The 43,051-nt window shown below is 73.9% G+C and carries 38 protein-coding genes (1 of these 38 only partly in view); 15 read left to right on the forward strand and 23 right to left on the reverse strand.

Annotation, left to right across the window (positions count from 1 at the left end; genetic code table 11):
* Positions 1-282 carry the final stretch of an amidohydrolase gene (locus ACIOJE_RS25185; RefSeq protein WP_400779006.1) on the forward strand. 1,443 nt of this gene lie to the left of the window's left edge, so the window shows 282 of its 1,725 coding nt (coding positions 1,444-1,725); its start codon lies beyond the left edge, outside the window; its stop codon occupies positions 280-282.
* A gap of 175 nt (positions 283-457) precedes the next feature.
* On the opposite strand, the gene ACIOJE_RS25190 is transcribed toward ACIOJE_RS25185, so the two are convergent.
* Positions 458-2,572: a glycoside hydrolase gene (locus ACIOJE_RS25190; protein ID WP_400779008.1), complete on the reverse strand. Its 2,115-nt coding sequence runs from the start codon at positions 2,570-2,572 to the stop codon at positions 458-460.
* A gap of 277 nt (positions 2,573-2,849) precedes the next feature.
* Between ACIOJE_RS25190 and ACIOJE_RS25195 the strand changes: the two genes are divergently transcribed.
* A complete protein-coding gene (locus ACIOJE_RS25195; RefSeq protein ID WP_400779010.1) occupies positions 2,850-3,299 on the forward strand; it encodes a MarR family winged helix-turn-helix transcriptional regulator in 450 nt (149 codons plus the stop codon).
* Here the strand turns inward: ACIOJE_RS25195 and ACIOJE_RS25200 are convergent.
* The 3 genes from ACIOJE_RS25200 to ACIOJE_RS25210 all read right to left on the reverse strand — a co-directional run bounded on the left by ACIOJE_RS25200 (position 3,296) and on the right by ACIOJE_RS25210 (position 7,035).
* A complete protein-coding gene (locus ACIOJE_RS25200) occupies positions 3,296-3,964 on the reverse strand; it encodes a cysteine hydrolase family protein (protein WP_400779011.1) in 669 nt (222 codons plus the stop codon). The two genes, ACIOJE_RS25195 and ACIOJE_RS25200, sit on opposite strands and share 4 nt — an antisense overlap.
* 60 nt (positions 3,965-4,024) lie before the next feature.
* Positions 4,025-5,458 carry an MFS transporter gene (locus ACIOJE_RS25205; protein WP_400779013.1) on the reverse strand — a complete coding sequence of 478 codons (1,434 nt, stop codon included), beginning with the start codon at positions 5,456-5,458 and terminating at the stop codon, positions 4,025-4,027.
* A gap of 179 nt (positions 5,459-5,637) precedes the next feature.
* Positions 5,638-7,035, reverse strand: coding sequence for an amino acid permease (locus ACIOJE_RS25210; protein ID WP_400779050.1), 1,398 nt, complete (start codon positions 7,033-7,035; stop codon positions 5,638-5,640).
* 401 nt (positions 7,036-7,436) lie between these two features.
* Between ACIOJE_RS25210 and ACIOJE_RS25215 the strand changes: the two genes are divergently transcribed.
* A complete protein-coding gene (locus ACIOJE_RS25215; protein WP_280685603.1) occupies positions 7,437-7,643 on the forward strand; it encodes a hypothetical protein in 207 nt (68 codons plus the stop codon).
* 131 nt (positions 7,644-7,774) lie between these two features.
* On the opposite strand, the gene ACIOJE_RS25220 is transcribed toward ACIOJE_RS25215, so the two are convergent.
* Positions 7,775-8,716 (reverse strand): deoxyribonuclease IV, encoded by a 942-nt coding sequence (locus tag ACIOJE_RS25220; RefSeq protein ID WP_280686099.1) that lies wholly within the window; start codon positions 8,714-8,716, stop codon positions 7,775-7,777.
* Between the two features lie 343 nt (positions 8,717-9,059).
* On the opposite strand from ACIOJE_RS25220, the gene ACIOJE_RS25225 reads away from it, so the two are divergent.
* Positions 9,060-10,136 carry a nitrous oxide reductase family maturation protein NosD gene (locus ACIOJE_RS25225; protein ID WP_280686100.1) on the forward strand — a complete coding sequence of 359 codons (1,077 nt, stop codon included), beginning with the start codon at positions 9,060-9,062 and terminating at the stop codon, positions 10,134-10,136.
* A gap of 101 nt (positions 10,137-10,237) precedes the next feature.
* On the forward strand, positions 10,238-11,266 hold the full coding sequence (locus ACIOJE_RS25230) for a methyltransferase (protein WP_400779016.1): 1,029 nt from the start codon (positions 10,238-10,240) through the stop codon (positions 11,264-11,266).
* A gap of 89 nt (positions 11,267-11,355) precedes the next feature.
* On the opposite strand, the gene ACIOJE_RS25235 is transcribed toward ACIOJE_RS25230, so the two are convergent.
* The 9 genes from ACIOJE_RS25235 to ACIOJE_RS25275 form a co-directional block, all read right to left on the reverse strand.
* A complete protein-coding gene (locus tag ACIOJE_RS25235) occupies positions 11,356-12,132 on the reverse strand; it encodes a class F sortase (protein WP_400779018.1) in 777 nt (258 codons plus the stop codon).
* A gap of 96 nt (positions 12,133-12,228) precedes the next feature.
* A complete protein-coding gene (locus tag ACIOJE_RS25240; protein ID WP_400779020.1) occupies positions 12,229-12,834 on the reverse strand; it encodes a hypothetical protein in 606 nt (201 codons plus the stop codon).
* A 367-nt stretch (positions 12,835-13,201) separates the two neighbouring features.
* Positions 13,202-13,522 (reverse strand): TcmI family type II polyketide cyclase, encoded by a 321-nt coding sequence (locus tag ACIOJE_RS25245; protein ID WP_280686104.1) that lies wholly within the window; start codon positions 13,520-13,522, stop codon positions 13,202-13,204.
* 5 nt (positions 13,523-13,527) lie between these two features.
* Complete coding sequence (locus tag ACIOJE_RS25250; protein WP_280686105.1) at positions 13,528-13,983, reverse strand: SRPBCC family protein; 456 nt, start codon at positions 13,981-13,983, stop codon at positions 13,528-13,530.
* Between the two features lies 1 nt (position 13,984).
* The gene (locus tag ACIOJE_RS25255; RefSeq protein ID WP_400779022.1) at positions 13,985-14,329 is read right to left on the reverse strand and encodes an acyl carrier protein; all 345 of its coding nucleotides are present in this window, start codon (positions 14,327-14,329) and stop codon (positions 13,985-13,987) included.
* A gap of 33 nt (positions 14,330-14,362) precedes the next feature.
* Positions 14,363-15,604, reverse strand: coding sequence for a beta-ketoacyl synthase N-terminal-like domain-containing protein (locus ACIOJE_RS25260; RefSeq protein WP_280686106.1), 1,242 nt, complete (start codon positions 15,602-15,604; stop codon positions 14,363-14,365).
* A 5-nt stretch (positions 15,605-15,609) separates the two neighbouring features.
* A complete protein-coding gene (locus ACIOJE_RS25265; protein WP_280686107.1) occupies positions 15,610-16,866 on the reverse strand; it encodes a beta-ketoacyl-[acyl-carrier-protein] synthase family protein in 1,257 nt (418 codons plus the stop codon).
* Complete coding sequence (locus ACIOJE_RS25270) at positions 16,863-17,288, reverse strand: cupin domain-containing protein (RefSeq protein ID WP_280686108.1); 426 nt, start codon at positions 17,286-17,288, stop codon at positions 16,863-16,865. Before ACIOJE_RS25270 ends, ACIOJE_RS25265 begins: the two co-directional genes overlap by 4 nt.
* A 30-nt stretch (positions 17,289-17,318) precedes the next feature.
* Positions 17,319-18,485 (reverse strand): SchA/CurD-like domain-containing protein, encoded by a 1,167-nt coding sequence (locus ACIOJE_RS25275; protein WP_400779025.1) that lies wholly within the window; start codon positions 18,483-18,485, stop codon positions 17,319-17,321.
* A gap of 205 nt (positions 18,486-18,690) precedes the next feature.
* On the opposite strand from ACIOJE_RS25275, the gene ACIOJE_RS25280 reads away from it, so the two are divergent.
* Positions 18,691-20,412, forward strand: coding sequence for an FAD-dependent oxidoreductase (locus tag ACIOJE_RS25280; RefSeq protein WP_400779027.1), 1,722 nt, complete (start codon positions 18,691-18,693; stop codon positions 20,410-20,412).
* A gap of 124 nt (positions 20,413-20,536) precedes the next feature.
* Here ACIOJE_RS25280 and ACIOJE_RS25285 read toward each other — a convergent pair whose 3' ends face one another.
* On the reverse strand, positions 20,537-21,472 hold the full coding sequence (locus tag ACIOJE_RS25285; RefSeq protein WP_400779029.1) for a serine/threonine dehydratase: 936 nt from the start codon (positions 21,470-21,472) through the stop codon (positions 20,537-20,539).
* A 322-nt stretch (positions 21,473-21,794) separates the two neighbouring features.
* Between ACIOJE_RS25285 and ACIOJE_RS25290 the strand changes: the two genes are divergently transcribed.
* A complete protein-coding gene (locus ACIOJE_RS25290; RefSeq protein ID WP_280686112.1) occupies positions 21,795-22,658 on the forward strand; it encodes a DMT family transporter in 864 nt (287 codons plus the stop codon).
* Positions 22,659-22,675: 17 nt separating this feature from the next.
* Here ACIOJE_RS25290 and ACIOJE_RS25295 read toward each other — a convergent pair whose 3' ends face one another.
* Complete coding sequence (locus ACIOJE_RS25295; RefSeq protein WP_280686113.1) at positions 22,676-23,020, reverse strand: hypothetical protein; 345 nt, start codon at positions 23,018-23,020, stop codon at positions 22,676-22,678.
* Entirely contained in the window at positions 23,017-23,319 is a 303-nt protein-coding gene (locus ACIOJE_RS25300) for an SAV_915 family protein (protein ID WP_280686114.1), read from the reverse strand. The genes ACIOJE_RS25295 and ACIOJE_RS25300 overlap by 4 nt, the downstream gene beginning before the upstream one ends.
* Positions 23,320-23,555: 236 nt before the next feature.
* Here ACIOJE_RS25300 and ACIOJE_RS25305 point away from each other — a divergent pair, with 236 nt between their 5' ends.
* From ACIOJE_RS25305 to ACIOJE_RS25320, 4 genes are all read left to right on the forward strand, one after another.
* The gene (locus ACIOJE_RS25305; protein ID WP_280686115.1) at positions 23,556-23,984 is read left to right on the forward strand and encodes a helix-turn-helix domain-containing protein; all 429 of its coding nucleotides are present in this window, start codon (positions 23,556-23,558) and stop codon (positions 23,982-23,984) included.
* 71 nt (positions 23,985-24,055) lie between these two features.
* On the forward strand, positions 24,056-24,412 hold the full coding sequence (locus ACIOJE_RS25310) for a DUF4180 domain-containing protein (RefSeq protein ID WP_400675370.1): 357 nt from the start codon (positions 24,056-24,058) through the stop codon (positions 24,410-24,412).
* Between the two features lie 165 nt (positions 24,413-24,577).
* Positions 24,578-26,800: an NADP-dependent isocitrate dehydrogenase gene (locus ACIOJE_RS25315; protein WP_280686117.1), complete on the forward strand. Its 2,223-nt coding sequence runs from the start codon at positions 24,578-24,580 to the stop codon at positions 26,798-26,800.
* A 246-nt stretch (positions 26,801-27,046) separates the two neighbouring features.
* The gene (locus ACIOJE_RS25320; RefSeq protein WP_280686118.1) at positions 27,047-28,291 is read left to right on the forward strand and encodes an RICIN domain-containing protein; all 1,245 of its coding nucleotides are present in this window, start codon (positions 27,047-27,049) and stop codon (positions 28,289-28,291) included.
* A gap of 51 nt (positions 28,292-28,342) precedes the next feature.
* On the opposite strand, the gene ACIOJE_RS25325 is transcribed toward ACIOJE_RS25320, so the two are convergent.
* On the reverse strand, positions 28,343-28,975 hold the full coding sequence (locus ACIOJE_RS25325; RefSeq protein WP_280686119.1) for a YdcF family protein: 633 nt from the start codon (positions 28,973-28,975) through the stop codon (positions 28,343-28,345).
* Between the two features lie 72 nt (positions 28,976-29,047).
* On the reverse strand, positions 29,048-30,055 hold the full coding sequence (locus ACIOJE_RS25330) for a cytochrome c oxidase assembly protein (protein ID WP_400779034.1): 1,008 nt from the start codon (positions 30,053-30,055) through the stop codon (positions 29,048-29,050).
* Between the two features lie 202 nt (positions 30,056-30,257).
* Between ACIOJE_RS25330 and ACIOJE_RS25335 the strand changes: the two genes are divergently transcribed.
* A complete protein-coding gene (locus ACIOJE_RS25335; RefSeq protein ID WP_280686121.1) occupies positions 30,258-31,226 on the forward strand; it encodes an NAD(P)-dependent oxidoreductase in 969 nt (322 codons plus the stop codon).
* Positions 31,227-31,359: 133 nt separating this feature from the next.
* Here the strand turns inward: ACIOJE_RS25335 and ACIOJE_RS25340 are convergent, their stop codons facing one another.
* Together ACIOJE_RS25340 and ACIOJE_RS25345 are read right to left on the reverse strand one after the other, a co-directional pair.
* Entirely contained in the window at positions 31,360-32,784 is a 1,425-nt protein-coding gene (locus ACIOJE_RS25340) for a M1 family metallopeptidase (protein ID WP_280686122.1), read from the reverse strand.
* Between the two features lie 26 nt (positions 32,785-32,810).
* Complete coding sequence (locus ACIOJE_RS25345; protein WP_400779037.1) at positions 32,811-33,761, reverse strand: M20/M25/M40 family metallo-hydrolase; 951 nt, start codon at positions 33,759-33,761, stop codon at positions 32,811-32,813.
* A gap of 218 nt (positions 33,762-33,979) precedes the next feature.
* On the opposite strand from ACIOJE_RS25345, the gene ACIOJE_RS25350 reads away from it, so the two are divergent.
* A complete protein-coding gene (locus tag ACIOJE_RS25350; protein WP_280686124.1) occupies positions 33,980-34,696 on the forward strand; it encodes a response regulator transcription factor in 717 nt (238 codons plus the stop codon).
* Positions 34,686-36,617 (forward strand): sensor histidine kinase, encoded by a 1,932-nt coding sequence (locus tag ACIOJE_RS25355; protein WP_400779039.1) that lies wholly within the window; start codon positions 34,686-34,688, stop codon positions 36,615-36,617. The genes ACIOJE_RS25350 and ACIOJE_RS25355 overlap by 11 nt, the downstream gene beginning before the upstream one ends.
* Positions 36,618-36,802: 185 nt before the next feature.
* Here the strand turns inward: ACIOJE_RS25355 and ACIOJE_RS25360 are convergent, their stop codons facing one another.
* Positions 36,803-38,917, reverse strand: a complete 2,115-nt coding sequence (locus tag ACIOJE_RS25360; protein WP_400779041.1) for a phosphocholine-specific phospholipase C — start codon at positions 38,915-38,917, stop codon at positions 36,803-36,805.
* A gap of 318 nt (positions 38,918-39,235) precedes the next feature.
* Between ACIOJE_RS25360 and ACIOJE_RS25365 the strand changes: the two genes are divergently transcribed.
* Positions 39,236-40,153 carry an LLM class flavin-dependent oxidoreductase gene (locus tag ACIOJE_RS25365; RefSeq protein ID WP_280686127.1) on the forward strand — a complete coding sequence of 306 codons (918 nt, stop codon included), beginning with the start codon at positions 39,236-39,238 and terminating at the stop codon, positions 40,151-40,153.
* Positions 40,154-40,164: 11 nt separating this feature from the next.
* On the opposite strand, the gene ACIOJE_RS25370 is transcribed toward ACIOJE_RS25365, so the two are convergent.
* Complete coding sequence (locus ACIOJE_RS25370) at positions 40,165-42,957, reverse strand: LuxR C-terminal-related transcriptional regulator (RefSeq protein WP_400779044.1); 2,793 nt, start codon at positions 42,955-42,957, stop codon at positions 40,165-40,167.
* Positions 42,958-43,051: the final 94 nt, after the last annotated feature.

The raw sequence follows: 43,051 nt of genomic DNA on the forward strand, positions 1-43,051 counted from the left end.
CCGGAGCAGCGGGTGTCGGCCCTGGAGGCGGTCCGCGCGATCACCCTCAACGCCGCCCACCAGTACGGCGAGCAGGACCGCAAGGGCAGCATCGAGGTCGGCAAGCTCGCGGACCTGGTGATCCTCAGCGCCGATCCGCTGACCGTCGACCCGGAGGCGATCCGCGACATCGAGGTCGTCGAGACGATCAAGGCGGGGACGACCGTCCACCCGCCCGCACCCGCCGGCCGGGCCTTCGCGAGCCCGGCCAGCGCGCCCACCCCGCAGTGGGGTTGCTGCTGAACGGCGGCGTCCTGCCGAGCCACGCCCGGCAGGACCAGGAGGTACGGCCAAGCCGGGATCCGTGGCCGTGCCGTCCGCGATGAGCTCCGCCCGGCCGGGGCTCCCGGGCCACGGGCGACCGCGCGGCCGCCCGTGGCCCACACCACCCGCCGGCCCGACCGCCCGTCGGAACGGTTCAGGAGACCACGTCACCCGGGCAGAGCCGCTGGGTGCCCGGCCGCCCGCGCAGGGTGGCGTCCACGCAGCCGCCCGGCAGGCCGTCGTGGACCGTGGTGCCGAAGTTGGCGGTGACGGTCAGCGTGCCGTCGCCGAAGACGGTCCGCTGCACCAGGTGGTCGTCGCTCAGCCAGCGGAAGGAGGTCAGCGGCCGGGTGCCGGCCGCCTGGTGCAGCGGGGCGAAGTACTGCTGCAGGGAGGCCAGTTCCCGCAGGTTCTGCCCGTCGCGCGGGTCCTTGTCGCTGAGCACGAAGTTGAGCGGGGTGTTGTAGAGCATCGCCAGCAGCGCGCGCGTGGTCTTCTGCTCCGGCAGTTTGCCGAAGGGCAACTCCCAGCGTTCGACGTTGACCAGCGAACCGTGCAGCGCCGTCTCGTACAGCGGCACCCGGTACCGCGGGTCGTACATCGCCTTCAGGGCGGCGGCCACCTGGGCCTGGTGCCCGGGCTTGAAGTCCGTGGTCCGCACCGGCTTGAAGAAGGTGGCGGCGGCCTGGTCCGGGGTGTAGCCGCCCCAGGCGCCGTCGTCCTTGGGGTCCTGCGGCCCGCTGTCGAAGTGTCCGCTCTCCATCGCCCACAGCCGCCCGTCCACCGGGGTGCCCGAGCCGTGGTCGAAGGCCAGCACCTCGTTGGCCCAGGAGCCGGCGGACTCCGAGCCCAGGACCAGCGGGGCGGTCCGGCGCGTCGACGCGTCGTACGAGCCGTCCGTCAGGCGCCGCATCCGGGCGAGCCGGTTGGCACGGTCCTCGTCCATGGTCATCGGGTGGCCGGGGGCGAAGTCCCGGAAGAGCTCGCCCGCCGCGTCCACGTCGAGGAAGTAGCTGTCGGCCCCGTTGGCGACCAGCGAGCGGGTGCGGTCGGCCAGGTAGTGCTGCTGCGGCTCGGCCTGCTCGAACGCCTGCGAGCTGAGGTAGCAGCCCTTCTTGTGGAAGCCGGGTTGCGGCGTTTCGTCGGCCCCGAGTACGCAGAACCGGGGGTAGACGTCGTCCGGCCAGACGGTGTTGGGGGACGAATCGTCCGTCTTCTGCTGGCCGTTGGCGAAGGAGTCGTACGGCCCGACCAGATAGCCGGCGGCCTCGGCGGCCTTGACGTCCTCGCCCGTCATCGGGGAGTCGTCCGAGTCGTAGCCGAGCCAGAGCCGGGAGACGCCCAGTTCCTTGAGCCGGTCGAGGTAGGCGGGCCGGCGGGCGCCACCCCAGGCGTAGGCGTGGAAGGCGCCGAGCAGCTTCGCGGTCTGCGGGTTCTGCTTGATCTTCTCGCTCAGACTGCCGAGCTGCCCGTGCTCCGCGAGCCAGTTGCGGTAGTCCACGGCCGGGGCCACCGGGGAGCCGTCGGTCAGGGAGAAGGCCACGGTGTACGCGCCGGTGCCGTTCCCGGCGGCGAACCCGTGCTCGGCCGTGGCCCGCAGCCGCCCGTCCTGGGAGGCGAACGTCAGCGACGTGCCGATGTCGGTGGGGACGATGTAGCCGACGCCGGCCCGGCCGGGGCGCATTGTGTAGCCCCAGATCGGCATGGACAGCTGCGAGCTCAGCTCCTGCTCTTCGCCGACCAGCGCTCCGTCGGAGGAGTTCCAGAACGGGTCGTCGACGGGAACGGACAGCCCCTCGCCGCGCGGGAACTGGATCGCGGCGGCGGCCGGATCGGTGGCGGTCACCGGCCACCGCACCGAGGTGTCGCCGCCGGTGGCGGTGAGGGTGACCAGCAACCGGCCGTGATCGGCGCGCGCTTCGGCCCGCAGGCCCTTCTCCGGATACGACCAGCCGGCGCCGTCCGCCGTCCGGACCGGGTCGCTCGCCTTGCCCAGCCCCTGGGCGGCCGGCGCGGAGAGCAGGATCACCTGCCCGTCCTCGGTCCGGGCCTCGGCCCGCAGCGTGGCGGCGTCGATGCTGGCGGTGCCGCCGCGTACGGGCACGTCGACGCGCCCGCCGTGGATCCGCACCTGCGAGGCGGGGCCGCCGGTGGCGCTCGCCACGGTTGCGGACAGCAGCGCGGTGGACACGGCGAGGACGACGACGGCGCGCGGAACGTGCCGGCGGGCCGGGCCCGCGAGGGATGACGTATGAGTACCGGTGTGCATGACCCAGTGATACGGAGCACTCCTAAGAGGTCCTTAAGAACGGACCGCTGACCACTGCTCAGGCTGATGGCACCGGCTCGGCCGCGCTACGAGTCGGGGCGCGGTTGTGGTGTGGACGTGTTGGTCTGGCGGTTCCGCTGGTGTGTGGCTGGCGGGTGATCAGCCGACGGATGGTCAGGGCGTCGGCGGCGTGGAGAACGTCGTCCCGGGCCCGGCGGGCCACCGCCCCGGCTCCATCCCTGGTCAGGGCGCGTGGACCCTGTCCTATGCTGGCCCGGTGAGTAGTGAACCGGTTTCGCCCGAGGCCACCGCCGTCGAGCTGATGCGGGCCATGACACGGCTGCGGGCGCGGCTGCGCACCGAGGCCCCGATCGACGACCTGCCCTGGAACTGGTCGCACCTGACCACCCTGCACCGGATCGTCCAGGACGGTCCGACGACCGCGAGCGAGCTCGCCCAGGCCGAGCACGTGCGGCGCCAGTCGATGGCGGAGACGCTGGCCGCGCTGCGCGAGGGCGGGCTGGTCACCACCGCCAAGGACCCCGACGACGGCCGCAAGACCCTGGTCAGCGCGACCCGGGCCGGCCGGGTCCTGTGCGAGCGGATCCCGGCGGCGCGCGAGGCCTGGCTGTCGGAGGCCATGCGCGCCACGCTCCGGGCCGAGGAGCGCAGGACGCTCCACCGCGCCGCGGAGATCATGAACCGGCTGGCGGACTCCGACCGTTAGTCGGTGCTGACCGCAGAGGTCAGCGTGTCGAGGTCCGCGGTGGTGACGATCTCGGCCTGGCGCGGGAAGACCTTCTCGACGAGCACCCGGTGCACCTCGGGGTCGGGGTCGGCGACGGCGTCGGCCAGCAGGAACAGCCGGTAGTCCGCGTCGGCCGCCTCCCGGAGGGTGCTCAGGACCACGCCGCTGGTGGAGAGCCCGGCCAGGACCAGGGTGTCCACGCCCCGGGCGCGCAGCTCGGCCCGCAGATCGGTGTCGCTGGCGAAGGCACTGAACCGGAACTTGCGTACGGACAGGTCCTCCTTCCGGATCTCCAGCGAGGCGTGCGGCACCGTGGCCGGGCTGCCGTCGGCGAGGTACCCGGCCGCAGCGACCTGGGCGAAGGTCTTGTTGCGGGCGGGCACCGCGGCGGCGTCCGCCTCGGTGAGCGCGACCCGGACGAAGACGACCTGGGCGCCGTGGGCGCGGGCCCAGGCCAGTGCCTCGCCCGCGCGGGCCAGCAGGCCCTCCGGGTCGGGGACGACGGCCAGTACGGCGGGCTGGAAGTCCATCAGCAGCAGTGCGGTGCGGGCCGGGTCGATGGCGGCAGCGGCGGTGAAGCCCGGTGCGGCGGTGCGGCCGGCGGTCTGGTCGGCGGTCTGGTCGGTGGTCTGGTCGGTGGTCATGTCGGTGGGCAACTCTCTCTGGATCGGTGCCGGTCCCGGTCCGGGCGGCGGTTGACGAGGTCAGTCAGCGTCCCGCCGGTCGGCGGTGGCCAACCGGCGGTCGCAGACGGTCAGGACGAGGACGACGACGGCGATCGGGACCAGCGCCCAGGCGATCTGGTGCAGGCCGCTGTCGTCCACGTGCTGGTGGAAGGCGGCGCCGGTGATCGCCGCGGAGGCGATCGACCCGAGGTAGCCGAAGGTGCGCAGCAGCCCGGACGCGGTGCCGACCGTGGCGGCCGGGGCCTCCTGGTAGAGGACGGTCTGGTTGGCGACCGACCCGGCGCCGGAGGTCAGGCCGAACACGGCGCTCGCGGCGACGACCGCGGCGATCGGGGTGCCGCTGCCGACGAAGAGCACGGACACCGCGCCGACCAGCAGCAGCACCGCGCAGGCGACCAGCGGCATCCGGACGCCGGCCCGCCGCGACACCACCCGGGCGATCAGCGCGGACAGCACGCCCATCGGCAGCAGCGCCAGTCCTGCCTGGTAGGCGGACAGTCCGCGGGCCGCTTCGAGCCACTGGGTGAGCCCGTACAGGATCACGTACGTGCCCAGCAGCGTCAGGCCGTTGCGGATGTAGGTGCGGGTCAGGGCGCCGTTGGTGGCGAGCAGCCGGACGTCCAGGAAGGGGTGGGCGGCGCGCAGTTCCCAGCCGACCAGGGCCGCGGCGAGCGCCAGGGCGGCGGCGAGCGCGGGCCAGTTCGGGTGCGGCAGCGAGGAGAGGAGGACCACCACGGCGGTGAGCATGGCGCCGAACCCCAGCATGCCGGGCAGGTCGAGGCGGCGGGTCAGGGCGCGCGGTGCGAGGGGTCCGACCGGGTCGGGGTCGGGGGCGATCCCGATCAGGGCCAGCGCGAGGGCCACCGCCGCGACCGGGATGTTGATCCAGAAGGCGGTCTGCCAGCCGAGCCACCCGACCAGTAGGCCGCCGATGGCCGGGCCGACGGCCACGGTCGCCGATCCCGTGACGGCCAGGCCGCCGAGCACCCGGCGTGGCGGGGTCTGGTACCCGGCGTTCTGGGCGCGGCGGCGGATCAGCAGCATCGCCGCGGGGTAGCCCGCCGAGGTGCCCGCGCCGATCAGCACCCGGGCGGCGATCAGCGCCGGCAGGGAGTGGGCGAGCGAGCCCACCAGGCCGGCCGCGAAGACCAGCGCGATGCCGGTGAGGAAGACCCGGCGGGGCCCGAACACCTCGGCGAGCCGCCCGGCGGCTGGCTGGGCCAGCGCGCTGGTGAGGTAGAGGCTGGATATCAGGATCGCGGTGTCGCCGACGGCGATGTGCAGGGAGGCGGCGAGCGGGACCAGCGCCGTCGCGATGAGCGAGCTGTTGACCGGGTTGAGCGCGACCCCCAGGTAGAGCGGAGCGGTGAAGCGGGGGCCGAAGGCGTCACCGGTGGGCGTGCCGATCGCGGACGCCTGCCGCGAGGTGCTGGTGTCTCCGGCTGTCGACACGGTGCGGCTCCTTCCTCCGGGACCTCTGCGGGAGGCGGGCCTGCTGGGGAGATCCCGGCGGAGATAGGCAGGCCACCTGTCAAAAATATTAGCAGGTTGCCTGCCTATCTACTCGGCTTCCCCGGGCGGGCGGGCGAGCGGGCGGGCTGGCGGAGCGGGGCGGTGTCGGGCGGCGAGCGTCAGGCCGGGCGGCGGGCGGCCATCCAGACGTAGACCAGGATTCCGGCGAACAGGAACAGCACGCCCTGGTAGACGGCCGCGTAGCCCGCGCCGGCGACCAGCCAGAGGGAGAAGCCGAAGGCGCCGAGGCCCAGTGCCGCGTCCCGGGCGAGCCGGCCGCCGGCCACCTTGCCGGACTCGCCGCGGACCAGCCAGTACAGCTGGGCGGCGGTGGAGAGCAGGTACGGGACGGTCGCGGTGAAGGTGGTGACCAGCACCAGGATGTCGAAGGCGCCCTTGGCGCCGGTGGCGAAGTTGAGGACGGTCAGCACCGAGGCCAGCGCGACACTGGCCACGACGCCGAACACCGGGACCCCTCGCCGCTCCTTGGCGAAGGCGGCCGGGAACAGTCCGTCCTTCGCGGCCGCGTACGGTGCCTGGGCGGCCAGCAGCGTCCAGCCGTTGAGCGCGCCGGTCATCGAGACGAGCGCGGCGACGGCGATGGCCGTGCCGCCCCACGAGCCGCCGAACATGGCGTCCACGGCGTCCGAGAACGGCGCGGTGGAGTGGATCAGCTGCTCGTGGGCGACGGTGCCGAAGACCGCGAGTGTGCCCAGCAGGTAGACCACCGCCGCGCCGGCCGTGCCGAGCACGCTGGCCCGCCCGACGTTGCGCTCCGGGTCGCGGACCTGGCCGGCGCTCATCGCGGCCGACTCCACGCCCAGGTAGCTGAACAGCAGGATCGCCGCGGCCGCCGTCATCCCGCCGGCCCAGCCGTGGCCGGTGGCGTCGAAGGGGCCGAGGTTCTTCGCGTCGAAGAAGCCGAGACCGCCCACCGCGACCAGCAGCAGCGGGATGAACTTGAGGACGGTGGAGACGAGTTGGACGACGCCGACGTAGCGGGTGCCGGCCAGGTTCGCCAGCGCGGGCAGCCACTGGAAGGTGAGCGCGGCGGCGATGCTGAGCCCGATGGAGTGGCCGACGGGCAGCAGCACGTCGAGGTAGCCGACGGCGGCGACCGCGAGCGCGGCGTTGCTGACCCAGGTGGTGATCCAGTACGACCAGGCCGACAGGAATCCGGCGAAGTCCCCGAAGGCCTCCCGGGCGTAGACGTAGGGCCCGCCGGTGCGCGGGTTGCGGCGCGCGAGCTGCCCGAAGATGAGCGCGAGCGCGATCGCGCCCACGGTCAGGACGGCGAAGGAGACCAGGCTGACCGTCCCGTAGGGGGCCACCGCGGCGGGGATCATGAAGATGCCGCCGCCGATGATGTTGCCCATCACCAGGGCGGTGGCGGTCGGCAGGCCGAAGCGTCCGCCCCGGCGGGGTGTCGGGGTGGCGGCGTCCGGGGTGACCGTTTCCGGGGTGTCCGGCGGGTTGGGGCGGGTCGCCTGCCGGGGTGCGGCCGGGCTGGTCTGCATGAGGGTGGTGCGCCTTTCGTGGTCCTGCTCGCGCTCGGTGGAGCGACTGTTCATGCTCAAACCAGGCGGTACCTTGCACCAAATCGATGGGATTTGTTCAGCCGACCTGGCATGTCACCGCAAGACTTGCGGTCCCACGGTGGCGGGACGGGCACTCGTCCTGCGGCGGTTCGACCCGACCGCGCGGAGTGCGGCCGGGTGTCCGAAGGCGTTCACCCGGACGAGGGGTGCCGTCACCCGGATACCTCAGCCCGGTTGCGCCGCGCCGCGGAAGGTGCGTGTTCGTGTGCAAACCTTGGCCCGGCGCCTCCCCGGTGGGGGCGTCGTTGCGTCCGCCGGACGGTCGAAGTGACCGTTCGGGGGCGCTGGTTGAGGACCACAGACGAACTAGGGGACAGTAGATGTCGCTTCGTGGGAAGATCCGCAAGCTCGCGGTGATCGTGGCCGTGACGGGTGCCGCCGTGGTGGCGGTGCCGACCTCGGCCATGGCGTTCGGCCACGCGCCGGTGCCGTCCTCCGGGCAGGGCCTGGAGTCGGGTTCGGCGGGTGTCGGCCTGTTCGGCCCGCACGCCCACTGGTTCAACTACCACGAGCACAGCGAGGGCTGATCATCCGAGCTTCGAGCCCGGGGGCCGCTGTGGGCCCCCGGGCTCGCTGCTGTCCACCGGGCGCGGTGGGGGGACGGGAATGTGCCCCGGCGTCGCCACGCAGGCGGGGGTTTGCCGAGAGACCCTAGCGGTCAGGCGCGGACGGCGGCGCGCTCGCGCAGCTCCTTCAGCACGGCGATGTCCATCGCGTGCCCGGTGCCGTCCCCGCCGTGCTTGCGGTCCGGGGTCTCCACCAGCAGGGGGACGCCGACCGTCTCCGGGTGTTCGAACAGCTCGCGGAACGGTTCCGCGCCGATCATGCCGGCGCCGATGTTGGCGTGCCGGTCCTTGCGCGCGCCGACGACGTCCTCGGAGTCGTTGGCGTGGATCAGCCGCAGCCGGCCCGGGCCGGCCGCCGACGCCAGCGCGTCGAGCGCGGCCGTCACCCCGCCCGGCGCGGCCAGGTCGTGCCCGGCGGCGAAGGCGTGGCAGGTGTCCAGGCAGACGCCGACCCGGGGGTGCCCGTCCAGCGCCTCGACGTACTCGGCGAGCTCCTCCATCCGGGAACAGAGCGAGCTGCCCTGGCCGGCGGTCGGCTCCAGCAGCAGCCAGGGCGCGTCGTCGCCGAGGGCGTCCAGCTCGTCCAGCAGCGGCCGCACGTCGGCCCGCACCTGCGCCATCGCCTCGGCCCGCCGGGAGCCGCCGCCGGGCGCCGCACCGACCGCCGAACCGGTGTGCAGGACGACGCCCAGCGCGCCGATCGCGTGGCCGCGGCGCAGCGAGTGCCGCAGCGAGTCGGCCGAGCGCTCGCGAGTGGCCGGGTTGTCCGAGCCGAAGTTGATCAGGTACGGCGCGTGCACCCAGGCGGGGAGGCCCTGCTCGGCGCAGGCCGTCCGGAACTCCTCGTCCTGCGCCGGGTTGCCCGGGGGAGTGGCCCAGCCGCGCGGGTTGGCCACGAACACCTGCACCGTCTCGGCGCCGACCCGCCGCGCGTACGCCAGACCCGTTCCGGCCAGCCCCCGGGCGGCCACCGGGACGTGGGCGCCGACCGGGTTGCGGAGGGTGCCGAGGGGCGCTGCGGGTGCGGTGGTCATGGCCCCGAGCATGCCACGCCGCGGGGCGGCGTCGGCGGGCGGCCCGGCCCGCGACCCGAGCCCCGCCCGCCCGGCGCGGTCGGGCGTGTCGTCGGCGCCGGGCGGCCCGCGCCACGCCGGGCCGTCGCACCACCGGCCGACGCCTCGTCAGTCCCGCAGCCCAGCCCTGGTGGCGGGCCCACCCGGCGGCCCATAGCGTCGACTCGGCCACACCCACCGGCCGTCACCAAGCACGCACACCGCGTGAGAACCGCCGTTCCAGAACACACCGCGTACCTAGCGCGCCGCCCGGCAGGCCCCGGCCGCACACCCGCGAGCGCGCCGGAAAGACAGGTCACCACTCATGCCCACGCGACGGGTCCACCACCTCGCCGCGGCCACCGCGGCCGCCACCGCCCTGACCACCCTCCTCGCCACCCTGGCCGCCGCGCCCGCGGCCCATGCCGTCGGCTTCCTGCACGTCGTCCGGCCGGGCGAATCGATTCAGCGGGCCGTCGACGCCGCCCACCCGGGCGACACCGTCCGACTGCTCGCCGGCACCTACCCCGGCAGCGTCCGCATCACCACCCCCGGCCTCACCCTGCGCGGCGCCGGCCGGGACACCGTGATCACCCCAGGGGCCGGCACCGAGAACGCCTGCGCCACCGCCGGGCACGGCATCTGCGTGGACGGCACCGAGGCGGCCCCGCTGCCGGACGTCACGGTCGAGGCCCTCGCCGTCACCGGCTTCCGCAGGAACGGCATCGACGCCAGCGGCACCACCGGGCTGACCGTGCGCGCCACCTACGTCCACGACAACGCCCAGCAGGGCATCAGCCAGGAGATCTCCACCCGGGCCGTGATCGTCGGCAACCGGTCGACCGGCAACGGCCAGTCCGGGGTGTTCCTCGCCAACTACGCCTACCGCGAGGGCGGCGCGCCCGACACCGGGGGCACCCTCGTGGAGGGCAACGAGCTGACCGGGAACCGGATCGGCGTCACCGTCCGCCGGCTGCGCGGGCTGGCCGTCCAGGGCAACGAGATCCGCGGCAACTGCGGCGGCGTCTTCGTGGTCGGCGACGAGGGCGTGCCCCGGGCCGGGGACCTCGACGTACGGCACAACCGGGTCGTCGCCAACAACCTGTTCTGCCCGGCCAACCCGCGCCTGGGCGCGATCCAGGGCGCGGGCATCGTGCTCACCGGAGTCGAGGACGCCCGGGTCACCGACAACGAGGTCCGCGACAACGTCGGCACCTCCGACTTCTCCGGCGGCATCGTCCTCTTCAAGAGCGTCGTCGGCGCCGCCAACGCCCGCAACACCGTCACCGGCAACAGGTTGAGCGGCAACAGCCCGGCCGACATCGCCGACCGCGACACCGGCGGCGACAACGCGTTCTCCCGCAACACCTGCTCGCGGTCCGAGCCGTCCGGCCACTGCTGAGTCGCCGGCGCGAACCCCGGCCCCAACCCGCGGTACGCGCCCGCCCGGACCGCTCGTCCGCACCTCTCGCCCGCACCCCCCGTCGAGAAGGAAGACCTTCCATGACCTCCGCACCGCCCAGTCCCCAGGCCGCGATGCGCCTGCGCGAGCTCGTCTTCGGCGCCGCCTGCGCCGCCGCCGTCCGCGCGGCCGCCCGGCTCGGCGTGGCCGACGCGCTCGGCGACACCCCGACCAGCGTCACCGACCTCGCCGCCGCCCTCGACACCGAGCCCCGCCCGCTGCGCCGCCTGATGCGCGCGCTCACCTGCTACGGCATCTTCGCCGAGACCACCGACGACCGCTTCGAGCACACCGAGATGTCCCGCCTGCTGCGCGAGGACGCCCCCAACTCGCTGCGCTACATCTCCCTCTGGTGCACCGAGCCGTGGACCTGGGAGGCCTGGCCCAAGCTGGACGAGGCCGTCCGCTCCGGCCGCAACGTGTTCCCCGACCTGTTCGGCAAGGAGTTCTTCGACTACCTGCACAGCGACGCGGGCGACTCCGCGAAGGTCTTCGACAAGGCGATGACCGCCTCCAGCCGGCAGTCCGCGCACGACCTCGCCGAGTACCTGGACCTCACCGGGGTCGACTCGGTGGTGGACATCGGCGGTGGCCAGGGGCACGTGCTGGCCAGCCTGCTGGAGAAGCACCCGGCGCTGCACGGCACCCTGCTCGACCTGCCCAAGGTGGTCGCCGGCGCCGAACCCCGGCTGCAGGACGGCGGCGCCTTCTCCGCCCGCGCCCGGCTGGTGCCCGGCGACTGCCGGGTGGAGATCCCGGTCCGCGCCGACCTCTACATCATCAAGAACATCCTGGAGTGGGACGACGAGAGCACCCGTCGCACCCTCGCCAACGTGGTCGCCGCGGCCCGGCCCGGCGCCCGCGTCGTGGTGGTGGAGAACCTGGTCGACGACAGCCCGTCGATGCGCTTCACCACCGCGATGGACCTGATGCTGCTGCTCAACGTCGGCGGTGCCAAGCACTCCAAGGAGAGCATGGTGCGGCTGATGGAGGACGCCGGACTGGACGTCGAGGGCGTCCACCTGGTCAACCCCTACCTGCACGCCTTCGAGGCCACCGTGCGCGGCTGAGCCCCGGCTCCACCCCGAACGACCGAGCCCCACCCGAAACGACCGCCGGCCCCCGAGTTCCAGGGGCCGGCGGTCGTCCGTGTCCTCCGTCAGGCCTTGTGCGAGGACTCCAGGTGCGCGAAGACCACCACGTTGTTCACGTAGTCCCGCTGCTTCTTGTCGTACGCGCCGCCGCAGGTGATCAGCCGCAGCTGGGCGTCGGGTGTCTTTCCGTACACCTTCTGGTCCGGGAAGGCGTTCTTGGCGAAGGTCTGCACCGAGTCCACCGAGAACACCGCGACCGTGCCGTCCTCGCGGGCCACCTCCACCTTGTTGCCCGGCAGCAGCAGCCTCAGCAGCGCGAACACCGCCGGGCCCTTGGTGGTGTCCAGGTGGCCGGCGACCACCGCGCTGCCGCGCTCGCCCGGGCTGACGCCGTCCCGGTACCAACCGACCAGGTTCTTGTCGTTCGGCGGCGGCGCGTTGAGCTGGCCCGCCGGGTTGAGCGTCAGCTCGGTGAACGGCGCGTTCACACCGATCTGCGGGATCCGCAGCCGGGTCGGCTTGGCGGGCTTCAGCGCCGGCGCCGCGGGTGCGGCGGGTGCCGCAGGTGCCGCGGGTGCGGCGGGTGCGGCAGCCGCGGCCGTCGGGCTCGGCTGCGCGGCGGCCGCCGCGGGCGCGGCAGCCGTGGCGGCCGGTGCGGCCGGTCCGGGGACGGCCGGGACCGCGACGGCCGGTGCGACCGCCGCCGGGGGAGCCGCAGAACCGGACACCGAGTCGGCGCTCGGCGCGGTGTCCACCGAGTTGTAGATCAGCAGTAGACCGACCGCAGCTGCGCCCATACCCGTGCGCAGCAGCCGGGACGTACCAGAGACGGGACCGCCCATCGCTCCTCTCCTCCACTCGCATATGGGTCGCAACGGTCCGCCGCCCCCGTGCGCCTCCCCCCGGGAGGGGGAGACGCGTGGGGGCGACGGTAGGCGTCAGACCGCGGCGCCGACGGTACGGCGGCCGCGGCGCAGCGCGTACGCGCCGGCCCCGAGCCCGCCGAGCAGCAGCACCGCGCCGGAGGCGAGACCGCCGCCGGACAGCGCCAGTCCGCCGCCGCCGGTGTGCACGCCACCGCGCGGGCTTTCGCCCCGGCCTTCCCCGCCCCGGCCTTCGCCGCCTCGGCCCTCGCCACCCCGGCCTTCGCCGCCTCGGCCCTCGCCACCCCGGCCTTCGCCGCCTCGACCCTCGCCACCCCGGCCTTCCCCGCCCCGGCCCTCGTCGCCTCGGCCTTCGCCGCCTCGACCTTCCCCGCCCCGGCCTTCCCCGCCCCGGCCCTCGTCGCCTCGGCCCTCCCCGCCTCGGCCCTCCCCGCCTCGGCCTTCGTCGCCCCGACCGCGACCGTCGGAGCCCTTCCCTTCGCCTCGGCCTTCCCCGCCCCGGCCTTCGTCGCCCCGGTCGCCCTTGTCCTGCTTCTCCTGCCAGGTGAGGTTCTTGCCCGAGTCGGAGGAGGAGGAGCCGTCGGCAAAGGCCATGGGGGTGCCGACGGTCAGGACGGCGGCGACGGCCGCTCCGGCGAGCAGCGTGCGTGCAGAACGCATGAGGATGATCCTTCCGATGCGCAGTCCCGCGACCGCCGGCACGGTGCCGGACGAGGGAACTCGCGGGAGGTGCGCCTGATCCACCGTCAACCACCGCGGCGCCCGCTGCCACCGGAGCGTGGTCGAGACGGTACGGACTGTGAGCCCTTCGAGTGGAGTCCCGGGCGTGTTTCACCCGAGTGCCCCGGCGATCCGGGTGAATCGGTCTAAAGTCCGCCGTCGCAATCCCGTCGTCGGACTCCCGTCGTCCGCCCGGAGGCGCGCAGGCGGGGGATGGACGACGGACCCTGCCCGGGCACACGCGTGGGCCCGCCCCCGGCGGATGGCCGGGGGCGGGCCCAGGACGAGCGGGACGGGGCGGGCGGGATCAGCGGTCCCAGCGGTAGAACTCGTGCGCCATCGCGTCCTTCGGCTCGCGCCAGGTGGCCGGGTCGTAGGCCTGGACGAAGGCGGTGAGCCGGTCGCTGACGGCCCGGAACTCCGGGTGGCCGACGACCTTGGCGACGGCCGGGCCCGGCGGGCGCTCGGCCTCGATGAGGTGCAGGTAGACGTCGCCGAACTGGAACAGGCTGCGGCCGGTGACGCCGATCAGGTGCGGCAGTTCGCCCTGGTCGGACGCGGCGAACACCTCGGCGATGTCCGGCGCGGCCTCCGGCTTCATCCGGGCGACGATCAGGGCGCGGTGCATCCCGGTCACCGCTCCGCCGCCCGCTTCTCGACCTTCTCGCGGATCAGCTCCAGCTGGATCCGGGAGTTGCGGTTGATGTGGTTGACCATGCCGTCGTCGTCGACCGGGGCGGTGGGCTTCATCGCGAAGTCCTGGATCCAGCGCATCCTCGTGCCGGCCGGGACCTCCGCGTACTCCCAGCGGATGTCCATGAACTCGAACGGGCCGGGCTCGACCCGGCGGGCGCGCACCGCGAGCGAGGTCTTGTCGGTGGTGCGCTCGGAGACCCAGCTCCACACCTGACCGTTCTCGTCCGGGTGCATGGTCAGCCGGAAGCGGACGCTGTCGCCGTCGCGCTCCAGCACCTCCACCGAGGCGTACTCGCTGAAGAGGTCCGGCCAGTTCTCCAGGTCGTTGGTGACCTCCCAGACCAGGTCGAGGGGGGCGGCGATGACGATCTCGTTGTCGGTGTGTCCAGGCATCTCAGGCATCGGCTTTCGGGGAGAGGGTGGGGGAGAGGGTGGGGGAGAGGGTGGGGGAGAGGACGGTGGAGAGGGAGGTGGAGAGGGAGGTGGAGAGGGAGGTGGCGAGGGAGGTGTTGACCAGTTCCAGGAACTCGGCCGGGGTCTTGGCGGATTCGGCGCCGGAGGTGACCTTGAGGCCGTGCCGGTTCTCCAACTCGCCGACGACGCCGAGGAGTCCGAGAGAGTCGACGCCGAAGTCGTCGAACTGCACGCCCGGGCGCTCCAGGTGCTGCGGGTCGACGGTGACGCCGGCCCGGGACTGGATCAGGGCGGCCAGCTCGGGATAGCTGAGGGTGTTGCTCACGGGAGTCCCTTCGGAAGAGTGTGCGGGTGGGGGTCAGGGCTGCTCCCCGCGCCGGAGCACCAGCGCGGAGTTGGAGCCCATCAGCCCGCGGCTGAGCACCAGCGCGGTGCGCAGTTCGGCCGGGCGGGCGCGGCCGGTCACCAGGACGAGGTCGTGGCAGACCTCGGTGACGTTGGGGGTGGGCGGCAGCACGCCGTCCTCCATGGCCAGGACGGCGGCCGCGACGTCCAGCAGCGGGGCGCCGCAGTAGGCGCGTCCGGTGCCGGTCTTGGGAGCGGTGACCGGGACGCGTTCGGCGGCCGGTCCGAGCGCGTCGGCCAGTGCGAGCGCCTCGGCCCGGTCGGCGGCCGGGACGCCGAGCGCGTCCGCGAAGACCACGTCGATCTCCTCGGGCGCGATCCTGGCCTCGTCCAGCGCGATCCGGATCGCGGCGGCCAGCCCCGCACGGGACTCGTCCCAGCGCGAGGCCCCGGTGAAGGTGGCGCCGTGCCCGGCCAGGTGGGCCCGGACGGCGGCGCCGCGCCGCCGGGCCGCCTGCTCGTCCTCCAGCAGCAGCATCGCGCCGCCCTCGGCGGGGGCGAAGCCGCAGGCCTGCGCGGTGAACGGCAGGTAGGCCCGGTCGGGCTGTTCGGCGAGGCTGACCTCGGGGTAGCCGAGCTGGCAGACCATCGAGTACGGCGCCAGCGGGGCCTCGGCGGCGCCGGCCACCACCGCGTCGGTGCCGCGCTCGATCGTGCGCGCGGCGTGCGCGAGCGCGTCCAGGCCGCCGGCCTCGTCGCTGGCGACCACCCCGCACGGGCCCTTGTAGCCGCCGCGGATCGAGATCTGGCCGGTGCTGGCCGCGTAGAACCAGGCGATGGACTGGTAGGGGCCGACGAACCTCGGTCCCTGGCCCCAGAGTTGCTGGAGCTCACGTTGGCCGAACTCGCCGCCGCCGGAGCCGGCCGCGGTCACCACGCCGACCGTGAAGGGCTGTTCGCGGTCGGGCTGGAACCCGGCGTCGGCCACCGCCAGGTCGGCGGCGGCCATCGCGTAGTGCGTGAACCGGTCGGTCTGTACCAGGTACCGGCTGTCGATCACGGCCTGCGGGTCGAAGTCCTGCACCTGGCCTGCGACGCGCAGCGGGAGCCCGGCGCAGCCCTCGCGGGAGATCCGGTCGAGGACGCTCACGCCCTGCCTGGTGGCCTTCCAGAAGGCGTCGGCCCCAACGCCGTTCGGCGCCACCACGCCGAGGCCGGTGACCACCGCCCGGCGGCCCTGCTGACGTGACGTCATGAGAATCACCCCGTTCTGTTGAGCACGACGGCGGACTGGAATCCGCCGAATCCGCTGCCGACCGAGAGGATGTGGCTCAGCGGCAGCTCGCGCGCGGTGCGCGGCACGTAGTCGAGGTCGCACTCCGGGTCCGGAGTCTCGTAGTTGGCGGTCGGCGGTACGACGCCGTGGGCCAGCGCCAGGGTGCAGGCGACCACTTCTATGGCGCCGATCGCGCCGAGCGAGTGCCCGACCATCGACTTGATGGAGCTCATCGGCGTCCGGTAGGCGTGGTCGCCGAGCGAGCGTTTGACGGCGGCGGTCTCGTGCCGGTCGTTCTGCTTGGTGCCCGAACCGTGCGCGTTGACGTAGTCGACGTCGGTGCGGTCGACCCGGGCGTGGGCGAGCGCGTCGTCGATCGCCCGGGACATCTCCAGCCCCTCCTGGGTGAGGCCGGTCATGTGGTAGGCGTTGCCGAAGGTGGCGAAACCGCCGACCTCGCCGTAGATTCGGGCGCCGCGGCGGCGGGCGTGCTCCAGTTCCTCCAGCACCAGGACGGCGCCGCCCTCGCCGAGGACGAAACCGTCGCGGTGGGCGTCGAAGGGCCGGGAGGCGTGCTCCGGGTCGTCGTTGCGCTCGCTGGTGGCCTTGATGGCGTCGAAGCACGCGACGGTGATCGGCGAGATCGGGGAGTCGGACGCGCCGGCGATGCAGATGTCGGCGCGGCCCTCCTCGACGGCCTGGAAGCCGTAGCCGATCGCGTCCAGCCCGGAGGTGCAGCCGGTGGAGACGGTCTGCACCGGGCCGTGCGCGCCGGTGCGTTCGGCCACCGCGGAGGCCAGCGTGCTGGGCGCGAAGGCCCGGTGCAGCTGCGGCTCGGCCCGGTGGTGGTCGACGTCCCAGCGGGCGCCGCCGGAGCTGACCAGCGCGTAGTCGTGCTCCAGCCGGGTGGTTCCGCCGACCGCCGTACCCAGTGAGACGGCGATCCGCCACGGGTCCTCGTCCGCCAGGACCAGGCCGGCGTCCGCGATCGCCTCGTCCGCCGCGACCATCGCGAACTGCACGTAGCGGTCGGCCCGTTGGACGTCCTCGGGGCCCAGCCCGTGGGCCACCGGAGTGAAGTCGCACTCGGCGGCGATCCGGGAGCGGAACCCGGTGGGGTCGAAGAGCGTGATGCCCCGGGTGGCGGTGCGGCCGGCGGTGAGGAGGTCCCAGAAGGCCGGGACCCCTATTCCGCCGGGCGCGACGACGCCGATCCCGGTGACGGCGACGCGCCGGGTCACGAGGCCACCTTGGCGTGTTCCGGCGGGCCGGCGGCGGCGGTCTCCTCGGTGTCCACGTGGCCGAGGTCGGGGCGCGGGGCGAGCGGGCCGAGGTGGAACACCATCCGGGCCTCGGTGTCGCCGACGTTGCGGAAGCGGTGGCGCATGTTGACCGGGATCATCAGGCCCTGGTTGGGCTTGATCGGACGGGTCTCGCCGTCCAGGTCCACCTCCAGGTCGCCGCAGACCACGAACACGAACTCCTCGGAGTACGGGTGGTAGTGCTCGCCGATCCGCTCACCGGGCCGGACGATCGCCAGGCCCATGAACCCGCTGGTCGCCCCGCAGGTGGACGGGGTGAGCATGGCGCGCAGATCGCCGCCGCGTCGACGGTTCTCCGGGGCCTCGTCGACGTGCACGATCCGTGGATACTGCGTGGTCATGGTGTTTCCTCCGAGAGAGATGACGGAACGTCAGTTGTCGTTCGAACTGCGGTCGGTGATCGGGCTCATGGCGTGGGCGGCGAGGACGGCGGCCAGCCCGGCGGCGCTGCGCAGGTCGCCCTGGGCGCCGAGGTCGAGCAGCTTGCCGAGCGCGGCGGCCTCCTGGTCGCCCGCCACGCCGAGGGCGGCCGCCGGGTCGGCCTCGGCCGGCACCCGCAGGTCGACCAGGCGCACCACCACGTCCTCCCGCTGGAAGACCGTGCTCGCCGCGACCGGGCCGGTCGGGTCGGCGGTGGCGAGGTCGTCGTACCCGCCGAGCAGCTCGGCGACGGCCTGTCCCTGGCCGGTCCGGACCGGGTACAGCACGGCGTGCCGGTGCAGCCGGGCGGAGGCGGGGGAGCTGGCGATCGCCTGCTGCTTCGCGGGCAGCGCGGCCCGGGCGAAGAAGGCGCGCGCGGCCTGCGGGTCGCCCAGTTGGCGGGCCTCCTCCAGGTACGGGTTGATCGCCTCCTCGACGGCCCGCACCTCCGGCTGCATCGCCACGTGGCGCAGCGCGTCGCCGAGACTGCCGATCACCTCGACGGCCCGGACCACCCGGTTGCCGCGCATGAACAGCGAGGTGCGGTGCAGCCGGGTGTGCTCGTCCACCTTGGCCCTGGGGGAGGCGTAGCCGGACAGGATCCGGGCCACCTCGCGCTCGCTGCCGGGCTTGACCGTGAAGGTCAGCGCGTGCCGCACCACGCCGTCCGGGCCGGGTTCGGCCTTCGGCGGGCCGACGTGCCCGGCGGGCTCGCTGCGCGGCAGGCCGGGCGGGACCTCGATCGGGGCCCGGGTGCCGGTGGAGCCGGCCGCCGAGGTCTCGCGCAGGACGGCGTAGCGCAGCGAGCGGAAGTTGTCGCTGACGCAGCCGTGCATCGGCTTGACCATCTCGCGGTGGGCCGAGCTGTCCACCCACTCCAGGAAGGTGTCCTGGTCCTCCCACTCGCTGGTGATCAGCCACTGGCGGGGGTCGTTGATCGACTGGCACAGCTGGTCGCTGACGTGGCCGCGCACCGATGCCACCTGGTGGCGCAGCTGCTCGTAGACGTCGAGGAAGCGCTGCTGGGCGCCGTCCTGGATCTCCAGCATCAGCACCACCCGGAGCCGGGTGTCGGATTCGGCGTGCTGCTTCCGCTGCGGTTCGGACAGAGTTGTCATGATCCACTTTCTGCTCTGGGCCGCACGCTGCGGGCCGTGGTGGCCGCGTCCGGAGGGTGCTCCCGGGCTGGGAGGGCGGTGCGACGGCGATCGGCCCGGTCGTTCGGCGCCAGGCCTGAGGTCGATCGTGAGCGGCGTAACGGGGCGCCGCGAGATTTGCGGGCCATCCGAGGGAAGAAGCGGCACAAGCACCCTCCGGCGGGGGATGGAAGAGCGGGGCCCCCGGTCGTGCGGCCCCGTCGAGGGCGGCCCCGAGCCCAGTAGCCGGGCCGTGGAATCCCCTTACAGGGTGGAGCAATTGATGAATCCGAAGGTTGACGACCGGGTGCCGGTCCTGATCGTGGGCGGGTCGCTGGTCGGGCTGTCGGCCTCGCTCTTCCTCGGTCGACTTGGTGTCAGGCACCTGCTGGTCGAGAAACACGCCGACACCTCGCATCACCCGCGTGGCCGAGGCAACAACGTCCGTACGATGGAGCTCTACCGGGTGGCCGGGATCGAGTCGGCCATCCGTGAGGCGGCCTCGGTGCTCGCCCCGAACCGCGGCATCCTGCAGGCGCCCTCGCTGACCGGCGACGAGCAGGAGTGGCTGTTCCGGGAGATCGACCCGGGCGGCCGGCTCGCCCGGTTCAGCCCCAGCTCATGGTGCCTGTGCAGCCAGAACGACCTGGAGCCGGTGCTGCTGCGCGCCGCCCGCGACCTCGGCGGCGACATCCGTTTCAGCACCGAGCTGGTCTCCTTCGAGCAGGACGCCGACGGCGTGACCTCGCTGCTGCGCAGCCGGGAGACCGGCGAGGAGCGCCGGGTGCGCTCGGAGTACCTGATCGCGGCGGACGGCCCGCGCAGCCCGGCCCGCGAGCGCCTGGGCATCGGCCAGACGGGCCAGGGCGAGCTGTTCCACAACGTCAGCATCACCTTCCGTGCCAAGCGGCTGGCCGACGTGGTCGGCGACCGGCACTTCATCGCCTGCTACCTGACCAACCCGGAGGCGGACGGCGCGCTGCTGCCGGTGGACAACCAGGCGGAGTGGGTCTTCCACGCGCCCTGGCACCCCGAGCACGGCGAGCCGCTGGAGGCGTTCACCGACGAGCGCTGCGAGCGGCACATCCGCACCGCCGTCGGCCTGCCCGAACTCGACGTCGAGGTGACCGGCCGGGCGCCCTGGCACGCCGCCGAACGGGTGGCCGAGCGGTACGGCGCCGGGCGGGTCTTCCTCGCCGGGGACTCCGCGCACGAGATGTCGCCGACCGGCGCGTTCGGCTCCAACACCGGCATCCAGGACGCGCACAACCTGGCCTGGAAGCTCGCCGCCGTGCTGTGCGGCTGGGCCGGGCCGGAGCTGCTGGAGACGTACGGGCAGGAGCGCCGTCCGGTCGCGCAGGTGACCGGCGAGCGCGCCTCGGCCCGCTCGGCCGAGCACAGCCACCCCGGGTACGCGGTGGTGCCGGGCATCGGGCGGCAGGCCGGGGTGCTGGCGGTGGCGCTCGGCTACCGCTACCCGGTGGGCGCGGTGACCGGCACGGACCGGGCGGGGGCCGTCGTCCCCGAGGCGTTCGAGTCGGCGGGGGAGCCGGGGAGCCGCGCCCCGCACCAGTGGCTGTTGCGGGCGGGCGTGCGGCTGTCCACGCTGGACCTGTACGAGCAGGCGATGGTGCTGCTCACCGGCCCGGAGGGCGCCGCCTGGCGGTCCGGCGCACGGCGGGCGGCCGACCGGCTGGCCGTCCCGCTGGACGCCTACCGGATCGGCGACGGCGCCGAGGACGACCTGGCGCCCGAGCCGGGCACGGACTTCGCCGCGCTGCACGGGATCGGCCCGGACGGCGCGGTGCTGGTCCGGCCGGACGGCTTCGTGGCCTGGCGCTCGACGGGCGCGGCGGACGATCCGGAGAGGGAGCTCGCGAAGGCCCTGCGGACGGTGCTGAGCCTGTAGCCGCAGGCGCGGACGCGGACCTGCCCGCCGGTTCACCGACCGGCGGGCAGGTCGTGGTGGTCGGCGGAGTGCCGGTTGCCGACGGAGAGCATCAGCGGCCGCCCGCCGGTCGGTCGGCGACCGCTCAGCCGGCGTCCGGTGCGGCGGCCAGGTCGGCGGGATCGGTGTTGGCGCCGCAGAGGAGGACGGCGACGCGCTCGCCCTCCACCTGGTCGAGGGCGGCGAGGGCGGTGGAGGCCGCGTACTCGACGGCGATCCGGCGGTCCTCCCAGAGCTGCCGGCGGGCGCGCACGATGGCCTCGTCGTCGACCAGGACGGACCGGACGCCCTCGTGGCGGGCGGCGTGGACGGCGAGGGCGGTGGCACGGCGGGCGCCGAGGGCGTCCTGGGCGACCGAGGCCACCGGGACGTCGACGGGCCGGCCGGCGGCGAGGGCGGCGTGCAGCGCCCGGCTGCCCTCCGGCTCCACCGCGACCACGCGCACGCCGTGCTCGCGGGCCGCGACGGCCACCCCGGCGAACAGCCCGCCGCCGCCGACCGACACCACCACCGTGTCCAGTCCGGGCACCCGGGCGCGGATCTCCTCCAGCACCGTGCCCGCACCGGCGGCGATCAGGGGGTGGTCGTACGCGTGCGAGGCCAGCGCACCGGCGCTCGCCGCGAACTCCTCGCAGGCGGCCAGCGCCTCCGCGTACTCCCGGCCGACCAGCCGTACCTCGGCGCCGTACGAGCGCAGCCGCGCCAGCTTCACCGGCGAGGCCGTCTCGGGCAGGAACACCGTGGCGCGGACGCCGAGTTCACGTGCCGCCCAGGCGCAGGCCAGGCCGGCGTTGCCGCCCGAGGCGATGGTGACCCCGGCGTCCGGAAGGGTGCCCGCCTCGGCGTGCGCGAGCAGGAAGTTCTGCGCGCCGCGCGCCTTGAAACTGCCGGTGTGCTGCAGGAACTCCAGCGCCAGCCAGGTCCGTCCGGCGTCGTCCCCGGGGGCGACGGCCACCGGCCGCACCCGGCCGGCGATCCGCTCCCCTGCGGCCATGACCTCGTCGTACGTCAATCGGTCCATCGGGCCTGCTCCTTATGCCGGGTGCGTCACGTCAGAGTTTGACGGTACGTCGCGCCCGTGAAGGAGGAAAAGATCACGATCAGGCCGGACCGGGACGCCGCCCGCGCCCGGCTGCCGGGCCTGGCCGGGGCCCGGCTGGGCGACCGGGCGCAGGCGTAGGCTGGCCCCCATGCGTCATGTGATCCTTCCGCCGCCGGCCCGCTAGCGGGCGGCGCACTCCACCCACCCCGGCCGGTCGGCCTTCTCGCCGCCACCGGGGCGCTGGCTGCCGCCCGCGTACCCCGCGGACCTCATCCGGCATCTCATCGTGGAGTACCGACACATGACCTCGTACGCCGCCGTGCCCTTCCGGCACGGCCTGTTGTCCATTGCGGCCGCCGCCGTCGCCTGGGGCGTGGGCGGTGCCGTGGCCGCGCTGCTGCTGCGCACCAGCGGCCTCGGCCCGGTGGCCGTCTCCTTCTGGCGCTTCGCCGTCGCGGCGCTCTGCCTGGCCCTGCTGCCGTCCGGCGGTCGGGCGGCCGAGCCCGCCCGCCGGGGCGCCGCCGTACTGACCGGGCTCGGCCTGGCGGTCAGCCAGTGCGCCTACTTCGGCTCGGTGCAGTACGCGGGCCTGGGGCTGGGCACGCTGATCACGATCGGCGCCGGCCCGGTGCTGACCAGCCTCGGCGGGCACGTCCTGCTGGGCGAGCGCCTCACCCGCCGGGCCGTCGTCGCCGTCGGGCTGGCACTGGGCGGCCTCGCGCTGCTGGTGGCCGCCCCGGCGGCGGGGCCGCGCCCGGCCCTGGGAGTCGCGCTGGCCGTGCTGGCGGGCGCCGGGCAGAGCGGGCTGACCCTGTGGGCCCGGGGCGGTGGTTCGGCGCGCGCCAGTACGGGCGCGTTCACCACCGGGCTGCTCTGCCTGCTGCCGTTGGCGGCCGTCCAGGGCCTGTGGCCGACCGAGGGGCACCCGGCGGTGACCGGCGGCGCGCTGCTGTTCCTCGGGACGGTGCCGACGCTGCTCGCCTACCGGTGGTACTTCACCGGCCTGAGTGTCGTCCCGGGCACCACGGCCGCCGTGCTGGTCCTGTTGGAACCGGCGACGGCGGCCGTGATGGGAGCGGGTTGGCTCGGAGAGCCGCTCACCGCGGGCCTGTTGGCGGGCTCGGCGCTGCTGCTCGCCGCGATCGCGGCCCTGGCCCGCGAGTAGTGCGGGTGGGGCTTGTATCAGGAGGGCACCGGCCGCAGGGTGACCGGGCCGGGGGCGACGGGTGTCGGGGTGAGGGCGCGCAGCACCAGGTCGACCTTGACCTTGGCGGCGCCTGCGCGCTGCAGGGCGGCGGCGACCGCCCGTAGCTCCTCGGGGCCGGTGCAGGCGAGGCGGAGCTCCAGGTCGGCGTCGCCGGCGAGGGCGAGCCCGCCCTGGACGGCCGGGTGCTCCGCCGCCAGCCGATCGAAGTCGAGCGGGATCGGCCCGTAGCTGACCCGGGCGAGCGCGTGCAGCGCCCGGGCCGGCTCGGGCCGTTCCGGTTCGGGGTCCGGATCGTCGGCGACCAGGTGGAGGGCGGTCACCGGTGCTGGAGCTGTGCGGTCGGGGCGGGGGCGAGTGGGATGGCGGCGGTGGTGGCGGGCGGGGCGACCAGGCGCGGGTCCAGGACGAGGGTGTCGACGCCGAGCGGGGCGACGAGCGCGCGCAGCGCGGGTTCGCCGAGCTCGGTGAACGCCTGGTCGGGTCCGAGGAGGGCGGCGAGGGACTCGGGGCTGGAGAAGCCGACGGCGCAGCGGCGGCCGTGGCGCAGGCGGAAGAGGCGGAGGGCGGTGGTGCCGGTGCTGGAGACGGTGACCGGAACGTGCCAGACGACGCGGGCCATGCGGGTGCTCCCGGGTGGGGTGGTGGTGCCTGCCGGAACTGCTGCTTCGACGCTAGGCCGGGTTCCGCCGGTCGTCGCCGGTCCTGACGCGGCGTTGACCGAATGGGGTGGTGCGTTGACGCAGTCCTGACGGTCGACTCACCCGATTGGACTACGCCACTCCCTATCCTTCCGTAAACATCCCTATCGGATGGTATCGTCCATGACGATAGGGACATCAGGGAGGATGGCCGCAGGTGGCGCAGTACTACTCGGTGGAACAGGTGGCCGAACTGCTCGGTCTGCACGTGCGCACCGTCCGCGGCTACATCCGCGACGGCCGGCTCGCCGCGACCAGGATCGGCAAGCAGTACCGGATCGCCCGTGCGGACCTGGAGGCCTTCGCCGGTGCCCCGGCCGCCCCGGCCGCGCCGAGTGTCGACCGGGCGCGCGCCGAGGTGTCCGCCGTCGTCCGGATCGAGGGCGTCGACCGGGCCGGCGCCGACCGGCTGACCACCGCCGTGCTGGCCGCGATCGCCGGACCGCGCGAGGGCGGTCGGCCGCTGCACGTCGAGACCGTCCACGACCCGGAGCGGGAGACCCTGCGGGTCGTCGTCCTCGGAGATCCGGCCGACACCGCGGCGCTGCTCGGCATCGTCCACACGCTGACCTCGGCCACGTACTGACCTCGTTCACGTACCGGCCTCACGACCGCACCGACCTCGTCCACCCATCGACTCGACCAGGGAGAACGGCAATGTCCGAGCAGTACGGCACGACGGTCCTCAGGCTGCCCGCGGAGGGCGCGCTGATCCGCGAGGAGCAGGACGCCATGGACGTGATCGGCGACGCCTTCGGCCGTGGCGCCTCCTGGGTGGTCGTCCCCGCCGCCCGGCTGCACCCGGACTTCTTCGCGCTGCGCACCCGGGTCGCCGGCGGCATCGTGCAGAAGTTCGTCAACTACCGGGTCGGCCTGGTCGTCCTCGGCGACGTCGCCGACCACATCGCGGCGAGCGACGCCCTGCGCGACTTCGTCCGGGAGAGCAACCGCGGCCGGCAGCTCTGGTTCCTCGCCGACGAGGCCGAGCTGGCGGCCCGGTTCGCCGAGGTCTGAGCGCCCTCCGCTTGCCCCGCACCCGCCTCGGGACCACGGTGGAGCTGACCGCCGACGCGCTCCCGAGGCGCCCGGCGTGTGCTCCGGGGCGGGGGGAGGTGGAGCTGGGGGCCCGTGACGAGATATCTTGACGTCAAGACGTTGGAGACGTGAAGCGGAGTACCGATGACTGACTCGACCATCATCTATACGCACACCGACGAGGCTCCGGCCCTGGCGACCTACTCGTTCCTGCCGGTTGTCCAGGCATACGCCTCGACGGCGGGTGTGCGCGTGGAGACCCGCGACATCTCCCTGGCCGGGCGGATCATCGCGAGCTTCCCGGAGCGTCTCGCCGAGGGGCAGCGCATCGAGGACGCCCTCGCCGAGCTGGGTGGGCTCGCCAAGACCCCGGGCGCCAACATCATCAAGCTGCCGAACATCTCGGCTTCCATCCCGCAGCTCAAGGCGGCCGTCGCCGAGCTGCAGGCGCAGGGCTACGCGCTGCCGGACTACCCGGACGACCCGCAGACCGACGAGGACAAGGACGTCCGCGCCCGCTACGACAAGGTCAAGGGCAGCGCCGTCAACCCCGTCCTGCGCGAGGGCAACTCGGACCGCCGTGCCCCCGCCTCGGTGAAGAACTACGCCAAGACCCACCCGCACCGCATGGGCGCCTGGTCGGCCGACTCCAAGACCAATGTCGCCACCATGGGTGAGAACGACTTCCGCTCCACCGAGAAGTCCGCCGTGGTCGCCGCCGACGGTGCGCTGCGCATCGAGCTGGTCGCCGAGGACGGCACCACCACCGTGCTGCGCGAGAAGGTGCCGGTGCTGGCCGGCGAGGTCGTCGACGCCTCGGTGATGCGCGTCGCCGCGCTGCGCGAGTTCCTGGCCGCCCAGGTCGCCCGCGCCAAGGCCGAGGGCGTGCTGTTCTCGGTGCACCTCAAGGCCACCATGATGAAGGTCTCCGACCCGATCGTCTTCGGCCACGTGGTGCGCGCCTTCTTCCCGAAGACCTTCGCCAAGTACGGCGAGGCGCTGGTCGCCGCCGGTCTGGACCCGAACAACGGCCTCGGCGGCATCCTCAACGGCCTGGACGGCGTGCCGCACCTGGGCGAGGAGATCAAGGCCTCGTTCGAGGCCGAGCTCGCCGAGGGCCCGGCCCTGGCGATGGTCGACTCGGACAAGGGCATCACCAACCTGCACGTCCCGAGTGACGTCATCGTCGACGCCTCGATGCCGGCCATGATCCGCACCTCCGGCCACATGTGGGGCCCGGACGGCCAGGAGGCCGACACCCTCGCCGTGCTGCCGGACAGCAGCTACTCCGGCGTGTACCAGGCCGTCCTCGACGACTGCCGTGCCCACGGCGCCCTGGACCCGGCCACCATCGGCTCGGTCCCGAACGTCGGCCTGATGGCCCAGAAGGCCGAGGAGTACGGCAGCCACGACAAGACCTTCGAGATCGCCGCGGCCGGCACCGTCCGCCTGGTCGACACCGAGGGCACCGTGGTGCTGGAGCAGGCCGTCCAGCCGGGCGACATCTTCCGCGCCTGCCAGACCAAGGACCTGCCGATCCAGGACTGGGTCAAGCTGGCCGTCACCCGCGCCCGCGCCACCGGCGTCCCGGCGGTGTTCTGGCTGGACGAGAACCGCGCCCACGACGCCGTCCTGATCGAGAAGGTCAAGAAGTACCTGCCGGAGCACGACACCACCGGCCTGCAGATCGAGATCAAGTCCCCGGTCGAGGCCACCGCGTTCTCGCTGGAGCGCATCCGTCGCGGCGAGGACACCATCTCGGTGACCGGCAACGTGCTGCGCGACTACCTGACCGACCTGTTCCCGATCCTGGAGCTGGGCACCAGCGCCAAGATGCTGTCGGTCGTCCCGCTGATGGCGGGCGGCGGCCTGTTCGAGACCGGCGCCGGCGGCTCCGCCCCGAAGCACGTCCAGCAGCTGGTCAAGGAGAACTACCTGCGCTGGGACAGCCTGGGCGAGTTCTTCGCGCTGGCCGCCAGCTTCGAGCACCTGGCCACCAGCACCGGCAACGCCCGCGCCCAGGTGCTGGCCGACACCCTGGACCGCGCCACCGGCTCCTTCCTCAACGAGGACAAGTCGCCGAGCCGCCGCCTCGGTGGCATCGACAACCGCGGCAGCCACTTCTACCTGGCCCTGTACTGGGCCCAGGAGCTGGCCAAGCAGACCGCCGACGCCGCGCTGGCCCAGGCGTTCGAGGGCCTGGCCAAGACCCTCGGCGAGCAGGAGAAGGCCATCGTCGACGAGCTGATCGCCGTCCAGGGCTCGCCGGTCGACCTCGGTGGCTACTACCAGCCCGACCCGGCCAAGGCCGCGGCCGTGATGCGCCCGTCGAAGACCTTCAACGAGGCGCTCGCCAACCTCGCCTGATATCAGGGGAGTTGACGCACCGGGAGGCTCCCGGGTCCGTACTGGACCCGGGGGCCTCCCCGCGTTGTCGGGGTGTGTCCCGAGGATCCGGCCGGGCCCGGCCGGAAGAAGATCGAAGTGCTCCGTCAGGGAGCCGTCAAGGACCCTGGGCGGGGCCTCTGAGCGGCCCTAACATCCGAAGAACCGTTTCTCCGCTGCGGATCCGCAGACGGACGTCACCACGCCGAATGATCGGGGCACTTCAGCATGCGCGTTTCCTCCCGCCGGACGACCAGGGCCACCCAACGGGCCGTCGCCGGCACCCTGCTGACCGCCCTGGCCGCGACCGGCCTGATGGCCGTGCCGCAGCAGGCCTCGGCGGCGACCGACTGCCCGGGCATAGAGCCGGGGGTCGGCGGGCCCGCCAACATCGGCAACGGCAACTGCTACAGCGCGCTGATCAACTCCATCGGCACCATGATCGGGGCCTTCCGCAGCGCGGCCCGCACCGCGCAGGCCGACAACGCGGCGTTCACCCAGGGGATGGCCAGCCAACTGAGCGCTGCGGCACCGGGGTTCAACGTCATGGTGTTCAAGTACGACGGCACCGACCTCTACGACAGCCTCATGTTCCGCAACGTCTACGAGGCGGACATGCACGGGGTCGTGGTCGACCAGACCGTGAAGCTGGAGCACCACGACTCCGAGGGTGGCCCGGCCGGCTACGACGACTTCCGGATCTGGGTCTTCGCGGGCGACTCGACCTTCACCAACAAGGGCGACGGCGGCTTCGGGAACTGGGCCTTCGTCGGCAACGACTCGGACCGGACCGTGACCACCTCCCGGTCCTGCGTGCTGATCCGCTGCTACGACAGCAAGCGGATCATCCACTTCCCGGCCCGCGAGATCGTGACCCCGGCCGTCTCGGGCGGTACCTCCAACCCCGGTGTCCCCGTCACCCCGGGCGTCCCCGCGACCCCTGGCACGGTGCCGGGTGTCAGCACCGGCGGCACCGCCACCCCGGGCGTCCCCGCCAAGCCCGGTACGGTGCCGGGTGTCAGCACGGGCGGCACCCCCGCCACCCCCGGCGTGCCCGCGCACCAGGGGGGCGGTGGTGGTGGCGGTGACGCCGTGACCGGCCTGCGGTACCCCACGGTGAAGACCGGCCGGGGCCCGGTGGCCACCGGGGCTGCCTCGGGGCCCGCGGTCCTCGCCGGCACCAGCGGCCCCAAGAACACCGGCTGGCAGTTCGCCGCGGTGGGCAACGGCCGCTACGAGATCACCAGCGCCGTGTCCGGCCTCGCGCTGACCGAGAACACCAAGGGCTACGTCGCCGACGCCAAGCCGTGGACCGGCGCCGACGAGCAGAAGTGGCAGCTCGTCGCCCAGGGCAATGGCCAGTACCAGATCCGGATCACCGACCAGGACTGCCTGACCTACGACGAGGACGCCAAGGCCCTGGGCGTCTGGACCTGCAACAACGGCTGGAACCAGCAGTGGAGGCTCCAGTAGGAGCCGGCGGGTCCGGGGCCTGGACCTGGGGCCTGTCCGGCCGGGCAGGCCCTAGCCGAGGAGGGCCCCGGTCCCGGTCAGCAGCAGGAGGGCGGCGCCGTTGGCGCGCGGGTAGGCCAGCGCCGTCCCGACCGCCTCCCGGAGCAGCGCGTACGGGCCGTGCGCGAGCAGTCCGTCCGCGCCGAGCACCCGGGCGGGGGCGCCGGCCCGGTGGGCGGCGAGGGCGGCGCGTACGGTGTGGAACCCGCTGGTGACGACCGTGCACCGGTAGCCGGTCCGTTCGGCGGCCATCAGGGCCGCGCTGAACCGCAGGTTCTCGACCGTGTTCACGGCCCGCTCCTCGCGGCGGATCCGGTCGGCCGGGACACCCCGGGCGGCCAGGTAGCGGGCCATCGCGGCGGCCTCGGTGCACTCCTCGTGCGGGCCCTTCCCGCCGGTGACCAGCAGCAGCGGGGTGTGTCCCGCGGCCTCCTCGGCGGTGAGACGTTCCAGTGCGGCGTCCAGCCGGGCCGCCAGCGGTGGTCCGGGCTCGCAGCCGTCCAGCGCGGCGCCGAGGACGACCAGGTAGTCGGCCCCGGCGGGGACGGGTCGGCGTTGCTGCCGCAGTGCGCAGCCGAGGAAGCCGAGCAGCCAGAGCAGGACGTACCCGCAGAGCAGGACGGCGACGATCAGCAGAGCGTGCATACCATCCGAACGTCTACAGCGGAACCCCCGTTCCGGACTGGAACGGGGGTTCCGCAGCGGGCGGCGGCGGGCTCAGCCCGCGTCGGCCGCCGGGGTCACGGGGGCGGCCGGGGTGGCGGCGGGGGCCGCCGGGCGCGGACCGCGCTTGTGCAGCGAGGCCAGGTAGGCGTTGTACGCCGCCAGCTCGGCGTCGCCGCTGCGCTCCTCGGCGCGGTCGCTGCGGCGGGCCTGCCGCTGTTCGGAGCGCATCCACTGGTACACCAGCGCGATCAGCACGATCGCGGTCGGGATCTCACCGAAGGCCCAGGTGATGCCGCCGGCCAGTTTCTGGTCCTCCAGGAGGTCGGTGCCCGGTGGCGCGCCCTCCACCGTGAAGGTGGTGACCAGCGGGTGGGCGGCCATCATCACCGCCACGCCGAAGAAGGCGTGGAACGGCATCCCCATGAACAGCTCGATGATCCGCATCACATGGCCGGGGCGGTGCGGGCCCGGGTCCACGCCCATGATCGGCCAGAAGAAGGCCAGGCCGGTGAGGAGGAAGTGCACCATCATGAAGATGTGCCCGGCGCGGTACTGCATCAGGAAGTCGAACAGCGGGGTGAAGTAGACCCCGTACAGGCTCGCGATGAACAGCGGGATGGTGAACGCCGGGTGCGAGACCACCCGGACGTACCGGCTGTGCAGCAGCGCCACCAGCAGCTCGCGCGGCCCGCGCGGGCGGCCCTTGCCGGCCGGCCGCAGCGCGCGCAGCGCCAGCGTGATCGGGGCGCCCAGCAGCATCAGGATCGGCGTCAGCATGGAGAGCACCATGTGCTGGATCATGTGCGCGCTGAACAGCACCATGCCGTAGTCGTTCAGCCCGGTGCAGGTGACCAGGATCATGGAGCCGACACCGGCCGCCCAGCCGACCATCCGGCCGATCGGCCAGCGGTCGCCGCGCCGGTGGAGCCGGACCACGGCCGCCGCGTAGAGCGCCAGGGCGACCAGACCGCCCAGCAGGAACACCCAGTCGGGGGACCAGGTCCAGACGTTGGAGAGGGTGAACGGGCCTAGCTGGGTCATCCCGCCGTGGTGGTGCATGCCTGACATTCCGTCGCCCATCGGGGGGCCCTGCTTTCCGTCCTCGTGGCCCCTGGGGAGGGTCCGGTTCGCCCGTTTTGCTTGGCATACAGCCTAGGCGGGCCTTACCTCGGGCCGTGCCCCGCCCCCTCCGTACGGGTGGCCGCCGGGTGGACGACGGCTGGATAGACTGACCGGCCGGTCGACGGGGAGGGACGGTGCCATGGCGGCGGCGGGACAGGAACACCAGGGGCGGACCACGGTCGCCCTGACCGGGGCGACCGGCTTCATCGGCTCCGCCGTGCTGGCCGCCCTCACCGCCCGCGGCGCGCGGGTGCGCGCGCTGGCCCGCGCGGTGCCGGCGGAGCGCGGCGCCACCACCTGGGTGCCGGGCGACCTCGCCGACGAGGCGGCGCTGGCCGAGCTCTGCGAGGGCGCCGAGGTGCTGCTCCACCTGGCCTCCCGGGTCTCCGGCGGCGCCGAGGAGTGCGAGGCGGTGAACGTGCGCGGCACCGAGGCGGTGACGGCCGCCGCGACCCGGGCCGGGGTGCGCCGGATCGTCCACCTGTCGACGACGGCGGTCTACGGCGAGGGGCCGCACGCGGGCATACGGGTCGACGAGATACCGGCCGCCCCGGTCTCCGAGGCCAGCCGGACCCGACTGCTCGGGGAACGCGTCGCGCTGGCGGCCGGCGCCGTCGTGCTGCGGCCCGGCCTGGTGACCGGGACGGGCGACCGCTGGGTGGTGCCCGCGCTGGCCGATCTGGTCCGCCGGGTGCCGGTGCCCTGGGCGGGCGGGAACGCCCGGCTCTCCGTGGTGGACCGCGCCGACCTGGCCCGGCTGATCACCGCCCTCGCCCTGGACGAGCACGTCGTCCCGCCCGGCGTCCACCATGCGAGCCACCCCGAGCCGGTCCGGGCCGGCGACCTGCTCGGCGCGCTGGCCGAGCTCGGCCTGCTGCCCGCCCTGGACGGTCCGGACACGCCCTGGGAGGAGTGCCGCCGGCTGCTCGCCGCCACCCCCGGCCGGGTCTCCGAGCGCCAGTTCGCCCTGATCGCCCGCGACCACTGGTACCGCAGCGACGACGTCTGGCGCCGCGCCGCCTGCCCGCCCGGCCCCGGACCCCTCACCCGGCTGCCCGCCGCCGCTCCCTGGTACCGCCGGGCGCTCGGGCTCGCGGCCGGTTCGTAGGCTCGGGCTCGCCGTCCGTTCACAGGCTCGGGCTCGCCGTCCGTTCACAGGCTTCGGGTCGGCTGTGCCGGGCAGGCTCGTGGCCGCAGGCCGGGGCGGCTCCGGTCCGGAGCCGCCCCGGCCCGGCGGAGGGCTACCGGCCGGCCAGGGCGGCCAGGGCGCCCGGGTAGAGGTACTCCTTCGCGGGGATCGTCGTCCCGTGGACCCAGGCGTCGAAGAAGCCCTTGAGGTCCTTGCCCGACACCTGCGCCGCCAGCGCCTCGAACTGCGGGAACGAGGCGTTGCCGTAGGCGTGGTCGGCGGTCCAGCGGCGCAGGGTGGTGAAGAAGGCGTCGTCGCCGACGGTGCGCCGCAGGGCGTGCAGCATCAGGGAGCCCTTGAAGTACAGGGCGGGGTCGAGTTCCCTGCCCTTCCCCGGGTCGTACAGCTTCGTGGACCAGTACGAGGGGTTGTCCTTGTTGCCGGCGACCGTGTGGGCGTAGAAGCCGGTGTCGAGGTCGGCGCCCTTGTGCTCCTCCCACAACTGGTTGGCGTACTGGGCGAAGCACTCGGCGAGGCAGCCGTCACGCCAGTCGGTGAACGAGACGCTGTCGCCGAACCACTGGTGGGTGCTCTCGTGGACCACCCCCTCGTCGGAGATCATCCCGTTGTACGTCGGCCGGCTCTGCGTCTCCAGGGCCCCCGCGCCGTGGCTGGGCGTCTTGGCCGGGCCGACCACGATCGAGCCCGCCGAGGAGAACGGGTACGGGCCGAACTTCGAGGCCAGGAAGGTCAGGATCTCCGGTTGCGCGGCCTCCAGGGCCGCGTCGATCTCAACGCCCGGACTGTACGCCGAGATGACCGGCTTGCCGTCGGGCAGCTGCGCCCGGTGGACGGTGAACCGGTCGATGGCGACCGTGCTGAGGTACGTCGCCATCGGGCGGTCCTCGTGCCAGCGGAAGGTCGTGGTGCCGTTGTCGGTGGTGGTCGGCCCCGGCAGGCCGTTGCCGATCGCGGTCCAGCCGTCGGGGACGGTCGCGGTGAGGGCGAAGGTGGCCTTGTCGGACGGGTGGTCGTTGGACGGGTACCACGAGGTCGCGGAGTGCGGTTCGCCCGCCGCGTTCGCGCCGCCGTCCACCAGGGTGTGCCAGCCCTCGGCGTCGGGCGTGCCGGCGTACGTCACCCGGACGGCGAACGTGGCGCCCCGGGCGACCCGTTGGGCCGGGACGACGACCAGCTTGTGCTCGCCGGAGCGCGAGAACGACCGCGCCGGCGTGCCGTTCACGGTGACCGAGGCGACCGTGAAGCCCTTCAGGTCCAGGCTGAAGCGGTCCAGCGCCCGGGTGGCCCGGGCGGTGACGGTGGTGTCGCCGTCCAGGTGGTCGGTGCGCGCCGGGTCGTAGGCGATCCGGACGTCGTAATGCCCCACGTCGTAGCCGGAGTTGCCGTCGTCGGGGAAGTACGGGTCCCCGATGCCGGTCGCCGCCGAGGCGGGCAGGGCCGTCAGGGCGACGCCGAGGGCGGTCGCGGTCGCCAGCACGGCGGCGGTCCGGCGGCGGGTCGTCGGTGTTCTGCGCATCTCTGCCTCCTGCGGGTGTCGGGTGGTCAGGGCCGGGTGGTGGCGGGGGTGGTGGCGGCGAGCTGCCACACCACGCCGACCAGGGCGTTGGTGCTGGTCGTCTCCGTGGCCGGGTCGACGTTGGCGAGGTTGTCGCACGCGTCGTGGATGCAGTCCGAGATGCCGGTGCTGAAGCCGGAGGACGGGATGCCGGCCTTGCCGAACGACTCGTTGTCCGAGCCGCCCACCCCGACGTCGAAGGTGGCGAGGCCCCGGGCGGCGAACCACGACTCGAAGGCCTGCCCGGCCGCGCTGTCGGCCTGCTGCCCGTCCTTCACCACGAGCCACTGCTTGGTGTTCTTGCTGCCCGTCTGGTCGAAGTTGAGGTAGAGGTCGATCGCCTTGCGGTCGTCGGGGGACAGGCCCTTGACGTAGTCGGCGGAGCCGACCAGCCCGACCTCCTCCGCCCCCCACCAGGCGAACCGCAGGTGCCGCGCGGGCTTGAGCCGGGCCTCGGCCACCTGGAGGGCGGTGGTCAGGACCGCCGCCGAGCCGGAGCCGTTGTCGTTGATCCCCGGGCCCTGCTTGACGCTGTCCAGGTGGGCGCCGGTGAGCAGCACGTGGTTCGGGTCGCCGCCCGGCCAGTCGGCGATCAGGTTGTAGCCGGCCTCGCCGCCGTGGTCGAAGCGGCGCAGCTCGGTGTGGAAGCCGGCCCGGTCCAGCGCGTGCCGCAGGTACGCCACCGACTCCGCGTACCCCCGGGTGCCGTGCGCGCGGTTGCCGCCGTTGCGGTCGGCGATCCGCTGCAGGGCCCGCAGGTGCGGCATCACGTCCTGCTCCGAGACGGTCGGGGCGGCGGGGGCCCGCATGCCCTCGACGGACGCGGCCGCGGCGGTGGTGGCGGCGACGGTGGTGGCGGCGACGGGGACCGTGGACAGGACCAGGGCCGCCCCGAGGGCGCGGGCGGCGAGGGGCAGCAGGCGGGAAAACGACTTCACGCGGGGACCTTTCGGAGCAGGTCCGGGGGGTTCGCCCCCCGGCGGACTCCGCCACACTGGCCGGTCGGTGTCAGGAAGTTGTCAGGAAGCGGTCGGAGCATGATCTGGAAGTGGTGGTGAAGTGGCATGGTTCGTGACGAGTTGGTGCGGACCCCGACCGCCGGCCCGGCCCGCCGGCCAGGTCGAGAGCCGTTCGGGGGCGCTCTACGATCATCCGTATGTGCGCACATGTCGTGGTCGCCGAGGACGATCCCAAGCAGGCCGACCTCATCCGCCTGTACCTGGAACGCGAAGGGCACCACGTCGTCGTCGTCCACGACGGCCGTGCCGCGCTGGAGGAGGCCCGCCGCGGCCCGGCGCAACTCCTGGTCCTGGACGTCATGATGCCCGTCCTGGACGGCCTCGACGTCTGCCGCGTCCTGCGCGCCGAGTCCGCCCTGCCGGTGCTGATGCTGACCGCCCGCTCCGCCGAGGAAGACCTGCTGCTCGGCCTCGACCTCGGCGCCGACGACTACCTCACCAAGCCCTACAGCCCCAGGGAACTCGTCGCCCGGGTCCGCGCCCTGGTGCGCCGCGGCTCCCCGACGGCCCCTCCCCGGGACACCGCCGCGCCGGCGACCGCCCTGAGCGTCGGGCCCCTCACCGTCGACCCCCTGCGCCACGAGGTCACCGCCCACGGACGGCCCGTCAGCTGCACACCCGCCGAGTTCCGGCTGCTGGAGGTACTGGCCGCCCAGCCGGGCCGGGTCTTCACCCGCGCCCAGCTGCTGGAACACCTGCACGGCATCGACCGGTACATCACCACCCGTACCGTCGACACCCACGTGATGAACCTGCGCCGCAAGATCGAACCGCACCCGCGCCGCCCCGTCAGCCTCCTGACGGTGTACGGCATCGGCTACAAGCTCGCGGAGGAACCGCGCCTTGCGTCGTGACACCCCGCTGCGCCGCAGCCTGACGGTCCGACTGCTCGCGCTCTCCGCGCTGGTCTCCCTCTGTTCCATCGCCGCGACGGCCTGGCTGGCCGCCCGCACCACCACCGGCGCGATCAAACAGGAGCAGACCCAGGTCCTCGCGGACCAGACCCGGATCTACCACGAACTGCTCGGCTACGCCGCGACCCACCCCGACTGGAACGGCGCGCAGGAGACCGTGCGGCGGCTCGCGGCCGCCACCGGGCAGCGCATCGTGCTGGCCACCCCGCGCTTCGAACCGGTCATCGACTCCGCGGCGGGCCCTGCTCCCGCCGCGTCCGCCGGGTCGGGTACGGCTCCCGCCCCCGCCGCATCCGCCGGGTCGGGCACGGCTGTCACCCAGGGCCCCGCCGTCGAGCGGGCGGCCCTGCCCCGTACGCCCACCACCATCGTCGACCCGCTCTCCGTCGACCTCGCCATGCTGCCCGGCGCGCCGAGCGACCGGATCGACGCCCGCGCGGTGGGCCCGTTCCGACTGACCCCGGCCGAGCACGCGGCGCTGGAGGACGGCCTGGTGAAGCAGGCGGACTGTCTGCGCACGGCGCTCGGCATCGAGGCGACCGTCACCGATGACCCCGCCGGGCGGCCGCACCTGCGCACCGCCGACGACCGTGCCCTCGGCGTGCGCTGCGCGGCCCCCATGGTGGTGAGCGCTCCCACCCGTACCGAGACGGCCGCCCTCGCCGACCTCACCGGCCTCGTCAACGCCTGCCTGGCACGCCAGCAGATCCGTCCCGTCACCCTGACCCTGGGGCCGGACGGGACCCCGTCCGGCGACCCGCGCCAGGACCAGGTGACCTCCGCCTGCCTCACCAACGCCCGCCGGCAGCAGCTCGTCCAGTACGTGGCGCCGCCCGTGCTGCTGTTCGTCGGCGCCCCGGTCGGCGCCGGGGGCGCGGCCCCCGTGCTGACCTCCGCCCACCCCGGGCGGGTCACCGAGGTGGCCGCCCTGGTGCTGGTGGCGACCGTGGCGATCACGGTGACGGTCGGACTACGGCTCTCCAGGCCGCTGCACGCGCTCACCCACGCGGCCCGGCGGATGGCCGACGGGGACCTCTCGGCCCGGGTGACCGTGACCGGCCGCAACGAGATCGCCGGACTCGCCGCCGCCTTCAACGCCATGGCCGAACGGCGCGGGCAACTGGAGGACCTGCGCAAGGCGATGGTCGGCGACATCGCGCACGAGCTGCGCACCCCGCTGAGCAACATCCGCGGCTGGCTGGAGGCCGTCGAGGACGGGGTCGCCACCGCTGACCGGGCCCTGACGGGCTCCCTGCTCGAAGAGGCCCTGCTGCTCCAGCACCTCATCGACGACCTGCGGGACCTCGCCGCCGCCGACGCGGGCGAACTGGCCCTGTACCGCGAACCCGTCGACGTCGATGACCTGTTGGTGCAGGTCGCCACCGCGCACGGAGCGCAGGCGCAGGCGTCCGGTGTGGCCCTGGCCGTCGACCCGGCCGGCGCCGCAGTCGGCGTGGACGTCTTCGCGGACCCGGTGCGCCTGCGTCAGGCGGTGGGCAACCTGGTCGCCAACGCCGTCCGGCACACCCCGGCGGGCGGCACGGTCACCCTGCGGGCCCGCGCCCGGGCCGGCGCCCTGCTCATCGAGGTCGCCGACACCGGCACCGGCATCGCCGCGGCGGACCTGCCGCTGGTGTTCGAGCGCTTCTGGCGGGCCGAGAAGTCCCGCAACCGCCAGACCGGCGGCAGCGGTCTCGGCCTCGCCATCGTCCGCAAGCTCGCCGAACTCCACGGCGGCGGCGTCCACGTGGCGAGCACCCCGGGCGCGGGGTCGGTGTTCACCGTGCGGCTACCGTCGGGCTCCCGAAGCCCGGAGGACCGCACCTGTCCGGACATCGTGCGGGACTCCGGATCGCCCTGACCCGCGCATCGGGTTCCCCACCCGGCGCCGCGTGCGGGTCCTGGCGGAGGACCGACCCGGGACGGCGCTCTGCCCCGGCGCCGGCCCCGCGTCGGCCGCGCGCCCGCACCGACGCCCGTGCCCCGTCGCCGAGCAGCGACGGGGCACGGGTGTGGCCAGGCCAGGCCAGGCCAGGCCAGGTCAGGTCAGCGCGGGCCGGGGTCGCTGGTGCCGGGGCGGCCGTTCTCCAGGTGGCCGGCCCAGCGGCGGCGGAACGCCGGGCCGTCCACGGCGGCGACGGTGATGTCGTACCAGCGGCTGTGGGCGTCCACGTCGAAGGTGAACTGCGCCGAGTCGCCGGGGCGAATGCGGTGGCCCGGCGCGGACGGGTCCTTCGCGTAGGCGTCGGCGGCGGTCACCGTACGGGTCGCCTCCCCGTTGTTGCGGACCTGGACCTTCACCCTGGTGCCGTGCGGGGTGAACCGCGCGACCAACTCGGCGCGCAGCTCACCCTCGAACTCCTGCAGCGACCCGTTCGGGCCGTGGGCGGCGAGGTGGTAGCCGCCGGCGTCCGTCAGCGGCCAGAAGTCGCTGAAGTTGTCGTAGGCCGAGATGGTGTAACGGCGGGGGGCCGCCTTGGGGGCGGTCCGGTCGTAGACGTAGAGCCACGCGCCCGCGTCGCCCCAGTTGTCCAGCTCCAGCCGGAACTGCCCCGGGGTGTCCGTCTCGTCCTCGTTGACCCGCAGGTCGTAGGGGAGGGCGCGGGCCGGCCGGGTGCCCCGCTCCTGGGTGGGCACCTGCTGGGGCAGCGGCACCTGGTAGGGCTTGCCCTGCGAGGCGATCGGCGCGGGCACCGGGATCGAGACCGGCTTCGGGTCGGCGCCGGAGAAGTCGAGGGCCGAGGTGAGGTCGCCGCAGACCGAACGGCGCCAGGCGCTGATGTTGGGCTCCGCGATGCCGAACCTGGCCTCCAGGAAGCGCAGGACCGAGGTGTGGTCGAAGGTCTCCGAGCAGACCCAACCACCGCGCGACCACGGGGAGATGACCAGCAGCGGCACGCGCGGGCCCAGGCCGATCGGCTGCCGGCCGCCCGGATCGGCGCCGGGGACCAGCGGGCTCATCTCGCCCGGGTACCTGCCGAGGTCGAGCAGCTCGTCGCCGAGGCTCGCCTCCAGGCTGCGGGAGACCATGCCCTGGCCGCCCGGGCCGCTGACGACCGGCGGCATCGGCGGGACGACGTGGTCGAACAGGCCGTCGTTCTCGTCGTAGTTGATGAGGAAGACGGTCTTTCCCCAGACCTCGGGGTTGGAGGTGAGCGCGTCCAGCACGAGGTTGATGTAGTACGCGCCGTCGGTGGGCGTGGCGGACGGGTGCTCGCTGTACTTGTACGGCGGGACGATCCAGGAGACCTGCGGCAGCCGGCCCTGCTGGACGTCGGCGCGGAACTCCTTGAGCGTGTGGTCGGTGGCGCCCTTGTCCACCAGCGGGCCCGACGCGCCCTCGGCGACCTGGAACCGCTCGAAGAACATCAGCGAGTTGTCGGTGTAGTTGTCCGTGGGGGTGCCCGGCTCGCCGGAGCCGCCCTGGTACAGCTTCCAGCTGACGCCGGCCGCCTCCAGGCGCTCCGGGTACGTGGTCCAGGTGTAGCCGTTGGTGTTGTTGCGCTCCCACAGGCCCGGCCCGTTCGGCTTGCGGCCGTACGCGTTGCGCGGGTCGCTGGTACCGGTCCACAGGTAGATGCGGTTGGGGGCGGTGTCGGCGTGCACCGAGCAGAAGTACGCGTCGCAGACGGTGAAGGCGTCGGCCAGGGCGAAGTGGTACTGCAGGTCCTGGCGCTTGAGGTGGCCCATCGTCATGACGTCCTGCTTCTGGTTCACCCACTGGTCGTGGCGCCCCTCGTTCCAGGCGAGGTGGCCGCTGCTCCACCCGTGGTCGGTGCCGGCCTGGTACTCGGTGGTGTTCCCGGGGTCGATGTACCAGGGCAGCACCTCCTGCTCGGAGGCGGGCAGGCCGCGGTCGTGGTAGCGGCCGGTCTTCACCCCGGCGGCGGGCTGGCGCCAGTTCGGCTTCCCGTTCGGCAGCAGCGTGGGGCGCGGGTCGTCGAACCCGCGCACGCCGCGCAGGGTGCCGAAGTAGTGGTCGAAGGAACGGTTCTCCTGCATCAGGATGACGACGTGCTCGACGTCCTCGATCGACCGGGTCCTGCTGATCGCGGGCATTGCCAGGGCCTTGCTGACCACGGGCGGGAACGCCGCCAGGCCGGCGGCGGCGGCGGATGCGCCGCCCAGCTGGAGGAATCGGCGTCGGTCGATGGAGGCCACGTGATGTCCTTTCCTGTCTCGGTTGCACAGGTGTACGGGTACCAAGAAGGTTCGAACATAGGCGCAGCGGCCGGGCCGTACACGGAACTCCGGCGAACGCCGCATGAGCGTTCGACCAATTCCTGTTCAGCCAACTTCGCCGGATCCCGGTGGGCGGCCGCGCGTCGGGCCGTGGGGTGCGGGCCGTTGGAGGAGGCCGCCTTCCCCGGTGGGCGGCCGTGGTCAGGAGATCTGACGGGGCACCGGAGGCGCAGGTGGATCGGGGTGGGCCTGGGTATCAGGGACGGAGGAGAAACCGATCACCGTCTGGAGTCCGTTGTGCGTATCAGCGTCTGTATCCTGCCCGACCGTCCGTTCCAGGAGGCGGTGTCGATGTGGCGGCGGGTGGAGGAGTTGGGATTCGACACCGCCTGGAGCTATGACCACATCACCTGGGCGGGGCTGCCGGACGGCGCCTGGTACGGGGCCGTTCCCACCTTGGCCGCGGCTGCCGTGGTGACCTCGCGGCTCAGGCTCGGGACGCTGGTGTCCTCGCCGAACTACCGGCATCCGGTGCCGCTCGCACAGGACGTGCTCACGCTGGACACCATCAGCGAGGGCCGGTTCGTCCTCGGCTTCGGCGCCGGCTCGATCGACAACGACGCCACCGTGGTCGGCCAGGGCGAGGACGGGAAGGGCTGGTCGGTGCAGGAGCGCGGCGGCCGGTTCCGCGAGTCGGTGGAGTTGTTGGACCTGCTGCTGACCGCCGGTCCCGAGGGCCGACCGCGAACGACCTTCCGCGGCCGGTACTACGACGCGGTCGACGCCCGGATGGAGCCGGGCTGCGTGCAGCGGCCCAGGGTGCCGTTCGTGCTGGCGGCGAGCGGCCCGGTCGGGATGCGGACCGTGGCGCGGTACGGCGCGTCGTGGGTGGCCACCGACGATGCGGACGGGCCGAGGGACGTCGAGCGGACCGAGGCGTCGACCTGGCGCATCCTCGCGCGCCGGATGGAGGAACTCGACACGGCGTGCGAGCAGGAGGGCCGCGACCCGAAGTCGCTGCGCCGGACGCTGCTGACCGGGTTCTCGCCGCTGCCGACGATGCAGTCGGCGCAGGCCTTCGAGGACGTCGCGGGGCGCTGTGCGGAACTGGGCTTCACCGACATCGTGGTCCACTACCCGCGCGAGTCGGGGCACTTCGCCACTCCCGCGCACGTCCTTGAGCAGATCGCGCCCGCGAACCGCGCTCGCGTCTGACAAGGCCGCGGTCATCGGCCCTGGTGGCGCTCGTCCTTGCGGGCGAGCGCCACCAGTTGGACCCTCGACCGCACCCCGAACTTGCGGTAGATCCGGGTGAGCATCGCCTCGACGGTCTTGACGCTGACGTACAGGGCGGCCGCGATGTCCCGGTTGCCGTACCCCTCGGCGACCAGCTCGGCGATCCGCTTCTCCGCGTCCGTCAGCCCGGCCAGCCAGGACGGCGTCCCGGCCTGCTCCGGCCGGCCCGGCCCCCACAACGGCGCCCCCGCCTGGTGGAACACCTCCTCGGCCCGCGCGTGCAACTCCCGGGCGCGGGCCGGGCGTCTGCGTCGGTGTTCGACGGCCGAATGCGTCAGCAGCACCCGGCCGCACTCCAGTGGGTATCCCAACTCCGCGAACGCGTCGAGGGACCGGATCAGCAGGTCCTCGGCCGAGCCGAAGTCGCCGGTCGCGGTGCGGCACAGCGCCTCGGCGCGGTCGAGCGAGGCCAGTACGCCCCGCCGTCCCAGCTCCTCGGCCCGGTGCCGGGCCGCCGAGACCGTCCGCGCCGCCGCGTCGAGATCCCCGGCCGCGACCAGGGCCTCGGCGAGATCGGCGTCGAAGCGGATCGCCGCCGGATCCCCGATGGCCAGGTCCCGCGCCAGTTCGCGGACCCGGAGCAGGTCCGCCAGGGCGCCGGCGGTGTCCCGCAGGAGCAGCCGCGTCATGCCGGTCAGTTGCAGGCACTGGGCGACGAAGACCATGTCCGCCTCCTCCTCCGACGCCGACAGGCCGAGCCGTGCGTACGCGAGGGCCTGTTCCAGGGTCCCGCCGGCGAGTTCGGCGGTCGCCGCCGCGTACCAGGGCGGACCGGGGGCCGCGCCCAGCTCGCGGCCCAGGGCCAGCAGCCGGCCGGCCTCCTCGCGCGCGGTGTGACCCTCCCCGCTGTGCGCGTGGATCTGCACGGCGATGCCCACCAGCCGACTCAGATCGGCGGGGCCACCGTCGCGTCCGAGCGTCCGGGTGAGCTCGTCGAGCAGCAGGCCGGCCTCGCCGAGCCGGTCGTCCAGCAGGGCGAAGCGGACGAGGACCCACCGCGGGTCGTCGTCGATCCGACTGCCCCCGGCCGACCAGTCCGGTCCGGCCGAGGTGAACACACCGCCCGACCCGTTCGCCCGGCCCGACCCGCCGGCCCCACCCAGCCCGATCTCCCCGCCCGACTCCAGCACGACACGCAACGCCCCGGCGTCGCCGGTCAGGCCCCGGCCCTGCTGGATGCGGGCGGCCAGGGTCACGGCGGCCGAGTGTCCGGCCCGGTCGCCGGCCCGCTCCGCCCACGTCACGGCGTGCCGGGCGTGGGCGAGCGCCTCGATGGGGTAGCCCCGGTTCACGTGCGTGCTCCAGGCCAGCCGCCGATGCGCCGCCGAGACCAGCATCGGCTCGCCGGCGGCGGTGGCGTCGGCCAGGGCCTGGGCGGCGACGTCCGCCAGCAGCGCGGCGCCCCGCCCGGCCGCGTCGACGACGGCGATCCGGGCCCGGGCCGACGCCGCGGGCCCGGCCTGGGTCCGCTCCAGCCGGTCCAGGGCCGTCCAGGCGAGGTCGAGGCGCCCGGCGGCGGCGGCGTCCCGGGCGGCCTCGACGAGCAGGTCGGACCGGGTGCCGTCGGCGCGGTCGACCGCCAGCAGGCCGAACTCGGCGGCCCGGGCGCGGTCGCCGCGCTCGCGCGCGGCCGCGGCGGCGTCGGCCAGCCCGGGGACCAGGCGCGGGGCGCTTGAGGCGGGGGCCAGCGCGGAGGCCTCGTGCCAGGTCCGGTCGTCGGCTCCGGCCGAGACCTCCGCCAGGGCGCGGTGGGCACGGCCCACGGCCTCTCCGCCGGCCTCGGCGATGACGCCCTCCCGCACGACCGGCGCCGGGAAGAGCACCGTGCCGTCGGCCACCCGGATCAGCCCGGCCGCCTCGGCGGCCGCCAGCGCCGCGTCGGCGGTCACGCCGGCGGCGCGGCGGATCGCGTCGAGGGACGGATCCGCCGCGAGCGCCGCCAACAGCAGGACCCGGCGCACCGGTTCGGCGAGATCGGCCAGCCAGGCGTGCGTCGCCTTGCGCGCGTGCGGGGCCAGCGGCCGGACGTCCAGCGCGGTCGCGGGCGTCCCGGCGCGGGCCAGTCCGCAGGCGATGTCCGAGACCAGGCGCGGATTGCCGCCCGTCGCGGCGTGGATCCGGCCGGCGGTCCGCAGCGGGAGCCCGTAGGAACGCACGATGGCCGCCGACTCCTGCGGGCTGAGCGGGGGGATCCCGATCTCGACCGCGCCGCCGCCCAGGACGTCGTGCGGCGACGGGCCGTCGGGGCGCAGCGCCGCGAGCAGCGACACGCTGCCGCGGCTGCGTCGCGCGGCGAAGCCGAACACGTCCAGGCTGCCCGGCCCCCACCAGTGCACGTCGTCGGCGACCAGCAGCGGCCGGGCCCGGCGCCCCCACGCCTGCAGGCAGGACAGGACCGTGACGCGGAAGGTCGCGGCATCGGGCTCGGGCCCGGCGACGCGGCGCAGCACCCAGTCCATCGCCGAGCGCTGGAGATCGGACAGTTGGCCGGACACCTCGGCCGGGCAGACGGCGAACAGGTCCACCAGGGGCGCGTAGGCGATGTGCGCGTCGGCGGGGGCCGAGCTGAGCCGGACCACCGGTTCCCCGGCCGCCTGCCACTGGGTGCTCACGGCGTCCAGGACCTGGGACTTGCCGTACCCGGTCGGCCCGACCACCGCCACCGCGCCGCCCTGCCGCAGCTGTCCGCAGACCTGCTCCACCAGCGGGCTGCGCCTGCTCATCGCAGCGTCGCCATCCAGGTTTCGACCTGGTCGGGTGTGCGGGGGAGGGTGGTGGAGAGGTTTTCGTTGCCGTTGTCGGTGACGAGGATGTCGT

This window comes from Kitasatospora sp. NPDC087861, from assembly GCF_044742585.1.
In the GTDB taxonomy this organism is placed as follows: Bacteria; Actinomycetota; Actinomycetes; order Streptomycetales; family Streptomycetaceae; genus Kitasatospora.

Bases quoted from the DNA above. Each gene is read 5' to 3' on its own strand.
- ACIOJE_RS25315 (WP_280686117.1), top strand. From the start codon at position 24,578: ATGACTGACTCGACCATCATCTATACGCACACCGACGAGGCTCCGGCC.
- ACIOJE_RS25310 (WP_400675370.1), top strand. From the start codon at position 24,056: ATGTCCGAGCAGTACGGCACGACGGTCCTCAGGCTGCCCGCGGAGGGC.
- ACIOJE_RS25370 (WP_400779044.1), bottom strand. From the start codon at position 42,957: ATGAGCAGGCGCAGCCCGCTGGTGGAGCAGGTCTGCGGACAGCTGCGG.
- ACIOJE_RS25300 (WP_280686114.1), bottom strand. From the start codon at position 23,319: ATGGCCCGCGTCGTCTGGCACGTTCCGGTCACCGTCTCCAGCACCGGC.
- ACIOJE_RS25215 (WP_280685603.1), top strand. From the start codon at position 7,437: ATGTCGCTTCGTGGGAAGATCCGCAAGCTCGCGGTGATCGTGGCCGTG.
- ACIOJE_RS25320 (WP_280686118.1), top strand. From the start codon at position 27,047: ATGCGCGTTTCCTCCCGCCGGACGACCAGGGCCACCCAACGGGCCGTC.
- ACIOJE_RS25250 (WP_280686105.1), bottom strand. From the start codon at position 13,983: ATGCCTGGACACACCGACAACGAGATCGTCATCGCCGCCCCCCTCGAC.
- ACIOJE_RS25350 (WP_280686124.1), top strand. From the start codon at position 33,980: ATGTGCGCACATGTCGTGGTCGCCGAGGACGATCCCAAGCAGGCCGAC.
- ACIOJE_RS25280 (WP_400779027.1), top strand. From the start codon at position 18,691: ATGGAAGAGCGGGGCCCCCGGTCGTGCGGCCCCGTCGAGGGCGGCCCC.
- ACIOJE_RS25245 (WP_280686104.1), bottom strand. From the start codon at position 13,522: ATGCACCGCGCCCTGATCGTCGCCCGGATGAAGCCGGAGGCCGCGCCG.
- ACIOJE_RS25335 (WP_280686121.1), top strand. From the start codon at position 30,258: ATGGCGGCGGCGGGACAGGAACACCAGGGGCGGACCACGGTCGCCCTG.
- ACIOJE_RS25210 (WP_400779050.1), bottom strand. From the start codon at position 7,035: ATGCAGACCAGCCCGGCCGCACCCCGGCAGGCGACCCGCCCCAACCCG.
- ACIOJE_RS25220 (WP_280686099.1), bottom strand. From the start codon at position 8,716: ATGACCACCGCACCCGCAGCGCCCCTCGGCACCCTCCGCAACCCGGTC.
- ACIOJE_RS25340 (WP_280686122.1), bottom strand. From the start codon at position 32,784: ATGCGCAGAACACCGACGACCCGCCGCCGGACCGCCGCCGTGCTGGCG.
- ACIOJE_RS25200 (WP_400779011.1), bottom strand. From the start codon at position 3,964: ATGACCACCGACCAGACCACCGACCAGACCGCCGACCAGACCGCCGGC.
- ACIOJE_RS25240 (WP_400779020.1), bottom strand. From the start codon at position 12,834: ATGCGTTCTGCACGCACGCTGCTCGCCGGAGCGGCCGTCGCCGCCGTC.
- ACIOJE_RS25330 (WP_400779034.1), bottom strand. From the start codon at position 30,055: ATGCACCACCACGGCGGGATGACCCAGCTAGGCCCGTTCACCCTCTCC.
- ACIOJE_RS25225 (WP_280686100.1), top strand. From the start codon at position 9,060: ATGCCCACGCGACGGGTCCACCACCTCGCCGCGGCCACCGCGGCCGCC.
- ACIOJE_RS25285 (WP_400779029.1), bottom strand. From the start codon at position 21,472: ATGGACCGATTGACGTACGACGAGGTCATGGCCGCAGGGGAGCGGATC.
- ACIOJE_RS25325 (WP_280686119.1), bottom strand. From the start codon at position 28,975: ATGCACGCTCTGCTGATCGTCGCCGTCCTGCTCTGCGGGTACGTCCTG.
- ACIOJE_RS25235 (WP_400779018.1), bottom strand. From the start codon at position 12,132: ATGGGCGGTCCCGTCTCTGGTACGTCCCGGCTGCTGCGCACGGGTATG.
- ACIOJE_RS25290 (WP_280686112.1), top strand. From the start codon at position 21,795: ATGACCTCGTACGCCGCCGTGCCCTTCCGGCACGGCCTGTTGTCCATT.
- ACIOJE_RS25270 (WP_280686108.1), bottom strand. From the start codon at position 17,288: ATGACCACGCAGTATCCACGGATCGTGCACGTCGACGAGGCCCCGGAG.
- ACIOJE_RS25190 (WP_400779008.1), bottom strand. From the start codon at position 2,572: ATGCACACCGGTACTCATACGTCATCCCTCGCGGGCCCGGCCCGCCGG.
- ACIOJE_RS25275 (WP_400779025.1), bottom strand. From the start codon at position 18,485: ATGACAACTCTGTCCGAACCGCAGCGGAAGCAGCACGCCGAATCCGAC.
- ACIOJE_RS25260 (WP_280686106.1), bottom strand. From the start codon at position 15,604: ATGACGTCACGTCAGCAGGGCCGCCGGGCGGTGGTCACCGGCCTCGGC.
- ACIOJE_RS25230 (WP_400779016.1), top strand. From the start codon at position 10,238: ATGACCTCCGCACCGCCCAGTCCCCAGGCCGCGATGCGCCTGCGCGAG.